Source organism: Sphingomonas floccifaciens, assembly GCF_042681125.1.
GTDB classification, from domain to species: Bacteria; Pseudomonadota; Alphaproteobacteria; order Sphingomonadales; family Sphingomonadaceae; genus Sphingomonas; species Sphingomonas floccifaciens.
Genome location: NZ_JBHUFC010000003.1, coordinates 904,631 through 960,738, shown reverse-complemented (window position 1 = coordinate 960,738; position 56,108 = coordinate 904,631). Strand labels below are relative to the sequence as shown.

General features: G+C 67.0%; 52 protein-coding genes and 1 riboswitch (1 of these 53 cut by a window edge). Of the genes, 27 read left to right on the top strand and 25 right to left on the bottom strand.

Annotated elements, in window-relative coordinates:
• From gcvPB to ACFSC3_RS11565, 8 genes are all read right to left on the bottom strand, one after another.
• Positions 1-422, bottom strand: the 5' end (the start) of a protein-coding gene (gene gcvPB, locus ACFSC3_RS11600; protein ID WP_380940598.1) for an aminomethyl-transferring glycine dehydrogenase subunit GcvPB. It extends 1,171 nt beyond the left edge of the window; only the first 422 of its 1,593 coding nucleotides appear in the window; it begins with the start codon at positions 420-422; its stop codon lies off the left edge, out of view.
• 139 nt (positions 423-561) lie between these two features.
• Positions 562-1,920, bottom strand: coding sequence for an aminomethyl-transferring glycine dehydrogenase subunit GcvPA (gcvPA, locus tag ACFSC3_RS11595; RefSeq protein WP_380940597.1), 1,359 nt, complete (start codon positions 1,918-1,920; stop codon positions 562-564).
• A 140-nt stretch (positions 1,921-2,060) separates the two neighbouring features.
• On the bottom strand, positions 2,061-2,432 hold the full coding sequence (gene gcvH, locus ACFSC3_RS11590) for a glycine cleavage system protein GcvH (protein ID WP_380940596.1): 372 nt from the start codon (positions 2,430-2,432) through the stop codon (positions 2,061-2,063).
• Positions 2,429-3,595 (bottom strand): glycine cleavage system aminomethyltransferase GcvT, encoded by a 1,167-nt coding sequence (gene gcvT / locus ACFSC3_RS11585; protein WP_380940595.1) that lies wholly within the window; start codon positions 3,593-3,595, stop codon positions 2,429-2,431. Before gcvT ends, gcvH begins: the two co-directional genes overlap by 4 nt.
• Positions 3,596-3,756: 161 nt before the next feature.
• Positions 3,757-3,849, bottom strand: a riboswitch (glycine riboswitch).
• 65 nt (positions 3,850-3,914) lie between these two features.
• Positions 3,915-4,829, bottom strand: coding sequence for an Hsp33 family molecular chaperone HslO (gene hslO, locus ACFSC3_RS11580; RefSeq protein ID WP_380940594.1), 915 nt, complete (start codon positions 4,827-4,829; stop codon positions 3,915-3,917).
• Positions 4,830-4,966: 137 nt separating this feature from the next.
• On the bottom strand, positions 4,967-5,911 hold the full coding sequence (gene argF, locus ACFSC3_RS11575; protein WP_380940593.1) for an ornithine carbamoyltransferase: 945 nt from the start codon (positions 5,909-5,911) through the stop codon (positions 4,967-4,969).
• A gap of 157 nt (positions 5,912-6,068) precedes the next feature.
• On the bottom strand, positions 6,069-7,265 hold the full coding sequence (locus ACFSC3_RS11570) for an aspartate aminotransferase family protein (protein ID WP_380940592.1): 1,197 nt from the start codon (positions 7,263-7,265) through the stop codon (positions 6,069-6,071).
• An 80-nt stretch (positions 7,266-7,345) separates the two neighbouring features.
• Positions 7,346-8,197 carry an ABC transporter permease gene (locus ACFSC3_RS11565; protein WP_380940591.1) on the bottom strand — a complete coding sequence of 284 codons (852 nt, stop codon included), beginning with the start codon at positions 8,195-8,197 and terminating at the stop codon, positions 7,346-7,348.
• Positions 8,198-8,256: 59 nt separating this feature from the next.
• Here ACFSC3_RS11565 and ACFSC3_RS11560 point away from each other — a divergent pair, with 59 nt between their 5' ends.
• The gene (locus tag ACFSC3_RS11560; RefSeq protein WP_380940590.1) at positions 8,257-8,982 is read left to right on the top strand and encodes a GcrA family cell cycle regulator; all 726 of its coding nucleotides are present in this window, start codon (positions 8,257-8,259) and stop codon (positions 8,980-8,982) included.
• A gap of 318 nt (positions 8,983-9,300) precedes the next feature.
• Here ACFSC3_RS11560 and ACFSC3_RS11555 read toward each other — a convergent pair whose 3' ends face one another.
• Positions 9,301-9,747 (bottom strand): MarR family winged helix-turn-helix transcriptional regulator, encoded by a 447-nt coding sequence (locus tag ACFSC3_RS11555; RefSeq protein WP_380940589.1) that lies wholly within the window; start codon positions 9,745-9,747, stop codon positions 9,301-9,303.
• Between the two features lie 309 nt (positions 9,748-10,056).
• Here ACFSC3_RS11555 and ACFSC3_RS11550 point away from each other — a divergent pair, with 309 nt between their 5' ends.
• Genes ACFSC3_RS11550 through ACFSC3_RS11540 form a run of 3 tightly spaced genes read left to right on the top strand, consistent with a single transcriptional unit; the run spans position 10,057 to position 14,693 of the window.
• Positions 10,057-13,470, top strand: coding sequence for an amidohydrolase family protein (locus tag ACFSC3_RS11550; RefSeq protein ID WP_380940588.1), 3,414 nt, complete (start codon positions 10,057-10,059; stop codon positions 13,468-13,470).
• A complete protein-coding gene (locus ACFSC3_RS11545; protein WP_380940587.1) occupies positions 13,448-14,002 on the top strand; it encodes a sigma-70 family RNA polymerase sigma factor in 555 nt (184 codons plus the stop codon). Before ACFSC3_RS11550 ends, ACFSC3_RS11545 begins: the two co-directional genes overlap by 23 nt.
• Positions 13,995-14,693 (top strand): anti-sigma factor, encoded by a 699-nt coding sequence (locus ACFSC3_RS11540; RefSeq protein WP_380940586.1) that lies wholly within the window; start codon positions 13,995-13,997, stop codon positions 14,691-14,693. Before ACFSC3_RS11545 ends, ACFSC3_RS11540 begins: the two co-directional genes overlap by 8 nt.
• Before the next feature lie 133 nt (positions 14,694-14,826).
• Here the strand turns inward: ACFSC3_RS11540 and ACFSC3_RS11535 are convergent, their stop codons facing one another.
• Entirely contained in the window at positions 14,827-15,435 is a 609-nt protein-coding gene (locus ACFSC3_RS11535; RefSeq protein WP_380940585.1) for a Crp/Fnr family transcriptional regulator, read from the bottom strand.
• 297 nt (positions 15,436-15,732) lie between these two features.
• Between ACFSC3_RS11535 and ACFSC3_RS11530 the strand changes: the two genes are divergently transcribed.
• From ACFSC3_RS11530 to ACFSC3_RS11520, 3 genes are all read left to right on the top strand, one after another.
• Positions 15,733-16,713 carry a ferritin-like domain-containing protein gene (locus tag ACFSC3_RS11530; RefSeq protein WP_380940584.1) on the top strand — a complete coding sequence of 327 codons (981 nt, stop codon included), beginning with the start codon at positions 15,733-15,735 and terminating at the stop codon, positions 16,711-16,713.
• A 14-nt stretch (positions 16,714-16,727) separates the two neighbouring features.
• Positions 16,728-17,729, top strand: a complete 1,002-nt coding sequence (locus tag ACFSC3_RS11525; protein ID WP_380940583.1) for a ferritin-like domain-containing protein — start codon at positions 16,728-16,730, stop codon at positions 17,727-17,729.
• 93 nt (positions 17,730-17,822) lie between these two features.
• The gene (locus tag ACFSC3_RS11520; protein WP_380940582.1) at positions 17,823-19,157 is read left to right on the top strand and encodes an Nramp family divalent metal transporter; all 1,335 of its coding nucleotides are present in this window, start codon (positions 17,823-17,825) and stop codon (positions 19,155-19,157) included.
• Between the two features lie 90 nt (positions 19,158-19,247).
• On the opposite strand, the gene ACFSC3_RS11515 is transcribed toward ACFSC3_RS11520, so the two are convergent.
• Positions 19,248-20,039 (bottom strand): tryptophan 2,3-dioxygenase, encoded by a 792-nt coding sequence (locus ACFSC3_RS11515; RefSeq protein WP_380940580.1) that lies wholly within the window; start codon positions 20,037-20,039, stop codon positions 19,248-19,250.
• A 130-nt stretch (positions 20,040-20,169) separates the two neighbouring features.
• Here ACFSC3_RS11515 and ACFSC3_RS11510 point away from each other — a divergent pair, with 130 nt between their 5' ends.
• The 4 genes from ACFSC3_RS11510 (at position 20,170) to ACFSC3_RS11495 (ending at position 23,720) form a co-directional block, all read left to right on the top strand.
• Positions 20,170-21,282 carry an S-(hydroxymethyl)glutathione dehydrogenase/class III alcohol dehydrogenase gene (locus ACFSC3_RS11510; RefSeq protein ID WP_380940578.1) on the top strand — a complete coding sequence of 371 codons (1,113 nt, stop codon included), beginning with the start codon at positions 20,170-20,172 and terminating at the stop codon, positions 21,280-21,282.
• A 130-nt stretch (positions 21,283-21,412) separates the two neighbouring features.
• Complete coding sequence (locus ACFSC3_RS11505; RefSeq protein ID WP_380940577.1) at positions 21,413-21,796, top strand: VOC family protein; 384 nt, start codon at positions 21,413-21,415, stop codon at positions 21,794-21,796.
• A 206-nt stretch (positions 21,797-22,002) separates the two neighbouring features.
• Complete coding sequence (locus ACFSC3_RS11500; protein ID WP_380940575.1) at positions 22,003-22,431, top strand: DUF2231 domain-containing protein; 429 nt, start codon at positions 22,003-22,005, stop codon at positions 22,429-22,431.
• Positions 22,428-23,720, top strand: coding sequence for a PQQ-dependent sugar dehydrogenase (locus ACFSC3_RS11495; RefSeq protein WP_380940573.1), 1,293 nt, complete (start codon positions 22,428-22,430; stop codon positions 23,718-23,720). The genes ACFSC3_RS11500 and ACFSC3_RS11495 overlap by 4 nt, the downstream gene beginning before the upstream one ends.
• A gap of 4 nt (positions 23,721-23,724) precedes the next feature.
• Here the strand turns inward: ACFSC3_RS11495 and ACFSC3_RS11490 are convergent, their stop codons facing one another.
• The 4 genes from ACFSC3_RS11490 to ACFSC3_RS11475 all read right to left on the bottom strand — a co-directional run bounded on the left by ACFSC3_RS11490 (position 23,725) and on the right by ACFSC3_RS11475 (position 27,418).
• The gene (locus tag ACFSC3_RS11490) at positions 23,725-24,657 is read right to left on the bottom strand and encodes a hypothetical protein (RefSeq protein WP_380940572.1); all 933 of its coding nucleotides are present in this window, start codon (positions 24,655-24,657) and stop codon (positions 23,725-23,727) included.
• Between the two features lie 311 nt (positions 24,658-24,968).
• Complete coding sequence (gene typA, locus ACFSC3_RS11485) at positions 24,969-26,786, bottom strand: translational GTPase TypA (protein WP_380940571.1); 1,818 nt, start codon at positions 26,784-26,786, stop codon at positions 24,969-24,971.
• An 81-nt stretch (positions 26,787-26,867) separates the two neighbouring features.
• Positions 26,868-27,158, bottom strand: a complete 291-nt coding sequence (locus ACFSC3_RS11480; protein ID WP_380940570.1) for a type II toxin-antitoxin system RelE/ParE family toxin — start codon at positions 27,156-27,158, stop codon at positions 26,868-26,870.
• Positions 27,155-27,418 (bottom strand): hypothetical protein, encoded by a 264-nt coding sequence (locus ACFSC3_RS11475; protein WP_380940568.1) that lies wholly within the window; start codon positions 27,416-27,418, stop codon positions 27,155-27,157. The genes ACFSC3_RS11480 and ACFSC3_RS11475 overlap by 4 nt, the downstream gene beginning before the upstream one ends.
• A 144-nt stretch (positions 27,419-27,562) precedes the next feature.
• Between ACFSC3_RS11475 and ACFSC3_RS11470 the strand changes: the two genes are divergently transcribed.
• The 3 genes from ACFSC3_RS11470 (at position 27,563) to ACFSC3_RS11460 (ending at position 30,860) form a co-directional block, all read left to right on the top strand.
• On the top strand, positions 27,563-28,771 hold the full coding sequence (locus ACFSC3_RS11470) for a toxic anion resistance protein (protein WP_380940917.1): 1,209 nt from the start codon (positions 27,563-27,565) through the stop codon (positions 28,769-28,771).
• 4 nt (positions 28,772-28,775) lie between these two features.
• Positions 28,776-29,483 carry a hypothetical protein gene (locus ACFSC3_RS11465; RefSeq protein WP_380940567.1) on the top strand — a complete coding sequence of 236 codons (708 nt, stop codon included), beginning with the start codon at positions 28,776-28,778 and terminating at the stop codon, positions 29,481-29,483.
• A 117-nt stretch (positions 29,484-29,600) separates the two neighbouring features.
• A complete protein-coding gene (locus tag ACFSC3_RS11460) occupies positions 29,601-30,860 on the top strand; it encodes a hypothetical protein (RefSeq protein ID WP_380940565.1) in 1,260 nt (419 codons plus the stop codon).
• Positions 30,861-30,866: 6 nt separating this feature from the next.
• On the opposite strand, the gene ACFSC3_RS11455 is transcribed toward ACFSC3_RS11460, so the two are convergent.
• The 3 genes from ACFSC3_RS11455 to ubiA are packed head-to-tail and all read right to left on the bottom strand — an operon-like array spanning position 30,867 to position 33,937.
• Positions 30,867-31,655 carry a 3'(2'),5'-bisphosphate nucleotidase CysQ gene (locus tag ACFSC3_RS11455; protein ID WP_380940564.1) on the bottom strand — a complete coding sequence of 263 codons (789 nt, stop codon included), beginning with the start codon at positions 31,653-31,655 and terminating at the stop codon, positions 30,867-30,869.
• Positions 31,648-32,994, bottom strand: a complete 1,347-nt coding sequence (locus ACFSC3_RS11450) for a TldD/PmbA family protein (protein ID WP_380940562.1) — start codon at positions 32,992-32,994, stop codon at positions 31,648-31,650. Before ACFSC3_RS11450 ends, ACFSC3_RS11455 begins: the two co-directional genes overlap by 8 nt.
• Before the next feature lie 31 nt (positions 32,995-33,025).
• Positions 33,026-33,937, bottom strand: a complete 912-nt coding sequence (gene ubiA, locus ACFSC3_RS11445) for a 4-hydroxybenzoate octaprenyltransferase (RefSeq protein ID WP_380940560.1) — start codon at positions 33,935-33,937, stop codon at positions 33,026-33,028.
• Positions 33,938-34,064: 127 nt separating this feature from the next.
• On the opposite strand from ubiA, the gene ACFSC3_RS11440 reads away from it, so the two are divergent.
• Positions 34,065-34,604, top strand: coding sequence for a hypothetical protein (locus ACFSC3_RS11440; RefSeq protein ID WP_380940559.1), 540 nt, complete (start codon positions 34,065-34,067; stop codon positions 34,602-34,604).
• A gap of 34 nt (positions 34,605-34,638) precedes the next feature.
• Entirely contained in the window at positions 34,639-35,049 is a 411-nt protein-coding gene (locus ACFSC3_RS11435) for a DUF2147 domain-containing protein (RefSeq protein WP_380940558.1), read from the top strand.
• A gap of 3 nt (positions 35,050-35,052) precedes the next feature.
• On the opposite strand, the gene ACFSC3_RS11430 is transcribed toward ACFSC3_RS11435, so the two are convergent.
• Positions 35,053-35,529 (bottom strand): hypothetical protein, encoded by a 477-nt coding sequence (locus ACFSC3_RS11430; RefSeq protein ID WP_380940556.1) that lies wholly within the window; start codon positions 35,527-35,529, stop codon positions 35,053-35,055.
• A gap of 75 nt (positions 35,530-35,604) precedes the next feature.
• On the opposite strand from ACFSC3_RS11430, the gene ACFSC3_RS11425 reads away from it, so the two are divergent.
• A complete protein-coding gene (locus ACFSC3_RS11425; protein ID WP_380940555.1) occupies positions 35,605-36,348 on the top strand; it encodes a 16S rRNA (uracil(1498)-N(3))-methyltransferase in 744 nt (247 codons plus the stop codon).
• 144 nt (positions 36,349-36,492) lie between these two features.
• Here ACFSC3_RS11425 and ACFSC3_RS11420 read toward each other — a convergent pair whose 3' ends face one another.
• The 4 genes from ACFSC3_RS11420 to ACFSC3_RS11405 form a co-directional block, all read right to left on the bottom strand.
• Complete coding sequence (locus tag ACFSC3_RS11420) at positions 36,493-37,302, bottom strand: energy transducer TonB (protein ID WP_380940554.1); 810 nt, start codon at positions 37,300-37,302, stop codon at positions 36,493-36,495.
• A gap of 244 nt (positions 37,303-37,546) precedes the next feature.
• Entirely contained in the window at positions 37,547-38,494 is a 948-nt protein-coding gene (locus ACFSC3_RS11415) for an aldo/keto reductase (RefSeq protein ID WP_380940552.1), read from the bottom strand.
• A complete protein-coding gene (locus tag ACFSC3_RS11410; RefSeq protein WP_380940550.1) occupies positions 38,491-38,682 on the bottom strand; it encodes a hypothetical protein in 192 nt (63 codons plus the stop codon). Before ACFSC3_RS11410 ends, ACFSC3_RS11415 begins: the two co-directional genes overlap by 4 nt.
• A complete protein-coding gene (locus tag ACFSC3_RS11405) occupies positions 38,682-39,023 on the bottom strand; it encodes a hypothetical protein (RefSeq protein ID WP_380940549.1) in 342 nt (113 codons plus the stop codon). Before ACFSC3_RS11405 ends, ACFSC3_RS11410 begins: the two co-directional genes overlap by 1 nt.
• 115 nt (positions 39,024-39,138) lie before the next feature.
• Between ACFSC3_RS11405 and ACFSC3_RS11400 the strand changes: the two genes are divergently transcribed.
• From ACFSC3_RS11400 to metH, 4 genes are all read left to right on the top strand, one after another.
• Entirely contained in the window at positions 39,139-40,086 is a 948-nt protein-coding gene (locus tag ACFSC3_RS11400; protein WP_380940548.1) for an ArsR/SmtB family transcription factor, read from the top strand.
• A gap of 17 nt (positions 40,087-40,103) precedes the next feature.
• A complete protein-coding gene (gene metF, locus ACFSC3_RS11395; protein ID WP_380940916.1) occupies positions 40,104-41,024 on the top strand; it encodes a methylenetetrahydrofolate reductase [NAD(P)H] in 921 nt (306 codons plus the stop codon).
• A gap of 102 nt (positions 41,025-41,126) precedes the next feature.
• A complete protein-coding gene (locus tag ACFSC3_RS11390) occupies positions 41,127-42,173 on the top strand; it encodes a homocysteine S-methyltransferase family protein (protein WP_380940546.1) in 1,047 nt (348 codons plus the stop codon).
• 132 nt (positions 42,174-42,305) lie between these two features.
• Positions 42,306-44,963 (top strand): methionine synthase, encoded by a 2,658-nt coding sequence (metH, locus tag ACFSC3_RS11385; RefSeq protein ID WP_380940545.1) that lies wholly within the window; start codon positions 42,306-42,308, stop codon positions 44,961-44,963.
• A gap of 152 nt (positions 44,964-45,115) precedes the next feature.
• Here the strand turns inward: metH and ACFSC3_RS11380 are convergent, their stop codons facing one another.
• Complete coding sequence (locus ACFSC3_RS11380) at positions 45,116-45,823, bottom strand: Crp/Fnr family transcriptional regulator (protein WP_380940543.1); 708 nt, start codon at positions 45,821-45,823, stop codon at positions 45,116-45,118.
• Between the two features lie 156 nt (positions 45,824-45,979).
• Here ACFSC3_RS11380 and murA point away from each other — a divergent pair, with 156 nt between their 5' ends.
• Positions 45,980-47,263 (top strand): UDP-N-acetylglucosamine 1-carboxyvinyltransferase, encoded by a 1,284-nt coding sequence (gene murA, locus ACFSC3_RS11375; protein WP_380940542.1) that lies wholly within the window; start codon positions 45,980-45,982, stop codon positions 47,261-47,263.
• A gap of 368 nt (positions 47,264-47,631) precedes the next feature.
• Here murA and ACFSC3_RS11370 read toward each other — a convergent pair whose 3' ends face one another.
• Positions 47,632-48,126, bottom strand: coding sequence for a hypothetical protein (locus ACFSC3_RS11370; RefSeq protein WP_380940541.1), 495 nt, complete (start codon positions 48,124-48,126; stop codon positions 47,632-47,634).
• 105 nt (positions 48,127-48,231) lie between these two features.
• Here ACFSC3_RS11370 and ppc point away from each other — a divergent pair, with 105 nt between their 5' ends.
• From ppc to ppa, 5 genes are all read left to right on the top strand, one after another.
• Positions 48,232-50,907 (top strand): phosphoenolpyruvate carboxylase, encoded by a 2,676-nt coding sequence (ppc, locus tag ACFSC3_RS11365; RefSeq protein WP_380940540.1) that lies wholly within the window; start codon positions 48,232-48,234, stop codon positions 50,905-50,907.
• 225 nt (positions 50,908-51,132) lie between these two features.
• Positions 51,133-52,503, top strand: a complete 1,371-nt coding sequence (locus ACFSC3_RS11360; RefSeq protein ID WP_380940538.1) for a glutamate--cysteine ligase — start codon at positions 51,133-51,135, stop codon at positions 52,501-52,503.
• Positions 52,458-53,192 carry a DUF2490 domain-containing protein gene (locus tag ACFSC3_RS11355; protein WP_380940537.1) on the top strand — a complete coding sequence of 245 codons (735 nt, stop codon included), beginning with the start codon at positions 52,458-52,460 and terminating at the stop codon, positions 53,190-53,192. Before ACFSC3_RS11360 ends, ACFSC3_RS11355 begins: the two co-directional genes overlap by 46 nt.
• Before the next feature lie 258 nt (positions 53,193-53,450).
• On the top strand, positions 53,451-55,367 hold the full coding sequence (locus ACFSC3_RS11350) for a M61 family metallopeptidase (protein ID WP_380940536.1): 1,917 nt from the start codon (positions 53,451-53,453) through the stop codon (positions 55,365-55,367).
• A 148-nt stretch (positions 55,368-55,515) separates the two neighbouring features.
• The gene (ppa, locus tag ACFSC3_RS11345) at positions 55,516-56,100 is read left to right on the top strand and encodes an inorganic diphosphatase (protein WP_380940534.1); all 585 of its coding nucleotides are present in this window, start codon (positions 55,516-55,518) and stop codon (positions 56,098-56,100) included.
• The last annotated feature ends 8 nt before the right edge of the window (positions 56,101-56,108 follow it).

Genomic DNA, 56,108 nt, shown 5'->3' with positions numbered 1-56,108 from the left:
TCGTTGATGACGCCGAGCGCGCCCTGCACGGTGTCAACTGGCTGGAGCGGGTGGACGTCGGCGAAACCGGGCATCCGCGCGACGCGTTCGTTCAGGCGCGGGTTGTGCTTCATGGTGCAGCTGCCGAGCGGGAAGAGCCCTAGGTCGATCGCATAGTTCTGACGGCTGAGACGGGTGTAGTGGCGGACCGTCTCCGGCTCCGACAGGCCCGGCAGGCCGATCGCACTCTTGCGGGTCAGGTCGCCGAGGCGCGAGCCTGCCACATCGCCGTCGGCGAAGTCGACGCCGGTGGTGTCGGTCGATCCGATCTCGAAGATCGTCGGCTCCTCCAGCATCAGCGCACGGTTACCGGTGAAGGTCGCGGGGGCGTCGCCGGCGCCGGGGGTCATTTCGGGGCGCCAGCCGCTCTGGTTGATGGTCATGCCAACACCTCAAACTTCGGAGAAAGAGAAGAACGGCCCTTCGACAAGCTCAGAGCGAACGGATTCGGGGAAAGGGCTGTCCCCTCCCCGTTCGTGCTGAGCTTGTCGAAGCACCGCACTTCTTCTGGGATAGCGAAGGTCACGCCAGCACCTCCTCAAGCGCGGTCGCCAGCGCCTCGACGTCCTCTGCGGTGGTCGTCTCGGTCACCGCGACGACCAGGCCCTTCTCAAGATCGCCCTCGCCCGGATACAGCCGGCCGAGCGACACGCCGGCCAGGATGCCCCGGTCGGCGAGTTCACGGACGATGGGGCGCGCCTCCTTCGGCAGCTTCAGCGTGAATTCGTTGAAGAAGGTCGGCGTCACCAGTTCGACCCCCGGTACCTTCGACAGCCGGTCCGCCGCCCGGCAGGCCCCGGCGTGGTTCAGCGCGGCCAGACGACGCAGGCCCGCTTCGCCCAGCAGGGTCATGTGGATCGAGAAGGCCAGCGCGCAGAGCCCCGAGTTGGTGCAGATGTTCGACGTCGCCTTCTCGCGGCGGATATGCTGCTCGCGGGTCGACAGCGTCAGCACGAAGCCGCGCTTGCCGTCGGCATCGACCGTCTCGCCGCAGAGGCGCCCCGGCATCTGGCGGACGTATTTCTCCTTGCAGCCGAACAGGCCCACGTACGGGCCACCGAACTGGAGGCCGACGCCGAGCGACTGGCCTTCGCCGACGACAATGTCGGCATCCATCTCACCCGGCGATTTGATCGCGCCGAGGGCAACCGGCTCGGTCACGACGGCGATCAGCAGCGCCTTCTTCGCGTGGCACGCATCGGCCAGCGGCTTCAGGTCGGCGATGCGGCCGAGGATGTCCGGGTACTGGACGACGACGCACGACGTATCGTCGTCGATCGACCCGATCAGCGCGTCGATATCGGTGTCCGCGCCCAGCGTCGGCAGCGACGTTTCGAGCACGTCGCCGGTGTACTTCGCCATCGTCTTCGCGACCGAGACGTAATGCGGGTGCAGGCCGCTCGACAGGATCGCCTTGGCCTTGCGCGTCACGCGGCGGGCCATCGTCACCGCTTCCCAGCAGGCGGTCGAGCCGTCGTACATCGATGCGTTCGCCACGTCGGTCCCGAGCAGGCGCGCGACCTGCGTCTGGAACTCGAACAGCATCTGCAGCGTGCCCTGCGCGATTTCCGGCTGATAGGGCGTGTAGGCGGTCAGGAACTCGCCGCGCTGAATCAGATGGTCGACGCTCGCCGGCACATGGTGGCGGTACGCGCCGCAGCCGAGGAAGAAGGGGACGTCGCCCGCCACCGTGTTCTTGCGCGCCAGAGCGGCCATGTGGCGCTCCACGGCAAGCTCGCTGGCGTGGTTCGGCAGCCCCTCGATCGGGCCGGAAAGGCGCGCGGCCTTCGGCACGTCGGCGAAGAGGTCGTCGATCGATTTCGCGCCGATGACGGAGAGCATCGCCTGCCGGTCGTCGGAAGTGAGGGGTAGGTAGCGCATCAAATTTCCTGTCGACTCTGGGCCACGCCCCCTCCCCGTTCGGGCTGAGCTTGTCGGAGGGCTGCCCTTCTTCTGCGTGGAAGAAAGGACAGGGCTTCGACAGGCTCAGCCCGAACGGGGTTAGGACACCCCGCCTTCGCTTAGAGCTTCGCGACGAACGCCTTGTACGCGTCTTCATCCATCAGGCCGTCGAGCTCGCCCTCGTCGGCGAGCGTGACCTTGAAGAACCAGCCTTCGCCTTCCGGATCGGTGTTCACCAGGTCCGGCTGATCGGCGAGCGCGGGGTTGCCCTCCAGCACGGTGCCGCCGACCGGCGCATAGACGTCCGACGCGGCCTTGACGCTTTCGACCACCGCGGCGTCGCCACCCTTTGCGAGCTGACGGCCTTCGTCGGGCACTTCGACGAACACGATGTCGCCCAGCTGGCCTTGCGCATAGTCGGTGATGCCGACCGTGCCGACCTGGCCGTCGACGTCGATCCATTCATGGTCTTCGGTGAAATAGCGGCTCATTTCGCAGCTCCCTGGCGAACGTAACGATGGGGGACGAAGGGCATCGGGGTGACCGTTGCCGTGTGGTGCTTGCCGCGCTGGGCAAGCGTGACTTTGGTGCCAGGCTCGGCCAGCGCGACGGGCACATAGGCCATCGCGATCGGCGCGCCGACGCTGGGGGCGAAGCCACCGCTGGTGACCTTGCCGATGTCGGTGCCGTTGGCGTCAACGACGGTCGCGCCTTCGCGGACCGGCTGGCGGCCGTCGACGATCAGGCCAACGCGCTTGATGGTCAGGCTGCCGTCACGCTCGGCCATGATGCGCCCGTGGCCGGGAAAGCCGCCCTCTTCGCGGCGACGCTTCGACAGCGCGAAGCCCAGGTCGGCCATCACCGGCGTCGTCTCGGGGTCGAGGTCGTGGCCGTAGAGCGGCAGCCCCGCCTCCAGCCGCAGCGAGTCGCGCGCGCCAAGGCCGATCGGCTTCACCTCCGCCTGCGCCGCCAGCGCATCGGCCAGTGCCACGGCATGTTCGCCCGGCAGCGAAATCTCGAACCCGTCCTCGCCCGTGTAGCCCGAGCGGCTGATGCCCAGCGTCACGCCCTGCCAGTCGAACGACCCGCCCTGCATGAACCCCAGCGCCTCGACACCCGGCACGACCCGCGCCAACGCATCGACCGCCTTCGGCCCCTGCAGCGCCAACAGGGCGTGCTCGTCGAGATGGTTCAGCACGATATCGTCGGCCAGATGCTCACGCAGATGGCCGATATCGTCCCACTTGGTCGCGCCGTTGACGACGACGTAGAAGTCGTCCGGACCCAGCCGCGTCACCATCAGGTCGTCGAGGATGCCGCCATTCTCGTCGAGCAGCAGCGAATAGCGGATGCGTGCATCCTTCAGCGCCGCGAAATCGCCCGGCATCAGCGCTTCGAGCGCCGCGTTCGCACCCTCGCCCGACACCATCAGCTGGCCCATATGGCTGACGTCGAACAGGCCGGCACTCTCGCGGACCCACAGATGCTCGGCCATGATGCCTTCGTACTGGACAGGCATCCAGTATCCGGCGAACTCGACCATCCGGCCGCCCTTCGCGCGGTGCCAGGCGTCGAGCGGCAGGGTCAGCGTCTCGGGCGGTAGCTCGGTGGTCGGGAGCGCCTCATCCGGCGGGGTGATCACGATGTCGCTCATCAGACAAGTCTCGCGCGCAGAGGAGTCACGACGAACCCGCCATTGCCGCGGCCAGGTCCATCGCCCCCTCTGTCACGGAAACCTGAGAGCTTTCGCAGCGCAGTTATGCGCGGCTTACCCCTTCGGTGGCGCCAGTTACCGGACGCGCTTTCCAGAGTGTCGGGCCACGCGCGGTCCCTGGTGCCTGAGAGATTCCGGGGCGGTTGCTCCTTCGGCGAACCCCTCGAAAGGGGCTTCTCTCCCGCGCGTACCGCGAGCCGGTTACCCCGGCCCTCGACGGAGACGAGCCTTGGCCGCGCGCCCTTCCCGAGTCAATTGCTCAGGCTGCAATATGATCGAGCCGGACTGGAAACTTCGTCGCGCAGAACGCACAATCGACCGAGATCACGCCGTTCTCGTCCGCCATTTCCGCCCGATCCTCGGGCGCGAACTTCGCCAGCACCTCGGAGATATAGGTCACGTCACACCGACACCCTTTAGCAAGCGTCACCGAGTCACCGACGCGCACCTCCTCTTCCTCGTTAAACAGCCGCCAGACGAGCGATTCGAGCGGGATCGCCCCATCGGCCAGTTCGTCCGCGCCCATCGTGCTGCCGAGCGCGGCGACATGTTCCCATTCCGGATGATCGAGCCGGACGTGCAGCCGCTCGCGCCCGTCCTCGCCCTCCGGCAGATGCTGGAGGAACAGCCCGCCCGCGCGACACTGGTCGTCCGCGGTGTGCAGCGTCCCGAGACGGATGAGGCTGGGGATCTGTTCGGACTGGAGGAAATAGCTTTCCGCCGCCTCGGCCAGCGAATTGCCGTCGAGGGGCACGATGCCCTGATACCGCTCGCCAGTCGTCGCCTGGTCGAAGGTGATCGCCAGATGCCCGGTCCCGAACAGCGCGAAAAGCGAGGGCTGCTCGCCCAGCTCGGTCAGCCGATCGCCATCAAACTGAACATAGCCGCGCAGTTCGCCGCCACGATAATCGCACACCAGCAACGACACGATCCCGCCGCTCGTCTGCGCCTGGAGCGTCAGCTGGCCGGCGGCGTCCTTCAGCAGGCTGCCGAGCAACGCGGTCAGCGTCAGCGCCTCGGCCAGCAGCGCCTCGATCGGTGGCGGATAGGCGTGGGCGGCCAGGATGGTGTCGAGCACCGGCCCCACCCGCACGATCCGCCCACGCGCATGGCGGCCGGGGATGGTGAAACCGACCACGCGGTCGACGTCGGGGAGGTTGGGGCTGTCGGTCATCACACAATCCTCGTCACCCCCGCGCAGGCGGGGGTCAATTCTGGCTGCACTATCGGCAGGAGCCGCGCGTTCAGCGACTATCGATTCCCGCCTTTGCGGGAATGACGAAGGTAAGTGTTGGGTTTGGCGGCTTCAACTCACCCGATCTGCCCGAAACACCACCGGATGATCGACTTCTGCGCATGCAGCCGGTTCTCCGCCTCGCGCCAGATGCGCGATTGCGGGCCGTCGATCACCGCAGTCACCACCTCTTCCTCGCGATGCGCGGGCAGGCAGTGGAGGAAGATAGCTTGTCCGTCGGCCTCGGCCATCAGCGCCTCGGTCACCTGATAGGGCATCATCGCCGCCAGCTTTTCCTCGGCATGGGCCTGACCCATCGAGATCCAGGTGTCGGTGACGACGACATCGGCGCCGGCGATCACCCGGTGCGGGTCGCGGTCGATGTCGACGCGGGCGTTCGTACCTTCCAGCAGCGCATTCGCCGCCGCCGCCCAGCGCGGATCGGGGTCGTAGCCCTCAGGACAGCCGGCCATCACGCTGAACTTGAACAGCCCCGCCGCCTCGATGATCGAATGCAGCACGTTGTTGCCGTCGCCCAGCCACGCCCATTTGAGACCGGGCAGTGACTTGCCCTCCTCGACTACGGCCAGCAGGTCGGCGACGATCTGGCAGGGGTGGGAGGCGTCCGTCAGGCCGTTGATGACCGGAACCGTCGCGTATTCGACCATCTCGTCGAGCTTCGCATGATCGTCGGTGCGGACCATGATCGCGTCGCAGAAGCCCGACAGCACGCGCGCGGTATCGGCCACCGTCTCGCCGCGCCCGAGCTGGCTGGTGCCGCTGTCGAGGATCAGCGCGGAGCCGCCCAGCTGGCGCATCGCCATGTCGAACGACACGCGGGTGCGGGTGGAGGATTTCTCGAACACCATCGCGAGCGTATGCCCGGCGAGTGGCGCGTCGGGGTCCGGCGCGCCCTTCGGCAGGTGCGCGCGGGCGCGCTTGCGGGTTAGCGCATCGTCGAGGATCGCGGCGATGCCATCGGCTCCGGCATCGGACAGGTCACGGAAATGGCGGATGGTCATTCAATTCCTCCCCGAGCTCGTCTCGGGGAGGGGGACCATCGCGTCAGCGATGGTGGAGGGGCATTCTAGCACCTCCGAAGTCCCGGCCTGCCCCTCCACCACGGCCTGCGGTCGCGGTCCCCCTCCCCGAGACAAGCTCGGGGAGGAATACGACACGTCAATCATCCATCGGCAGCGCGAAGCTGCGCGCACCGGCGCTCAGCCGCTCGACGCACTCCGCGATGTGGCTTTCGTCGATCACCAGCGGCGGCAGCACGCGGAATACATTCTCGCCCGCGGCGACCGTCAGCAGCCCGTGGTTGTCGCGCAGGTGCGCCACGAAGTCGCGGGCGACCGCCGGCTCCTTCATCTTGATGCCGAGCATCAGACCTTTCCCACGAATTTCCTCGAACAGGTCGTCGTGGTTCGGGATCATCTGCTCGAACGCGCCGCGCAGGCGGTCGCCCATCGCCGCGACATGGTCGAAGAAGCCGGGCTCCAGCATCACGTCCAGAATCGCCTGACCCGCCGCCATCGCCAGCGGGTTGCCGCCATAGGTCGAGCCATGGGTGCCGATCACCATCCCGCGCGCCGCTTCCTCAGTCGCCAGGCACGCGCCGAGCGGGAAACCGCCGCCGATGCCCTTCGCCACCGTCATGATGTCGGGCGTGATGCCGTAATGCTCGTAGGCGAAGAACTTGCCGGTCCGGCCATAGCCGCACTGGATTTCGTCCAGGATCAGCAGCAGGCCATGCTCGTCGCACGCCTTGCGCAGGCCCTGGATGAACTCCGGCGTGCCCGCGGTCATGCCGCCTTCGCCCTGCACCGTCTCGACCATGAAGCCCGCGGTCTGGTCGTCGATCAGCGCGAGCGCCGCCTCCAGATCGTTGAACGGCGCATAGGCGAAGCCCGGCAGCAGCGGCTCGAAGCCGTTGCGCATCTTGTCCTGGTTTGTGGCCGAGATCGCCCCCATCGTCCGCCCGTGGAAGGCGTTGTGAAAGGTAATGATCTTCGTGCGCTGCGGGGTATCGCCGACATAATGATAGCGGCGCGCGGTCTTAATCGCGCATTCGATCGCCTCGGCGCCCGAATTGGTGAAGAACACCGTGTCGGCAAAGCAATTGTCAACGATCCGCTGCGCCAGCGCCTCGCCCTGCGGGCTGCCGTACAGGTTCGACACATGCATCAGCGTCGCGGCCTGTTCGGCGATCGCCTTGGTCAGATGCGGATGGCCGTGGCCCAGCGCATTGACCGCGATGCCGGCCGCGAAGTCGAGATACTGCTCGCCTCGCTCGCCGTACAGGTACACGCCCTCGCCTCGCACCGGCCGTACCCCGCACCGGGGATAGACGGGCATGAGGGGGGTGATGGTCACTGTACGACTCCTTTGAAAACAAAACGGCGGCCCGTGCTGGGCCGCCGGAGCGTGCTTTTATCGAGAGGCGCGGGCTCGCGTCAATTCTTGAGCTTCCACCCGCTTTTGAGCAGCGCATAGCAGAGTACGCCGAGCACGATGTCGAGCGCCAGCACGATCAACGCCCCGCCCCACACCGGCAGATAGCCGTCGCTTACCTCCAGGAAGCCGTAGCGAAACCCTGAAATGATATAGAAGAAGGGGTTCGCGTGGCTCACCGCCTGGAACGCGGGCGCCAGCCGGTCGACCGAGTAGAAGGTGCCCGACAACAGGGTCAGCGGCGCGATGACGAAGTTGGTGACGGCGGCGGCATGGTCGAACTTCTCGCCCCAGATCGACGTCAGCACGCCCAGGAAGGCGAGCAGCGCTGAGCCGAGCAGACCGAACAGGATCGCGACCAGCGGATTCGCAGGGATCGCCGCGCTACCTAGGAAAAGCAACATCGCGAGCCAGACGGCGAAGCCGACGCAGAACGCCCGAGTCACCGCGCCTCCGACCAGCGCCGCCAGCAGCTCGGCGGTGGACAGCGGCGGCATCAGATAATCTACGATCGTCCCCTGGATCTTGCCGACCAGCAGCGAGAAGCTGGAGTTGGCGAAGGCATTGTTGAGCATGCCCATCACGATCAGGCCCGGCGCGATGAACGCGGCGAACGCGATGCTCGCGCCACCGACCGAAACGCTGCCCCGACCACCCAAAGCGGTCGTGAAAACCACCATCAGCAGCAGCTGCGACATGGCCGGCGCCCAGATCGTCTGGAGCTGCACCTTGAAGAAACGGCGCACCTCCTTCACATAGAGGGTCTTCAAGCCGCCCCAATTGACGTTGCGAATCGTCGGAACGCCGGGGGCCGGCATCTGATTTTGGGCGAGGGACGAAGGCTGGTCGGTCATCGCGCATGGCGCGTAATCGAGCAGGCCCGCCCCCGCAAGCAGAGTATGGACGTAGACGCATGAGCTGGACCGAAGAGCGGATCGAGACGCTGAAGACGATGTGGGAAGGCGGCCAGACCGCCAGCCAGATCGCCGAGGCGCTGGGTGGAGTCAGCCGCAATGCCGTGATCGGCAAGGCGCACCGCCTGGGTCTCCAGTCGCGCCCGTCGCCGGTCAAGCCCAACGAGCCCGCTGCGGCGAAGGTCGAGGCAGAGGCCAAGCCCGCTCCAGTCGTCGCGGCCGCCCCGCCGCCCGAGCCGCCGGCACCCAAGCCCGTCCCGACGCCCGAACCCGAACCGGAAGCGCCGTTCGATCTGAGCGACGAGGCGGAGGATGACGAGGACGAGGACGAGGATCAGGACGACGCGGTCGCCGCCTCTCCTGCCGTCCCGCGTCCGGCCGCCGACGCTCCGGTGCTGCGCTCGGTCGGTCCTGGCGGCTTCGTGCGTCAGAACCCCGGCGAACAGGCGCCGCCGATCGCGCCCGCTCCGCCGCGCCGCCTGGTGCCGGCCAAGCCGAGCGAAGCGATCGCCGGCAAGACCAGCCTGCTCGATCTCAACGACCGCATCTGCAAATGGCCGTTGGGGCACCCCGGCGAACCCGATTTCCACTTCTGCGGCGACAAGGTGAATCCGGGCTTCCCCTATTGCGTGGCGCATTGCGGCCATGCCTATCAGGCCCAGATGCCCCGCCGCGACCGCCGCCCTCCGCCCCCGCTGCCCTATGGCGGCCCGCGGGTCCGCTGAACGAACGACCATGTCGTCTGGGCTGATCGCCAACCCAGACCATGCGGCAAAATCTTAACGGCACTCCCACGCTGCGATATCGCGACAGAAGGAGTTGCCGCGGTTCGAATCTGTCATCCTGAAGAAAGTCAGGATCCAGGACGAAGCGGACCAAAGTCCGGGCAGAGAAACCCTGGATTCCGGCTGTCGCCGGAATGACGAAAAACACGGCAGCGAAGTTTCCTAGAGGCTCTCGCGCAGACGGGGACAATAGGCTCCAGCAGGGCAACAGCCACCCGTTGGCCTGAACTGTTGCCTGCGCGCGTGGACGTCAGAGACTCACGGAATCGCTTCGCGCGCCTGCTTCGCCAGCCGGATCGCACTGGGCAGGCGGCGGCGTTCGAGTTTGGGGAAGAATTGCCGGCTCATGTCGATCGAGTAGCGATTGACGCCTTCCAGCTTCTTCAGCCCTTCCGGCGTCAGCCGGATGCATTTCGCGCGACGGTCGGTCGCCAGCGGTACGCGCTCCAGCAATCCCTGCGCCTCCAGCGCATGCAGCTGGCGCACCAGCGTCGGCCCCTCAATCCCGACGATCTCGGCCAGTTCGCGCTGGCTGGTACCCTCGGGCATTTCATTGACCCAATAGAGCACGGTCAGTCGGGCGGCGGTCAGGCCGTGATCCTTCAGCTGCTCGTCAACCTTGGCGCGCCAGCGGCGTCCCAACAGGATGCATTCGCGAATGAACTCCAGCGGCATGGCGTCGGCGTGATCGTCGGTCTCGGTCATGGTCCAGGTCATTACTCGCGGCACGGAAGGCTGATCATGCCCGGATCAACGATAGGAAGCTATCGATTATCCGGTCAATCGCCCGCCACGCCGCTTAAGGGAAACGCGGCATCGGTATTTCGAGAATACCGATCGACACCAATAGTCACCCGCTTGGCGTCGATAGTCTTGACGACGCCGTCGGACCCGATCCTCCCAGCCGTAGCGTAATTTTTTCGCTATCTTGCGATCGACTGTTCCTGTCGTACCGCCGATTGCGGTGCGACCGGCGGCCGCCTAAGCTGCGGCAAAAAAGAGGGGCCTGCCGAAATGAAGCATAGTGTCGCGACCGTTCTCGCCAACCTGTTCGCTGCCGGAGCGATTTCCGCGCAAGTGCCGCCGAGCGGGCAGGACAAGCCGGTCGAACAGACCAAGGCGCCCGAGGACAAGGCCCGCGACCCGCTGCCGACGCCGCAGCCGCTCCCCTCGCCCCAGGCCGCGCCGGTCGTCGCCCAGTCGCAGCCGGCGGCACCCGCGCTGCCGACGAAGCCGGCGAAGTGGGACGTCAACAATCCCCCCGGCGCGACCATTCGCCAGGTGCCGATCAACGTCGACGAAGGCAGCTGGATGGACATCGACGTGTCGCCCGACGGCCGCACGATCGCCTTCACGCTGCTCGGCGACATCTACACGATGGGTATAGCCGGCGGCACGCCGACCCGCATCGCGGAAGGGCTGGCGTGGGAAGTCCACCCGCGCTTTTCCCCCGATGGCCGGCGCATCGCCTTCACCTCCGACCGCGGCGGTGGCGACAATATCTGGGTGATGAACGTCGACGGTAGCGACAAGCGGCAGGTGACGAAGGAGACGTTCCGCCTGACCAATCAGCCGAGCTGGAGCCCGGACGGCAGGTTCATCGTCGCCAAGAAGCATTTCACGACCGGCCGCTCGCTCGGCACCGGCGAGGTGTGGCTGTACCACGTCTCGGGCGGCGCCGGCGTCCAGCTGGTCAAGCGCGCGAGCGAACAGCTCCAGAAGGAACTGGGCGAGCCGATCTATGCCCCCGATGGCAAAGCGATCTACTACACCCGCAACATCACGCCGGGTCCGATCTTCGAATATGCGCAGAATTCGAATACCGACCTGTTCAACATCGAACGCTACGAGATCGCGACCGGCGAGGTGTCGACCGCCGTGTCCGGTGCGGGCGGGTCGGTCCGCCCGACGCCGTCGCCCGACGGTAAGCAGATCGCCTTCGTCCGCCGGGAGCGGACCCGTTCCAAGCTGTATGTGAAGGACCTGGAGTCCGGCGCCGAGCGCAAGGTCTACGATGCGCTCGATCAGGACGTGCAGGAAACCTGGGCTGTGACGGGCGTGTACCCGAACATGGCGTGGACGCCCGACAGCAAGTCGCTGGTGTTCTGGGCTGGCGGCAAGATCCGGCGCATCAATTCGGACGGTACGGGCGCTGCCGTCATCCCCTTCCGCGTGAACGACACGCGCGGCGTCATCGCCGCCCCGCACCCGCAGATCCCGGTCGCGCCGGCGACGTTCGAGACGAAAATGCCACGCTTCGCCGCCGTCTCGCCCGATGGGCGCAGCGTCGTCTTCGAGACGCTGGGCAAACTGTGGGTCAAGCCGACCGCAGGCGGCACGGCCAAGCGCCTGACCAGCGGCAGCGCGCCCGACCTCGAACTCTTCCCGACCTGGTCGCGTGACGGGCGGACGATCGCCTTCGTCGGCTGGACCGACGCGGGGCTTGGCCGCATCCGCACCATCGCTGCCACCGGCGGTGCCGCGCGCGACGTGACGACGCAGCCAGGGCACTACGCGCGGCCCAAATTCTCCCCCGATGGCAAGACGATCGTGTTCGAGAAAGGCGAAGGCGGCAGCGTCACGTCGCCCGAATGGTCGGAGAACCCCGGCGTCTATCGCGTCGCAACCACGGGCGGCGCGCCGGTGCGGATCGCCAAGGGCATGGCCGCCCCGCAATTCGGTCCCGACAACGACCGCGTGTTCATGATCGGCAGGGCAAGCGGCAAGCAGCAGCTGATCTCCACCGACCTGACGGGGGGCGCCCGGCGCGTCCACGCATCGGGTGAACTCGCCACCGACTATGCCGTGTCGCCGACCGGCGACTACGTCGCCTTCCGCCAGAACTACGCCGCGTTCGTCACCCCGCTGATGCCGGGCGTGCAGGATTCGCCGGCCGACATGGATGCCAAGGCCCTGCCCGTTACCCGGGCGAGTGCAGGCGGCGCCGAATATATCCACTGGTCGACCGATGGTTCGAAACTCTACTGGTCGCTTGGCCCCACGCTCTACACCGCCACGACCCCGTCACTGTTCCGCACAATGCCGGCGGACGACACGTCGCCGAAGTTCGTCCCGCCGACGACCGGCGTATCGCTGTCGATGCCCGTTAAAGCGGACAAGCCACGCGGCACCTACGCCCTGACCGGTGCGCGGATCGTGACGATGGCGAACGACACCGGCGGAATCATCGACGACGGCGTGATCGTCGTAAGCGGCGACCGCATCGCCGCGATCGGCCCGCGCGCCTCGACCCCGATCCCGGCGGGCGCGAAGACGATCGATGTCGCCGGGAAGACGATCATCCCCGGCCTTGTCGACGCCCACGCCCATGGGCCGCAGGGCGACGACGAAGTCGTGCCCCAGCAGAATTGGTCGGCGGTCCAGAACCTGGCGATGGGCACCACGACGATCCACGACCCGTCGAGCCAGGCGAGCGAGATCTTCACCGCGTCTGAACGCCAGCAGGCCGGCACATTGCTCGCGCCGCGCATCTTCTCGACCGGCGAGATCGTCTATGGTGCCAAGGCCGCCGGCATCTATGCGCAAATCGACAGCCTGGACGATGCGCTGTCCCACGTCCGCCGCCTGAAGTCGCAAGGGGGGCATTCGGTCAAGAACTACAACCAGCCGCGCCGCGAACAGCGCCAGCAGGTGGTCGAGGCGTCGCGCCGCGAGAACATGCTGGTCGTGGCGGAGGGCGGGTCGCTGTTCGGCATGGACATGACGATCATCGCCGACGGCAATTCGACGCTGGAGCACAATATCCCGCTCGATATCTTCTACGAGGACGTGCTGAGCTTCTTCAGCCAGGCCACGACCAACTACACGCCGACCCTGGTCGTCAGCTACGGCGGCTTGGCGGGCGAGCCCTATTGGGACCAGGCGATCGATGTGTGGAAGCAGCCGCTGCTCCGCCACTCGCCCCCCGATCGCCTGACCGCGAAGCTGGTCCGCGTGACCAAGGCGCCCGAGGAGGATTTCGTCGACGACGACAATGCGCGCGAGGCGAACAAGCTCGCCAAGCGTGGCGTAAAGGTGTCGATCGGTGCCCACGGCCAGCAAGCGGGCATCGGATCGCATTTCGAGCTGTGGAGCTTCGTCCGCGGCGGCATGACCCCGCTGGAGGCGCTGCGGGCCGGCACCATCGCCCCGGCGCAATCGCTGGGCATGGCGAAGGACATCGGCAGCCTGGAGGTCGGCAAGCTCGCCGACTTGGTCGTGCTGACCGCCGACCCGACCCAGGACATCCGCAATTCCGACAAGATCGCGAACGTGATGCTCGGTGGGCGGCTCTACGATGCGATGACGATGAACGAGGTCGCGACCGGGTCGTTCAAGCGCCTGCCGTACTGGTGGGAAGCGGGCAATCGGGCCGGCTCCTCCACGCCATCGGCGGCGACAGGGCATGGCGACGGTGATGGTCACTGAGGCGAACCTAAGACTGAACGAGGAAATCGCTCGCGTGGCGGCGGGCGATCGTACGGCGTTGCGCCGTGTCTACGACGCGACATCGGCGAAGCTGTTCGCGGTGTGCCTGCGCTTTTCCCCCGACCGCGAAACGGCCGAGGATGCGTTGCAGGAGACCTACGTCAAGCTGTGGCGCCGTGCCGCGCGCTTCGATGCGTCACGGGCGAGTGCGATCACCTGGCTGTGCCTGATCGCGCGCGGCACCGCGATCGACGGCGCCCGCACCGCGGGCCGGGCCGACGCGCGCGTGACCGCGGTGCGAGAGGAAGCGCGGTCCGATCCCGACCCCGTCACCGCCGCCGCCGAGCATGAGGCGCTGGCCGATTGTCTCGATACGCTGGAGGACGCGTCGCGTCGCTTCATCCTGGCGGCGTTCTTCGACGGATATAGCTATGACGATCTGGCACGGCAGGCCGCCGTGCCGCTGGGAACGATGAAGAGCCGCATCCGTCGCGCGCTCCAAGCGCTGAAAAGGTGCCTTGACGATGGCTGAGCCGGAAGACGACACCGACCTGCAGGCCGCCGAACTGGCGCTGGGCCTGCTGACCGGCGAGGACCGCGCGGCCGCGCTGCGGCGGACCGTGGCCGAACCCGCCTTTGCCGACGCCGTCGAGGCGTGGCGGCTGCGCATGGCGCCGCTGCTCGACGGCATCGCGCCGGTTTCGGCCCCGACCGGTGCGTGGAGCGGGATCGAGCGGTTGATCGACGGGGCCGCGGTCCTGCGCGCGAAGCTCGGCCGCTGGCGGCTGGCGACGGCGATGTCGAGCGCGGTGGCCGCAGGACTCGCCGCCCTGCTGGTTCTGCGCCCCGTCCCCGCCCCGCCCCCCGCGCCGGTGCCGGTCGCTCAGCCGCAGCCGATGGCCGCACAGATGCTCGATGCCACCGGCGAACCGATATTGACCGCACAATATGACGCCGCCACCGGGCAGTTGCGCGTGCGGACCGCGAATATGCCGGTCGGCGCGGAAGTGCCCGAACTCTGGGCGATCGGCAGCGACGGCGTCCCGCATTCGATGGGGATCGTCACGCTCAACGGCGCCAGCGAGCACACCGCCGCCCCCGCCGTCCGCCGGATGCTGGCCGACGGCATGACGATCGCCGTGACGATGGAACCGCAATCGGCGACGCCCCATGCGGCGCCGTCGGGAACGATCGTGGGCAAGACGAAGCTGATGGCGGTGTGAGGCCTATCGCATCGCGACTTTGACCCGATCCGTTCGCCCTGAGCGAAGTCGAAGGGCATGGCCCTGCTGTGCTTCGACTTCGCTCAGCACGAACGGAAGGGGAAGGGTCGTTTAGGGTCCGGACCCTAACCTCTCAGCTCTTGCCGAAGTCGCCGATCAGCATCCGGTAGCGCGTCTCCGCCGGGCCGTAGCAGGCGCCGGCGATTTCGGTCAGCGCGGCGCGGTCGCGGACCGTAATCTGTCCGCGGGTACAGCGCAGCATCCGCTCCCCCTCCAGCACGTGCAGCGCATCGGTGATGCTCGCGCGGCGGACGTGGAGGGCACCGGCAAGCTCGCCATGGGTGATCGCCATCGCGTCGCCGTCGATCCGGTCGTGCAGCATCAACAGCCAGCGCGCCAGCCGCTGCTCGATCCCGTCGCGCAGGTTGGCGACGATGGTCAGGCTCATCTGCACCGAAAAGGCGTGGGCGAAGCGGAGCATCGCGATGTGGAGCGTCTCGCTGGCACTACAGGCATCGATCAGCGCCTCCGTCGGAATCGCGAGCGCGCTGCCGCCGCCCAACTGGACGATCGCGGTCTGCGGCTCCGGTGCGAAGCTGAGCACCGACGGCCAGCCCAGCAGACCCTCCGACCCGATCAGTCCGATCTCGAACCGTGTACCGTCGTCCAGCGCTTCGGCGACGGAGGCGACCAGCGAAGTCGGGAAGCAGGAAACCGCATGGCCGTTCGACAAGGACGACACGCATTGACCCGCGCTCAACTCGACCCGCCGCAGATGCGGCCGCAGTCTAGCGAAATCTTCGCTTGCTAACGATCCTAAAAGACCGTTGTGCCGCGACGTCTGCGACTGAGTTTCCAAATTCAACACGTCCGCGCGCACAAGAACCTCGCAATCCCAGACTAACATTCGTCGCAAAACGTCTTTTGGATGCACTTTGTCCGCCATCGGACAGATTTATTTTACTTTGGGTCGAACGGCGTCTTCGGGCCGTTCCCCCCCGGATATCGAACAGAGATATCCGACAGGGAGGAGCCCCTCATGGCCGAACAAATGAACGTTATCGACGCGCTGGAAGCGCGGGCGAAGCGCCGTGAGGAGCGGCGTGATTTCTTCAAGACGGTCGGCGGCGCGGCGATGTTCGCCGGCGGCGCTGCGGTCGCGGTCGGCGGTGGCTTCACCGCACTCCAGGCGCAGACCGCGCCGAGCGAGCCCGACGTTTTGAACTTCGCGCTGAACCTCGAATATCTCGAAGCGCAATTCTATTACTACGCATCCTATGGTCAGGGCCTGCCTAGCTCGATCCTTGGAGGTACCGGCACCCCAGGCGCGGTCATCGCGACCAACGCAGGCGCCGTGCCGTTCCAGGACGCCGCGATCCGGGCCTATGCCCGCGAAATTGCCGATGACGAACGCGCGCACGTCGAATTCCTGCGCGGCGCGCTGACCAGCTCGGCGGTGGCGCAGCCGTCCATCGACATTTCGGCGACATCGAGCAGCGCCTTTTCGGTCGCCGCCCGCGCAGCGGGCCTGATCGGTGCCAATGCGACTTTCAACCCTTATGCCGATGACAACAGCTTCCTGCTGGGCGCCTTCATCTTCGAAGACGTCGGCGTCACCGCCTACAAGGGGGCATCGAGCGCGCTCATCAACAACAAGACCTTCCTCGAGGCCGCTGCCGGCATCCTGGCGGCGGAGGCGTATCATGCCGCCATCGTGCGCACGACGCTCTACGCCCGGGGCGTGACCGCGACGTCGCTGATCGACGCGACCGAGGCAATCTCGAACGCACGAGACAGCCTGGATGGAGCGTCCGACATCGACCAGGGCGTCCGCCCGATCGCCGATGCGACCGGCGTTAGCAACAGCAACATCGTACCGACCGACACGAACGGCATCACCTTCAGCCGCACGCCGCAACAGGTGCTGAACGTCGTCTATCTCAACCGCGCTTCGGTGACGCTCGGCGGGTTCTTCCCGGCAGGTGTCAACGGCAACATCCGCGCCAGCGCGGCGAACTGAGGGAGGACCAGATCATGGAACAGAACCACGCATCCGTCCTGCTCGCCGCCTGCGAAAAGCGGCGCGAGGAACGTCGCAGCTTCCTGCGCGCCGCCGGCGGCATCGCCGCGATCGGTGCCGGCAGCAGCCTGCTCGCCGCCTGCAAGGAGGAAACGACGCCCGGCCAGTCGACCCCGACGCCGACGCCCAGCACATCCGCCCCCAGCGAAGCCGATGTGCTGAACTTCGCGCTGAACCTCGAATATCTTGAGGCGCAATTCTACAGCTTCGCCGCCTTCGGTGTGGGCCTCGATGCCAATCTGCTGACCGGCACGGGTACGCAAGGCACCGTCACCGGCGGCCAGCGCGTGACCTTCACCGATCCGCTGGTGGCGGCCTATGCGCGCGAGATCGCACGGGACGAAATCGCCCACGTCACCTTCCTGCGCACGGCTCTCGGGGCCAGCGCACGCATCGCGATGCCGTCGATCGATATCGGCAGCAGCGCATCGGGCGCCTTCTCCAGTGCGGCGCGGGCGGCCGGGCTGATCACCGGGACCACATCGACCTTCGACCCTTATTTCAGCGACGAGAATTTCCTGCTCGCCGCCTATCTGTTCGAAGACGTCGGCCCGACCGCCTACAAGGGCGGCATCCGCTTCCTGACGACCGCCTCGGTGGTTGAGGCCGCGGCCGGCATCCATGCGGCGGAGTCCTATCATGCGGGCCTGATCCGCACGGTCCTCTACCGCAAGGGCCTGACCACCGCGTCGCTGATCACCAGCGCGGACCGGATCTCCGATGCGCGCGACAGCCTGGACGGGTCGACCGATCTCGACCAGGGGATCAGTTCGTCAGGCTCGGGCGCCTCGATCAAGTCGAACATCGTGCCCACCGACACCAGCGGCATCACCTTCACCCGCACGCCGCAACAGGTGCTGAACGTCGTCTATCTGAACTCACGTTCGGTCGACCGCGGCGGCTTCTTCCCGAACGGCGTCAACGGCAACCTGCGGGCCAGCGCCGCCAACGCCTGATCCGTCGTTTAAGCGACTGAAAATGAACGGGGCGGTTTGCTCATCGAGCAAGCCGCCCCTATCATTTGGGAAAATTGGGGGGAGACCGACCGGATGGCGCCACCGCCACTGGCCACCGACACGCCTGAGACACACACGCCAAGCCTGTCCGAAGTTCATCGGAGCGTGCCGACGCACGCGCTGGGCCTTCCGTTCTGGCGGCGGCTGGGCGCGTTCATGGGGCCGGGCTATCTGGTCGCGGTCGGTTACATGGACCCCGGCAACTGGGCGACCGACATCGCCGGCGGGTCGGCGTTCGGCTACACGCTGCTGTCGGTCATCCTGCTCAGCAACATCATGGCGATGGTGCTCCAGGCGCTGTCGGCGAAGCTCGGCATCGTCGGCGGGCTCGACCTCGCCCAGGCCTGCCGTGCCAGCTATTCGCGGCCCGTGAACCTGACCCTGTGGGCGCTCTGCGAGCTTGCGATCGTCGCCTGCGACCTGGCCGAAGTCATCGGTACCGCGATCGCGCTCAACCTGCTGTTTGGCCTGCCTTTGGTGCTGGGCATCGTCATCACCGCGGTCGACGTGCTACTCATCCTCGGGCTCCAGCGCTTCGGCTTCCGCAAGCTGGAGGCGTTCGTCATCGCGCTGCTGGCGATCATCGCCGGCTGCTTCGCCGTGCAGCTCGCCTTCGCGCAGCCGTCGATCGCGGGCATCCTCGACGGCCTGATCCCCCGCGCGGAGATCATCACCAATCCGGCGATGCTCTATGTCGCGATCGGCATCCTCGGCGCGACCGTCATGCCGCACAATTTGTATCTCCACTCGTCGATCGTGCAGACCCGCGCCTTCGATCGCTCGCCCGCGGGCAAGCGCGAGGCGTTGAAGATGGCGACGATCGATTCCTCGGTCGCGCTGTTCCTGGCGCTGTTCATCAACGCTTCGATCCTGATCCTGGCGGCGGCGACGTTCCATTCGGCCGGCCGCACCGATGTCGCGGAGATCCAGGACGCGTACCAGCTGCTCTCGCCGATGCTCGGCGTCGGCGTCGCGAGCACATTGTTCGCGGTGGCGCTGCTGGCATCGGGACAGAATTCGACCGTGACCGGGACGCTCGCCGGTCAGATCGTGATGGAGGGGTTCCTCAATATCCGCTTGCCGATGTGGCTCCGACGGATGGTGACGCGCCTGCTGGCAATCGTGCCGGCGGCGATCGTCGCAGGGCTCTACGGCGAGAGCGGCACCGCGCGGCTGCTGGTGCTGAGCCAGGTCGTGCTGAGCCTGCAACTGCCCTTCGCGATGGTGCCGCTGGTGCAGTTCACGGGTGATCCGGCGCGGATGGGGCCGCACGCGAACCGTGGCTGGCTGAAATATGCGGCGTGGGCGATCTGCGCGGTGGTGATCGCGCTGAACGTCACGCTGTTGTGGAATGTGTTTGCGGGCTAGTCGGTGCTCCCGCGCAGGCGGGAGCCCAGGGTTACGGAGGTTATCGCATGCGGCTCTGGGCTCCCGCCTGCGCGGGAGCACCGCAGGAAATCACAACGCCGTCCGCACGCTCAACAGCTCGGGAAAGAACCCCTGCTCCAGCACCTTGGCGAGGTACGCGACCCCCGCGGTCCCGCCGGTGCCGGTCTTGAACCCGATCACCCGCTCGACCGTCTTCAGATGCCCGAACCGCCACAGCTGGACGTGATATTCCAGGTCGACCAGCTTCTCCGCCAGCTCGTACATGTCCCAATGCGTCGTCGCATCGGCATAGACCGCCGCCCATGCCGCCTCGACCGCGGGCGACGCGACATAGGGTTGAGTCCAGTCCCGCTCCAGACGATCGGCCGGCACGTCGAAGCCGCGCCGGGCGAGCAGGCGCAGCGCTTCGTCATACAGGCTCGGCCGCGCCAGTTCCTCGGCCAGCGCGGCGGCAACCTCGGGCTCGCCGGCATGGACGTCGACCATCTCGGGCTTCTTGTTGCCCAGCAGGAACTCGATCGATCGATACTGGTCCGACTGGAAGCCGCTCGACGTGCCGAGCTTGCCGCGCATCGCCGTGTAATCCGCCGGCGTCATCGTCGCGAGCACCTCCCACGACTGGATCAGCTGCGCCTGGATACGCACGACGCGGCTCATCATCTTGAACGCCGGGTTCAGATCGTCGGCGATCAACGCGTCGCGGGCAGCGCGCAGTTCGTGCAGGCACAGCTTCAGCCAGATCTCGCTCGACTGGTGGATCGCGATGAACAGCAGTTCGTCATGCGCGTCGCTCAGCGGCGATTGCAGGTCGAGCAGTTCGGGCAGGCGCAGGTAGCTGCGGTAGGTGATCGAATTGGCCATAAGCTACCCCCTACTCCGTTCGCCCTGAGCTTGTCGAAGGGCTGTCCTTCTTCGTGCCACAGGCTATGCGGAAGCGAAGAAAGGCAGGGCTTCGACAAGCTCAGCCCGAACGGAACTTGGAGCATCCCTGATGAAGACCCGCGCCGCCGTCGCCTTCGAAGCGAAGAAGCCGCTCGAAATCGTTGAACTCGATCTGGAAGGCCCGAAGCCCGGCGAAGTGCTGGTCGAGATCATGGCGACCGGCATCTGTCACACCGACGCCTACACGCTCGACGGCCTCGATTCGGAAGGCATCTTCCCGAGCGTCCTCGGCCATGAAGGGGCTGGCATCGTCCGCGAAGTCGGCGTGGGCGTGACCAGCGTCGTTCCCGGCGACCATGTCATCCCGCTCTACACCCCCGAATGCCGCCAGTGTAAGTCGTGCCTCAGCGGCAAGACCAACCTGTGCACCGCGATCCGAGCGACACAGGGCAAGGGGCTGATGCCCGACGGCACCACGCGCTTCAGCTATAAGGGCCAGCCGATCTTCCATTACATGGGCTGCTCGACCTTCTCGAACTTTACCGTCCTGCCCGAAATCGCGGTCGCCAAGATCCGCGAGGACGCGCCGTTCCAGACGAGCTGCTACATCGGCTGCGGCGTGACGACGGGCGTCGGCGCGGTGACCAACACCGCCAAGGTGCAGGCGGGCGACAATGTCGTCGTCTTCGGTCTCGGCGGCATCGGCCTGAACGTCATTCAGGGCGCGCGGATGGTCGGCGCGGGGCGGATCGTCGGTGTCGACTTGAACCCGGATCGCGAAAGCTGGGGCCGCCAGTTCGGCATGACTGACTTCATTGACGCGCGGGGCAAGAGCCGCGAGGACGTGATCGCCGCCGTCGCGGCACTGACCGATGGCGGCGCCGACTACACCTTCGACTGCACCGGCAATACGGAAGTGATGCGCACCGCGCTCGAATGCTGCCATCGCGGCTGGGGCACCAGCATCGTCATCGGCGTGGCGGAGGCCGGCAAGGAAATCGCCACCCGCCCGTTCCAGCTCGTCACCGGCCGCAACTGGCGTGGCACCGCATTCGGTGGCGCGAAGGGCCGCACCGATGTGCCGAAGATCGTCGACTGGTACATGAACGGCAAGATCGCAATCGACCCAATGATCACCCATGTGCTGAGCCTCGAGGAGATCAACAAGGGCTTCGACCTGATGCACGCGGGCGAGAGCATTCGCAGCGTCGTGGTGTACTGAACGGCGCCCAACATTAATCCGTCATCCCCGCGAAAGCGGGAATCCAGGCTCGCTTATCCCCGCCCGTCGGTTGCTTGGCCCTGGATTCCCGCCTTCGCGGGAATGACGAACGTTATCTTAGGAGGGACCAATGTTCACCCACGTCATGCTCGGCATGAACGACCTCGACGAGTCTAAGGCCTTCTACGACGCCACCCTCGGGACGCTCGGCATCGCGCCCGGCCGCGTCGATCCGAAGGGCCGCGTGATCTACATGAACGATGGTGGGCGCCTGCTGCTGACCAAGCCGATCGACGGCCAGCCCGCCTGCCACGCCAACGGCGGCACGATCGGCTTCGCTGCGGCCTCCGCCGAGCAGGTCGATGCCTGGCAGGCAGCCGGCGTTGCCAACGGCGGTACCGCGATCGAGGATGCCCCTGGCATGCGCGACGCCGGCTTCGGCAAGCTCTACCTCGCCTATCTGCGCGACCCCGCCGGCAACAAGGTCTGCGCGTTGCACCGCGTTGTGGAGTAGAACCGTACCACCACCTCCGTTCGTGCTGAGCCTGTCGAAGCACCGTACTTCGTGCCGCGACCGACGCTCTGGCGTGTCGAAGAACGGTGCTTCGACAGGCTCAGCACGAACGGGGTGAGGTCCAGCGCCCGGCGCCCAAACGCAACCAATCCCGCCGCCGCACATTGCCTTCTCCGAACCGTCCCGCATCGGACGGCACGGAGACCATGACGATGTTCGCCACGACCCGCCCGGGGTTGCTCCACCCGCTTCACGCAATCCTGCTCGCCTTCCCCGTTGCGCTGTTCACCGGCGCGCTGGCGGCCGACATCGCCTATCTGAACTCGGCCGAAATGCAGTGGTCGAACTTCGCGGCGTGGATGATCGTCTTCGCGCTCGTCTTCGGCGGGCCGGTGCTGCTCTGGTCGCTGCTGCTGCTGGTCCGACGCCGCAATCGCGGGCCGGCGCGCTTCTATTTTGCGTTCCTCGCGGTCGCCTGGGTGCTGGGGCTGGTCAACGCCTTCCAGCATAGTCGCGACGCCTGGGCCTCGGTCGGGGTTGCCGGTCTGATCCTGTCACTGCTGTCGACGGGCCTTAACCTCGCCGCCGCCTGGATCGGCTATTCCGCCACCGTCGATCGGGAGATGGTCCGATGACCCCTCGCTTCGCCCTTCTCGCCCTGCCCTTCGCGCTCGCCGCCTGTGGCGGACAGCCGCGGGACCTGAATCAGACCGGTGCCGACCCGCAGCTGCCCGCACAGGACCAGACGCTTGTTCCCCCGATGAAGATCGCCAAGCCGATCGGCTGGGGCGATGCGACCCCGACCGTGCCGGCGGGCTTCACCGCGACCGCGATCGCCACCGACCTTGCCGTCCCACGCCAGATGCTCGTGCTGCCCAACGGCGACCTGCTGATCGCGGAAGGCAGGGGCGGCCACGCGCCCAAGCTGCGGCCAAAGGATGTGATCGCGGGCTATATCAAGAGCCTGGGGACAACCAGCGTGAAAGGTGGCGACCGCATAACCCTGTTGCGCGACACCAACGGCGACGGGCGGCCGGACGCCCGGACGGTGTTCGTCTCCGATCTCGACGCGCCCTACGGCCTCGCCTTCGCAAACAACTATCTCTACGTCGCCAATCAGGGCGACCTGCTGCGCTTTCCCTACCAGACCGGCGCGACGCGACTGACGCGCGGCGAGCGGATCACCAAGCTGCCGTCGGAGGTCAACCACCACTGGACCAAGTCGCTGACGGTCAGCCCCGATGGCCGGCGGCTGTACGTCGGCATCGGCTCCAACAGCAACGTCGGCGAACGGGGCATGGAGGTCGAGGAAGAACGCGCGGTGATCTGGGAAATCGACGCCGCGACCGGCGCGCGCCGCACGCTTGTCACCGGCATCCGCAACCCGACTGCGCTCGCCATCGAACCCGACACCGGCGCGCTATGGTCGGTGGTCAACGAACGCGACGAACTCGGCCCGCGCCTCGTCCCCGACTATCTGACCCGCATCCGCCCGGGCGCCTTCTACGGCTGGCCCTACAGCTATTGGGGACAGAACGCCGACCCGCGCGTCCATCCGCAGCGCCCCGACATGGTCGCAAAGGCGGTGCGGCCCGACTATGCGCTCGGCAGTCACGTCGCCGCACTGGGCCTCTCCTTCGCCCGCAACGGCGGGTTCGGCGGCAATTTCGTGAACGGCGCCTTCGTCGGCGAACACGGCAGCTGGAATCGCCAGGATCTGGACGGGTACAAGGTCGCCTGGATACCCTTTGCCGGCGGACGCCCGGCCGGACCGCCGCAGGATTTCGTGACCGGCTTCATCACTGCCGACGGCAAGGCGCGCGGCCGGCCGGTCGGGGTGGCCTTCGATCCCCAGCGACGTGCGCTCTACATCGCCGACGATCTGGCGAACACGATCTGGCGGGTGGCGCCGACCGGGCGGTAACGCGTCAGCAGCGCAACGTCAGCTTGCGCGCGCGCAGGTCGACGGTGATCGACACGCAGTTCGCCAGCGCGTCGCGGCCGACGCGGAGCAGCCGTTGCGCGGCGGGCGGATCGGTTTTTGCCTTGACGACGACAGCGTCGGCTTCACCATCGTCGGACGTCAGCGTCTTCAGGTTCTGAGCCTGTCCGTAATCGACGATGCGGGCGGACAGCGACGCCAGCCTGACCGGGCCGATCGCGAGCGGCATGCGCAACGCCAATGTCCGGACCGGTCTCGCGACACCGTTGATGATCATCTCCGACCGCGGCGGCCCGACCATGCTGCCGCCAAGCACCGGGGCAATGACCCGCGCCGCCGGAGCGGTGACGACCGATTCGGGATAGGCCAGCTCGATCCGCATCGCGATCTTCGCTCCGCCGACCGGCAGCGTGGCATAGACCATATTGGTGCGGTCGTAGCGGTCGAAGGGGAACACGGTGTCGAGCGCATCCGGCCTGTCCCGACCGAGCTGGAAGATCACACTGCGATAGCCGAGGCTGCGGGGACCGACGATGCAGTCTGCCCCCTCGACGGTGCGATAGCTGCTCCAGCGCACGCCCAGCTCAGAACTCTGGCCAAGGATCGTGACGGGCAATGTTGCGCGTCCGCCCACCACGTCGACCGAACCCACGCTAGCGATCAGGACCGGGCTGTCGCCCGTGATCCCGGAGCGCGCGATGAAGTCCGGGTTGCACATCAGATAGCGTGGACCGCTCGGCTCGACCAAGACGGTCCCGATGTGGCCGGCGATGGTCATCGACAACCGGGTAGTCGGCCGGTCGGACCGCGCACAGACGATGACCTCGTCCGGTGTCGATTGGCACGGTCGCTGGCCGACCGAAGCGTCTAGGACCAGGGTCGAGCCCGCCTGGAGCAGGATCGCTAGTGCGCCGGGCATGGTGGGCGTCGCGTCATCGGACGCGATGGTGGGGCAGCCGTGGGATGCTGTCCAGCGTAGGTTTGGAGGGGATTCGCACCCTCCCCGTTCGTCCTGCGCCTGTCGAAGCACCGCTCTCCGGGCCGCGGGCGGTTTGCTCGCGGAGGGAAGAACGGCCCTTCGACAGGCTCAGGGCGAACGGGTTTTGGGATCAGCGCCGCGGCGAAGCCGTGAGCCCGCCGCGGCAAAGCCGCGTCGTCGAACCTCGCTTGAGCGAGGCCGGCCGGGCCGCCTGAGTGGGCGCTGGCCGCAGCCTTCGCTGCGGCCTCGCTTTAGGCGGCCTTCGCGCGGCTGGCGCGCTTGCGCTCGTTCGGGTCCAGGTGGCGCTTGCGCAGACGAATCTTCGTCGGCGTCACTTCGACCATCTCGTCGTCGTCGATGTACGCGATCGCCTGTTCGAGCGTCATCTTCTTCGGCGGGGTCAGGCGGACGGCGTCGTCCTTGCCGCCCGACGCGCGGAAGTTGGTCAGCTGCTTCGCCTTCATCGGATTGACCTCAAGGTCTTCCGTCTTGGCGTTTTCGCCGATGATCATGCCCTCGTAGAGCGCCTCGCCATGGCCGACGAACAGGATGCCGCGATCCTCGAGCGGACCGAGCGCGTAGGATTGCGCCTCGCCATTGCCGTTGGAAATCAGCACGCCGTTCTTGCGCCCTTCGATCTGGCCCTTGTGCGGGCCATACTTCTCGAACAGCCGGTTCATGATGCCGGTACCGCGCGTGTCGGACAGGAATTCGCCGTGATAGCCGATCAGGCCACGCGACGGTGCCGAGAAGGTGATGCGGGTCTTGCCGCCACCCGACGGACGCATGTCGACCATCTCGCCCTTGCGCTGGTTCATCTTGTCGACGACCGTGCCCGAGTGCTCTTCGTCCACGTCGATGACGACCGTTTCGTACGGCTCCATCTTCTGGCCGTTCTCTTCGCGGAACAGCACACGCGGACGGCTGATGCCCAGCTCGAAGCCTTCGCGACGCATCGTCTCGATCAGCACGCCCAGCTGAAGCTCGCCGCGGCCGGCGACTTCGAAGCTGTCCTTGTCGGCCGCCTCGGTCACCTTGATGGCGACGTTGGTTTCCGCTTCGCGCATCAGGCGGTCGCGGATCATGCGGCTGGTCACCTTGGTGCCCTCACGCCCCGCCATCGGCGAATCGTTCACAGCGAAGCGCATCGACAGCGTGGGCGGATCGATCGGCTGCGCCTGGATCGCTTCAGTGACCGAGGTGTCGCAGATCGTGTTCGACACGGTCGCGACGCTCAGGCCCGCGAGCGAAATGATGTCGCCGGCGCGCGCTTCCTCGACCGGCACGCGCTCCAGCCCGCGGAAGCTCATCAGCTTCGACGCGCGGCCGGTTTCGATGACCTTGCCATCCATGTCGAGCGCGTGGATCGGCTGGTTGACCTTCACCACGCCCGACTGGACGCGGCCCGTGAGCACGCGGCCCAGGAAGTTGTCGCGGTCGAGCAGCGTCACGAGGAAGCTGAACGGCGCGTCCTGGTCGAGGTTCGGCGGCGGGACATGGTCGACGATCTTCTGGAACAACGGCTCCAGCGTGCCTTCGCGGCGCGCGGGATCGTCACTGGCGTAACCGTTGCGGCCCGAAGCGTAGAGGACCGGGAAATCGAGCTGTTCGTCGGTCGCTTCCAGCGTCACGAACAAGTCGAACACTTCGTCCAGCACTTCCTGGATGCGCTCGTCCGGGCGGTCGACCTTGTTGACGACGACGATCGGCTTCAGACCCAGCGCCAGCGCCTTGCCGGTCACGAACTTCGTCTGCGGCATCGCGCCTTCCGACGAATCGACCAGCAGGACGACGCCGTCGACCATCGACAGGATGCGCTCCACCTCGCCGCCGAAGTCGGCGTGGCCCGGGGTGTCGACGATGTTGATCCGCGTGCCGTTCCACTCGATCGAGGTCGGCTTGGCGAGAATCGTGATCCCGCGCTCCTTTTCGAGATCGTTCGAATCCATCGCGCGCTCTTCCACGCGCTGGTTGTCGCGGAAGGTACCCGACTGGCGGAACAGCTGGTCGACCAGCGTGGTCTTGCCATGATCGACGTGCGCGATGATGGCGATATTGCGGAGGTTCATCGAAAATCCCGGGATGCGCCGCGGTTAGTCGCAGGCGTTCGCGGGGCGCCCCTTAGCGCAAATGCTGCGTTGCGGGAAGGGTCAGTCGAAGGACACGTCACTTAGGTCGCGCGCGCCGTGAATGATTCGCAACAATTCGACCCGTCCGTCCACCGTCGCGTAGAACATCCGGTACTTGCCGATCGTGCGGCTGCGCAGGCCCGGGAACAGCTTGTCTTGCGGCGTGCCGATACCGGGCCGCTCGACAAGACCGGCCCACGCATCGAGGATCCGGTCGAGCCAGGCGTCGGCGGCGACCGGATTGTCCGCAGCGATGTACAGCCATGTTTCGCGCGCGTCCCGCGTTGCTGCGGGCGCCCAGTCGAACCTCAACGCTCGCCTGTTCGAATGAAGCGACGAAGTTCGTCGCGATCCCACGACTCCGCCGGCCCGCTATCGAGCCCTTCCTGGATCAACTCTCGCAGTTTCTGCATCGGCAGGCCCGTGTCCTCGTCGATGGCATCGACGGCTTCCAGAAACACCTGATCGCCCACCCTGACAACCCGTACCTCGCTGGTGTCGAAGCCGAACCCGCCGATCATCTCGATCGACTCCCCACGCTCGGTCTTGGTGATCTTGGCGACAGCGTTCATCAGGCACCTTCCTCGCCGTGGAATATAGCGCACGGCCCCATCCTTGTCATCGCACCGGGTGCATTATACATGCAACACGGTTGAAGCGGCGCGCGTTCGTCTCCACAACGCTGTCGAACCGTTCGAAATTTCCAAGAGGCGATGATGGCCACCACCGAGACCACGACTGCCGAACCCACGCTGACGCTCACCCCGCCCGATCCGGTGCCGACGGTTCAGGCCGAAAAGGCCGCGGGACTGGTGCCCGTCGATGCCGGCACCCGGTCCAAGCTGGAGGAGCGCGTCGACACCTTCGTCACCGATCTCGTCGCGCAGGACGTCAACTCGCCTGAGTTCGGCAAGCGGGTCGATGCCATCACCGCGATGGGCGCCAAGGAAATCCGCGAGGCCGCCGGCCAGTCGAACCGCTTCCTCGATCGCCCGGTCAAGGCGATGGACAAGGACAGCGGCGTCGGTGCCGATCTGGCCGCGCTGCGCCGGACGATCGAGGACCTCGATCCCGGCAAGCAGGGCAATCTGATGACGTCGAAGAAGCTGTTCGGGATCATCCCGTTCGGCAACAAGATGCGCGACTATTTCGACGGCTATAAATCGTCGCAGACGCACATCTCGACGATCCTGAAGAGCCTGGCCAGCGGCAAGGACGAGCTCCTCATGGACAATGCCGCGATCGACGTGGAGCGGCAGAACCTGTGGAACGCGATGGGTCGCCTGGAGCAGATGATCCATCTGTCCAAGACGATGGACCAGGCGCTGGAGGACAAGGCCAACGAACTCGACCACAGCGATCCCGCCAAGGCCAAGGCGATCCGCGAAACCGCACTGTTCTACACCCGCCAGCGCACCCAGGACCTGCTGACGCAGATGGCGGTCACCGTGCAGGGCTATCTGGCGCTCGACCTGGTCAAGAAGAACAATGTCGAGCTGGTGAAGGGCGTCGACCGCGCCAGCACCACCACGGTCGCGGCGCTGCGCACGGCGGTGACGGTCGCGCAGGCGCTGACCAACCAGCGCCTCGTGCTCGAGCAGATCACCGCGCTCAACACGACGACCGCGAACATCATCGATTCGACGGGCAAGCTGCTGAAGTCGCAGACCGCGCAGATCCACGAACAGGCCGCCGCCTCGACCATCCCGATCGAGACGCTGCAACGCGCATTCCAGAATATCTACGACACGATGGACGCGATCGACGTGTTCAAGCTGAAGGCGCTCGACAGCATGAAGACGACGGTCAACACGCTGGGACAGGAGGTCGAGAAGTCGAAGGGCTATATTGCCCGTGCCGAGGGCCAGGCGCAGGCCCGCGTGTCGGGACCGGCGACCGATCAGTTCAAGCTGGAATCGCTCTGATCCCATGAGCGAGGTCGACGACGTCATCGCCCGGTCGAACGAAATGCTCGACCGCACGCGCGCCAATTCGCGGGGCGCATCGGCTCGGTCGCGCAAGGCGCGGCAGAACGAGGTCGGCAAGCGGATCGCGCGCATCGCGATCGTGGACGCGGTGATCCTGATCGCGGCGGTCGTCGTCGGTTTCTTCATTCCACTCGGCATGTTCGGCGCGCTGGCGGTGATGGCGCTGCTGATCGCGGCGACCGTGTTGCTCGCCTTCGCCCCGGCAGAACCCGAAGTCCGCGCCGAGACGCTGCCGTCGACCCCGCTGCGGACACTGCCGCTGCAAACCGAAGCCTGGCTCGACCGCCAGCGCCCGGCCCTCCCTGCGCCCGCTCAGACGCTGGTCGACGCGATCGGCGTCCGGCTCGACACGCTCGGCCCCCAGTTGACCGCGCTCGACGACGGCGCGCCGGTGGCGGTCGAACTTCGCAAGCTGATCGGCGAACAACTGCCCGAACTGGTCAAAGGCTACACCGCGGTCCCCGAGCCGCTCCGCCGCGTTCCGCGGAACGGGCGGACGCCGGACGAGCAGCTGACGGATGGCCTCAAGCTGATCGAGCAAGAAATCGGCGAGATGTCGGCGAGCCTCGCGCAAGGCGATCTCGATCGGCTGTCGACACGGGAACGGTATTTGCAGATCCGCTACCGTGAAGATGGGCTGGAAGGATAATATCCGACTTTATATCAAAGCAATTGCGCAACACTCCTGATCCACATCAGTATCTCTTGACCACCCGCCCTTGCCCCGTTGATATTCGGTGTATCGATACGGAGGGGGCGTGACGTGATGCGCAAGGTTTTGACGGTTCTCGCGTGCGTCGCCCTCGCCGCGCCCAGCGTGGCGCAGGACATGGACGAGGCCGATTTCAAGGTCATGAAAGAGGTCGGGAGGGCGCAGCTCGACGGTAGGCTGCTGGATGCCGACCAATTGCTGAGATCGCGGGCTTTTGATGCCGACGGCAATCCGCGAGATGCGATGTATAGTCGATGGGCAGAGTTGCAGGGAGTTCTGACGGGCATTCCGGGCGAACGCCTCGGCGGGCCTAAACCGATTGATCCGTACGCCCCTGGCGTGAAGCAGATTGCGACGGCGACACCGCGCGACGCCATCGCCACGATCGTCGAGCGCGCCCGAACGACGCGCATCGTCGTCCTCAACGAGAGTCACGGCAGCCCGCGCAGCCGCGCTTTCGGTCTCGAGGTCGCACGCGCGCTGCGTCCGCTCGGCTATGACTTGCTGAGCGTCGAAACGTTCAACAACGATGCCGACCCGACCAAGGCCGCTGCGATGATGACGAAGCTGGCGAAGGACGGATACCCGCGGCGAACGACCGGCTACTACACCCGCGACCCGGTGTTTGCCGACTTCATCCGCCAGGCGTTGGCGCTAGGCTACCGCCCGTTCGCGCATGAGGAAACCGATCACGGCACCGAAGGCGGCTGGCCCGCCCGGATCGCCCGGCGCGAAGCCGCGCAGGCGGATCTCATCGCGAAGATGCTGGCCGCCAACCCCAAGTCCAAGGCGCTGATCTTCGTCGGCTTCAGCCATGCCACCGAACAGCCTGTCCCCAGCGACGAGGGCGAGCCGACCCGCTGGATGGCGACGCGGCTGAAGGCGATGACCGGCATCGATCCGCTGACGATCGACCAGACCACCCTCGATGAGCGGACCGGAAGCGCCGGCCTCTACGCCCTGATCCGTCCGAAGATCGGCGCCCGATCCGTCACGCTGTTCGATGGCGACGAGCCCCTGGTCGTCGGCAATTATCGCGGCCTGCTCGATCTGCAGGTCGCCCATCCGCCGCTGAAGGTCGTCGACGGGCGCCCCGATTGGCTGGCGATCATGAACCGCACGCCGACCGCCATTCCGGTGGAGTACCTACCGACCAAAGGCACGCGTCTGGTCCAGGCCTATGTCGCGTCGGAAGCGGAGGATGCGATTCCGGTCGATCAGGTGCTGGTTACCGCCGGGGAGGCGCCGCCCAAGCTCTACTTGCCGAAGGTGCCCGTCCGATATGTCGTACAGGATCCGACCCCGGCACCCTGACGGCCTTTACCCAGCCGCCCTCGCTGCCCGCTCCGCCAGCCGCTCGACAGCGGCGGCATGGATACCCGGCGCCGTCGCCAGCACGCCGAACGCCTTTGCGCCTACGGTATTGAAATCCAGCCGCCCGCCGAACGCGTCGGTCACCGTCGCCCCGGCTTCCTGCGCGATCAGGACGGCGGCGGCGATGTCCCATTCGTTGCCCCAGCGCAGCGTCGCGAGCAGGTCGGCCTCGCCCGCCGCGACCATCGCCATGCGCAGCGCGATCGAGTTGGGCTTGGCGACCGCTAGCAGATCGCGGTCCTCGCGCGGCAGGCTGTCGGTGGGGGCACGGCTGCCGGCAAGTTCGGTACGCGCGGACACCGTCAGTGCGACGCCGTTGCGCACCGCCCCGCCCCCGAGCGCCGCGGACCAGAGTTCGTCGCGCGCCGGGGCCGCCAGCACCGCCGCCACCGGCCGCCCGTCCTCGACCAGCGCAACCGACACGCACCAACCGATCCGGCGGCGGATATAGTCGCGCGTCCCGTCGATCGGGTCGACCACCCACAGCCGCCGTTTCCCCAGTCGCACCGGATCGTCGACCGTCTCCTCCGACAGCCAGGCGGCATCCGGGTCGATCGCCGCGAGCCGGGCCTTCAGCAACGCATCGACCTCCAGGTCGACCGCGCAGACCGGGTGACCGGGCGCCTTGTCCCAGGTCTCGAAGCCTTCGTCCCATCGCCGCATGGCGAGGGCACCCGCCTCCTGCGCGGAGGCAGCGATGGCGGGCAGCAGGTCGGACGCGTCGCGGTCAGGCACTGGCGACCGTCATCCCGTCGATCCGCAGCGTCGGCGCGTTGACGCTGCCGCGGAATTCCAGGTCGTTGGCCGGCGTGATCGCGGCGAACATCGCCTTCAGATTGCCGGCGATGGTGAATTCGCTGACTGGCCGGGTGATTTCCCCGTTCTCGATCAGGAAGCCCGCCGCGCCCATCGAATAGTCGCCGGTCACGCCGTTGATGCCATGGCCAATCGTTTCGATCACCAGCACGCCGCGATCGATCTCGCCGATCAGCGTGTCGCGGGGGATATGGCCGGCCGCCATATAGAGGTTGGTCGAACCGACGCCCGGCCCGGAGCCGACACCGCGGGTGGCGTGACCGGTCGGCTCCAGCCCCAGCTGGCGGGCCGAAGCGCTGTCGAGCAGCCAGGTCTCCAACATGCCGTCGGTGACGATCTCCGTCGGCGAAACGGGCAATCCCTCCCCGTCGAACGGCCGAGAGCGCAAGCCCCGCGGGCGATGCGGATCGTCGACGACGGTGATGCCGGCGGGAAAGATCCGCGTACCCATCGCATCGAGCAGGAAGCTGGTCCGGCGCGCGATCGCAGGCCCGGCGATGGCGCCGAGCAGCGAGCCGAGCAGCCCGCCCGACAGCCGCCGGTCGAACACCACCGGCATCGCGCCGCCCGCGATCCGCCCCGATCCGACCCGCGCCGTCGCACGCTCGCCGGCAAGGCGACCGGTCGCCTCGGCGGCTTCGAGTTGCGACTGATGGCGAGCGCTGTGGCTGGCATAGTCGCGCTCCATCGCACCCGCCGGCCCGGCGAGCATCGTCGCCGACTGGCCATAGCTGCTGAGCGTGTAGCCGCCGGCAAAGCCGTGGCTGGTCGCCAGACCGATGACGACACGGCTGGCCGAGGCGCTGGCGCCATCGCTCTTGCCGGCAGCGGCGGCGGCGCGCGCGCCCTCCTCGACGGCCAGCGCGCGCGTCTTCAGCACGTCGGGCGCGGGATCGCCGCCGTCGTCGAGGTCGAGGTCCGGCGGCGTGCCGTGGAGCAGCCGTTCGGCCGGCGCCAGCCCCGCCCAGGGGTCCTCCGGCGCCAGCTTCGCCATCGCGACCGCGCGTTCCACCAGCGTGTCGAGCGCATCGTCGGACAGGTCAGAGGTCGAGACGCTAGCCGATCGCTTGCCGACGAACAGGCGCAGACCCAGTTCGGCGCTTTCCGAGCGGCCGACGTCTTCCAGCGCGCCGTCGCGGACATGGACGGCGGTCGACGCGTCGGCGACAAAGAGGGCATCGGCGGCATCGGCACCGGCGGCACGGGCGCGTTCGACGATGCGGTGGGCGGCGTCGGTGGCTTGGGACGTGGTCAGCATCGCTCGCAGGTAGGGAGCCGCACCGCCAAGGTCAAAGCACCGTGCCGACGCAGGCGCAGGCCAGCGCCATCAGCAACCCGGCGTTGCGGTTCGCGCGGAAGCGGGCGAGTGCGTTCGCGCCGTCAGCGGGCACGAGCGTGGCGACCTGCCAGCCGAAGTGCAGCGCGACCGGCGCCAGCGCGACGAGCGCCAGCGGATCGGGCCGCGTCAGCCACACCGCCCCGCCCCACAGCGCGATCGCAGCGGCATAGAAGCCCGCGACCCCGCCCCGCACCCGCGCGCCCATCGCCCGCGCCGACGACCGGACGCCGACCATCGCATCGTCCTCGATATCCTGGAGCGCATAGATGGTGTCGTAGCCGATCACCCAGGCGATCGACCCGGCGTAGAGCAGCGCCCCGGCGAGGCTCAGCCCGCCCGTCACCTCGACCCAGCCGACCAGCGCCGCCCAGCTGAACACCATGCCCAGCCACGCCTGCGGCCACCATGTGATCCGCTTCATGAACGGATAAGCAGCGACGAGCGCGAGGCTGCCAATCGCGACTATGGCGGCAGGCAAATGCAACTGAAGCAGGACGACGAGGCCGATCAAGCTCAGGCCGACAAGCCAGATCCACGCCGCCTTTACCGACACCGCCCCGCTGGCGATCGGCCGGCTGGCGGTGCGCGCGACCTGCCGGTCGAGATCGCGGTCGACGATGTCATTATAGACGCACCCCGCCCCGCGCATCGCAATGCTGCCGATCAGGAACCAGAGGATCAGCGGCCACCGCGTTTGCAGCCCCCCCGCCAGCAGCACCGCCCAGGCGCCTGGCCAGAACAACAGCCACCAGCCGATCGGCCGATCGAACCGGGCGAGCAGCGCATAGGCCCGCACGCGCGGCGGCAGGCGACCGACCAGCCCGCGATGCTCGCTATCGGGAACGATCTGGGCCGAGGTCATGCGCGAATGTTGAGAAAGTTGAGACGTGCGACGCGTTCGTCGATCGGCGGTTGCGGGACGGGACTGGACAGGTGACAGACCATAGCCGCAGCCTGTGGCAGATTGCAGTGATGTAGGAAAATAGTTCGTGTTGCTGCGTGCGCGGGTTAGCATGCCGGTCGGAGAAACCGCCATGCTGCGTCCATTTGCCACCATCACCGCCGCCGCCACGCTAGTCGCAAACGCGTCCACGTGCAGCGGCCATGCCACCCGGGCCGAGGCCGATGTCGCCGGAGAACGGGTCTACGAGGAGGCCGATCTGATCGTGGAAGGTACGGCCGGTCCCAAGTCAGACGCGTATCGCGACATCTGCTTCGGCCGTGACGGCAAGCCACAACCAGGGGACGATGGACGCACGGTGTCACTCGACCGCCCGTTCGTCATCCACCGCGTCCTCAAAGGGCGCGCGCCTGAGCGGGCGATCATGGCCTATGAACCGGCTACGGCGTCAGCGTTCGGCTGCGGTATCCTGTATCGGGACTTTGACGAAGATCCGCCCGAAGATCTGCGCCATGTCATGGTGTTGCGCCAGACCGCGGACGGTCGTTATCGGCCGGTCAGCAGCTGCGCGCGGGTTGCCTTGCGGAACTCCCGGCGCGGACAGGTCTTGTTCAAGCGCGCCGGGTAGAAGCGGCGTTCGGATATCTTGGAAAGCCTCTACGATGCGCCTTCTCCCCCTCCTCGCCGCCGCCCTGATCGCCACCCCCGCCGCCTCGGCGCCGCCCGCCCCCAAATGGCAGGGCGTGTGGAAGAACGCGGCGAACAGCGTCCACATCCGCACCGCCCCCTGCGGTCGCGGGGCGATGTGCGGAACGGTCGTCTGGGCGAACGCAAAGGCCAAGGCGGATGTCGCCGAACGCGGCGGCCGGCTGGTTGGCGCACAGCTGTTCCGCAACTTCGAGCAAGGTCCGGACGGGGTGTGGGAGGGCGAAGTCTATGTCCCCGACCTCGACCGCAGCTTCTCGGGCACGATCACGTTGCAGGGCGCGAATACCTTGGTCGGCGAAGGCTGTCTGTTCGGCCGACTGGGCTGCAAGCAACAGGTGTGGACGCGGGTCGCTGGCAGGAAGTGACGATCAGGCGGGCGGGGTCGTGCTCCAGCAGGAGGCGAGTTCGCTGCGCACCTTGGCGGCGAACGCAGCGAGTGGCGTACCGACGTTGGTGCTGATCGTCAGTCGAGTGCCGTAAGCGGACCCATAGCTCGATTCGACGTCGAGCGTGACGGAGATCCCGTCTAGAATGATCTCGCCATCATTACCGTCGAACGGGAGGCGCGGCTTTACCGGCGGCAGGTCGGCAAACGCCTGAATCACACGTCCGACGCCGGGGCAACGCTTCCCGTCGGCCCAGTCGGTCGTCTTCACGCCGTCCACCGTTCGCGTCCGGCGCACCCATACCGTCTGCGGCGTCCGGTCTGCTGAATTGCCGAAGCCATAGACAATCTCCTCTCCCCTACGCAGTGCTTCGCCATAGGTCAGCGTCGCCCATGTCGGGCGATCCGACGGAGCAGCCTGCACGGCCGATGCCGCGGCGAGAGCGAGGATCGTTAGCATGCGGCGATGCTATCGCGCTTCGCCCCCAGCACCAACCCTCGACTTCGCGCTGGGTCCGCGGCATCTGACGTCGCCATGATCGCCACTCCCGCCTGGCCGCCGCAATCGACCCCGCGTCTGTTCGTCGAAACGCCGCTGTCCGAAGGGACGGCGGTGCGGATCGAGGGTGGGCAGGCCCATTACCTCGGCACCGTCATGCGGACGAAGGCCGGCGATCCGGTGAAGCTGTTCGACGGCGTCAGCGGCGAATGGCTGGCGGTCGCCGAGCATGTCGGGAAGCGCGACCTGACATTGGTCGTCCGCGAGCAGTTGCGCGCACCCGAGACCGTTCCCGACCTGTGGCTGGTCGCGGCGCCGCTGAAGAAGGGGCGGATCGACTGGCTGGCGGAAAAGGCGTGCGAGCTGGGCGTCGCGCGGCTGGTTCTGGCGGAGACGCGGCGGACGGTGGTCGATCGGGTCAACCTCGACCGGCTGCGCGCGCACATGATCGAGGCGGCGGAGCAATGCGGGCGGACGGCGGTCCCGGACCTCGCCGACCTCGCCAAGCTGTCCGCGGTGCTCCGGGAGTGGGATGCTGGGCGGACGCTCTATTTCGCGGACGAAACCGGTGGCGAACCGGCGTTTGCGGCGATGCAGGCGCGCAAGGGGCCGGCGGCGATCCTGATCGGGCCGGAGGGCGGCTTCACGGTCGAGGAGCGCGAGGCGGTGCGTGCGGTGCCCGGCGCGGTCGGCGTGTCGCTGGGGCCGCGCATCCTGCGGGCGGATACCGCGGCGGCGGCGGCGGTCAGCGTGTGGATGGCGGCGGCGGGGGATTGGTAGACTGACGCCCGTTCATCCTTCCCTGTAGGGGGAGGTGGCGCGCGCCAGCGTGACGGACGGGTGTCACCCTTTCCGGATAGCGGGACACCCCTCCGTCAGGCCTTCGGCCTGCCACCTCCCCTTGCAGGGGAGGATGAATTCACCTCAAAACCACCGCCGCCGCCGCTCGACCCGTGGCGGCGGTTCGCGCAGGTCTTCCTCGGTCATCTCGTTCACCCACTCGTGGTTCTCGACGATGTCGGCCTGCACCGGCCGCCCCGCTCCATCCAGCGAGGGGCGGTAGCGGAAGCGCTGTTCGATCAGGCGGCAGGTCGTCTGGTCGAGCAATGGCTCGCCGCTGGAGCGGGTGATGCGGCAATTCGTCACGCGACCATCGGTGCGTACCGTGTAGCGCACACCGACCAGCCCCCCGCGCGTCGTCTCGCGCAGGGCGTCGGGGAAGTCGGCATCGCTGATCCGGCCGCTGCGGAAACGCGGTGGCGTTTCGTCCCGCCCGCCGCCACCGCCGCCGTCCCCGTCACCGCCGTCCCCGCTGCCCAGCCCGTCGCCGACACCGCCCGCACCCGTGCCCGGCCCGGCGATCTGCGCGGAGCCCGTCGACGCCTCGACACCGACCGAGGGCGTCGGCGCGACGACCACCGGCGGCGGGGGCACGGGCACGTCGACCGGCGGCGCGACGATATCGGTCGCGCGTGAGCGGAGGTTCGGGGGCGACGCGGCGGCTTCCTTGCGCAGGTCGGGCGCGCGTTTGGGTTCGACCGTCTTCGGTCTGGGCGGCGTCGGCTCGGGGGGTTTGTCGGGAAGGACCGTGAACAGGTCTAGCGGATTGCTGGCCGTCGGATCGAACCGCACGCCGAGGCCGATGACGAGCGCCCACAACAGCGCACCCGGAATCGCGACGGCAGCGATCGCGGCGGGAATGCGGTCCTTGGTCGGAGGGGCGTAGCGGGCCATGGCTGGCGGCTAAACGCTTGAGGCTGAATGTCGGCTGGCCGGGGCGCTTAGGAAGAAGAAAGATTGTTCGGCGCCCCTGCGGGCGCAAGGCGCGAAGCCGCTAAGAGGTTGCGCTACTTGGCTGGGCAGCAGCTTTTACAACGAAGGTTTGAGGTGTCTTCCGATCGCTGGCGTCAAGTGAGACATCTTCGCGCCTTGCGTCCCGCAGGGACGCCCAAACAGCCTTCCTTCTTCTATGCGCCTTCTAAGCCCCAGCCGCAGTCAGCCTGTCGAGTTGGTCCTTCGACAACTCCAGATCCCACGCCCCGACCAGTTCCTGTAGCTGCTCGACGCTCGTCGCGCTTGCGATCGGTGCGGTCACGCCTTCCTGCGCCATCAGCCAGGCGAGCGCGATCTGGGCGAGGCTGGCGCCCGTTTCCGCTGCCACCGCGTCCATCGCCGCGAGCACATCGGCGCCCCTGCCGGCCAGCAATTCGCCCATCCGCCCGCCGCGGACGCTCTTTCCGAGGTCGCTTTCGGTCCGATATTTGCCGGTCAGGAAGCCCGAGGCGAGGCCATAATAGGGCAGCACCGCGATGTTCTGCGCGATGCAGTAATTCTCCAGCTCGCCTTCGAACTTGGTCCGACTGACGAGATTATATTCGGGTTGCAGCACGTGATAGTGCGGCAGGCCCTGATCGCGCGCGATGTCGTTGGCCGATTTCAGCCGCATCGCGTGGAAATTCGATGCGCCGACGACGCGGACCTTGCCGGCGTCGACCAGCCGACCGAAGGCGCCGAGCACATCCGCCTGCGGCACGTCCTCGTCATCCTGGTGCGCGTAATAGAGGTCGATGCGGTCGGTTTGCAGGCGTTCGAGTGACGCCTCGACCGCCGCGGCGATACGGCTCGGCGCCAGCTTCTCGCCGCCCTCGCCCGGTAACATGCCGACCTTGGTCGCGATCAACACCTTGTCGCGCTTGCCCGACTGCCCGAGCCACCGGCCGATCACGCTTTCCGACTCGCCGCCCTGGTGCCCCGGCACCCAGGCCGAATAAACGTCGGCGGTGTCGATCATCGTCCCGCCGGCACCGACGAAAGCGTCGAGCACGGCAAAACTAGTCGCCTCGTCCGCGGTCCAGCCGAAGACGTTTCCGCCGAGCACCAGCGGCGCGATCTCGAGGTCGGTCGCGCCGAGTTTGCGCGGGATCATGATCGATTTCCTGTCTCGACGACGGCATTCAGGTCGACGGCATTGGCGTCGAGCATCGCCGCTGCGTCATTCAACTCCTGCGCCTCGCTGGCCGTCAGGCCGCCGGGGTCGTTGGCGGCGTCCGAACCGCACCCGACGATCGTCAGGGCGGCCGGCAGGGCCAGGACGAGGCGCAGGCGTCGGGTCATCAATCGCGGATCGTATTCCCCGCGCGGACCATTGCATTGCCGGTCGCATCCGCAGCGCGGTCGAGCGCGCGGCCGGTCGCATCGGCGGCGCGATCGGCACCGTTTTCGATCCGGTCGCCGGTGCGGTCGAGCGCCCGGCCGGCATCGTCCGTGGCGTTCTCGGCCGAGCGCATCGCATCGTCCGTCGCCGCTTCGACGTCGTCGCCGGCTTCGCGCATCGTGGCATTGGCGTCGGCGGTCGCGTTGTCCACGTCGTTCGCCATCGATTCCTGCGTCCGGTCGCTGCACGCGCCGAGACCAAGGCCGGCGGCGAGAATCAGCGGAAGCACGATCTTCTTCATGGAGGGCATCCCTTTCCTGTTTGAACTGACATGACGCAACGCTGGCGAAACGAAAAGGGTGCGTCGATCCGATCGATTGACCGCATATAAAGATTTCTTTATATCGTATTGCACGATGACCGCCGCCCTCGACATCTTCCGCGCGCTTGCCGATGCGACGCGTCTGCGCATCCTGTCGCTGGTGCGGACGATGGAGTTGTCGGTCGGCGAACTGGCGCAGGTGCTGGGCCAGAGCCAGCCGCGTGTCAGCCGCCATGTGAAGATCCTGGGCGATGCCGGGCTGACCGCGCGACGCAAGGAAGGCAGCTGGGTGTTCGTCGCGCTGGGCGATGCGGCGCGGGTCGGCCCGGTGCTCGCGGCGCTCGATGCATGGAGCGCGGGCGAAACCGATCACTGGGCCATCGCCGACAGCGCCCGGCTCGCCGCGGTGCGGGCCGACCGCGCGGCGGCGGCCGCCGACTGGTTCGAGGCACATGCCGGCGAATGGGATGCGATCCGCTCGCTCCATATCGCCGAGGAACAGGTGGAAGCCGCGATCGGCGACGTGCTGGGCACCGCGCCGCTCGGGCGGATCGTCGATATCGGGACCGGCACCGGCCGGATGCTCGAACTCTTCGCACCGCGCGCGACGCGGGCGCTGGGCATCGACCGCTCGTCGGAAATGCTGCGGCTGGCGCGCGGCAAGCTCGCCGAACAGGGCAATGCCGAACTGCGCCAGGCCGATCTCTACGCGCTGCCGCTGGGTGACGGTGAAAGCGACCTGGCGATCCTGCATCATGTCCTCCATTTCGCCGAAGCGCCACGCGCCGCGATCGCCGAGGCGGCACGCGTGCTCAGCCCCGGCGGGCGGCTGCTGATCGCCGATTTCGCACCCCATGACCGCGAGGAATTGCGCACGCGCGACGCCCATGTGCGGCTGGGCTTTTCCGATGAACAGATGCTCGGCTGGTTCGCCGCCGCGGGGCTGGTCCCGGCGCGCACCGAAACGCTGGAAGGCGGCGAGTTGACCGTGAAACTATGGCTGGCCCGCCGGGTCGCCGAACAGGGAGTGAAAGCGGCGTGAAGGCCAGTTTGGGAGCGATGGAAGAGGCCCGGCGCGCGCTGGACGCGCCGCTGTTCGCCGATGTCGCGGGCGATGCGGCGGTCAGCTTCGAATTTTTCCCGCCCAAGACCGAGAAGATGGACGGGACCCTGTGGGAATCGATCGCGACGCTCAGTCCGCTGGCCCCGCGCTTCGTCTCCGTCACCTATGGCGCCGGTGGGACGACGCGAGAGCGCACCCACGCCACCGTCGCCCGCATCGCGCGCGAGACCGGCATTCCGGTGGCGGCGCACCTGACCTGCGTAGAGGCGACGTGCGACGAGATCGATGCGGTCGCGAACGATTACTGGAACGCGGGCGTGCGGCATATCGTGGCGCTCCGCGGCGATCCGCCGACGGTGGGCGCGAAGTTCGAGTCGCCGAAGGGCGGCTATGCCAATGCCGCGGCGCTGGTCGCGGGCCTGCGCAAGCTGCACCCGTTCGAAATCTCGGTCGCGGCCTATCCCGAATGCCATCCGGATTCGTCGGATGCGACCGCCGACATCGACAATCTCAAGCGCAAGATCGATGCCGGCGCGACGCGGGCGATCACGCAATTCTTCTTCGAACCCGAAACCTTCTTCCGCTTCCGCGATGCGGCGGCGGCGGCGGGGATTTCGGCGGAGATCGTGCCGGGCATCATGCCGGTGATGAGCTTCGCCGCAGTTCAGAAGATGTCGGCGATGTGCGGTACGGATGTGCCCGCCTGGATGGCGCGGCTGTTCGAGGGGCTGGACGACCACCCCGCCGCGCGCCAGCTGGTCGCCGCGACCGTCGCGGCGGAGCTGTGCCGCAAGCTCTATGCGGGCGGCGAGCGGGCGTTCCACTTCTACACCCTCAACCGCGCCGAGCTGAGCTACGCGATCTGCCACCTGCTGGGGCTGCGCCCGCAGGCGGTGGCGGAGCGGCAAGCCGCCTGATTTGTCCTGTCATCCCCGCGAAAGCGGGGATCCAGGGTTACAGAGGACGAGCCCTCGTGGCTCTGGATCCCCGCTTTCGCGGGGATGACGAAGGATAGTTTGATGACGCCCCGCGAATCCCTTTTGGCGCAAGCCGCCCAACGCATCCTCGTCATCGACGGCGCGTTCGGGACCGAGATCCAGAACTGGAAGCTCTCCGAAGCCGACTATGCCGGCACGCTGGGCCTGACCCACGACCAGAAGGGCAACAACGACATTCTGGCGCTGACCAAGCCCGAAGTCCCGGGCTCGATCCACCGCGCCTATTTCGAGGCCGGGGCGGACGTCGCCGAGACGAACACCTTCAGCGCCAACCGCATCAGCCAGGCCGATTACGGCGCCGAGCATCTGGTCCGCGAGATCAACGTCGAGAGCGCGAAGCTGGCCCGTTCGATCGCCGATGAATTCGCCGCGCGCGACGGCCGCCCGCGCTTCGTCGCCGGCGCGATCGGGCCGACCAACAAGACGCTGTCGCTGAGCCCCGACGTCAACGACCCCGGTTTCCGCGAGATCGACTTCGATTACCTGAAGGATGTCTACCGCGAGCAGGTCGACGCGTTGCTGGAGGGCGGCGCCGACTTCATCCTGATCGAAACGGTGTTCGACACGCTGAACGCCAAGGCCGGGATCATGGCGGTTCTCGAAGCCGGCCAGGCGCTGAGCCGCGACGTGCCGATCATGCTGTCGATGACGCTGACCGACCTGTCGGGCCGCAACCTCAGCGGCCACACGGTCGAGGCCTTCTGGCACGCCGTCCGCCACGCCAAGCCGCTGACGATCGGGCTCAACTGCTCGTTCGGCGCGGAACAGCTGCGCCCGCATGTGAAGGTGCTGAGCGCGATGGCCGATACCCTCATCATGGTCTACCCCAACGCCGGCCTGCCGAACGAACTCGGCGCCTATGACGAAGCGCCGCAGACGAGCGCGGGGCTGGTCAGGGAATGGGCCGAGGGCGGCCAGGTCAACATCCTCGGCGGCTGCTGCGGATCGACCCCGGCGCATATCGAGGCGATCGCGGACGCGGTCCGCGGTCTGCCGCCGCGGGCGATGCCGGTGCCGGAGGTGCGGACCCGCCTTGCGGGCCTCGAACCGTTCACGATGGCGGCCTGACCATTTAGCCCTCTCCCCTTGGGGAGAGGGTTGGGAGAGGGGGCGGTGTCTCACCGAGACCGCCCGCCTGCCGCACTGCCCCTCTCCCCGCCCCTCCCCCCGGAGGGGAGAGGGAGTTAGAAGAAGAAGACCATGACTTCGACCCAATCCTCCACCAACTTCGTCAACGTCGGCGAGCGCACGAATGTCACCGGCTCGGCCGCGTTCAAGAAGCTCATCATGGCCGACGACTATACCAAGGCTGTCGAGGTCGCGCGCCATCAGGTCGAGAACGGCGCGCAGGTGATCGACGTCAACATGGACGAAGGCCTGCTCGACGCGCATGCGGCGATGACGACCTTCCTGAAGCTGATCGCCGCCGAACCCGACATCGCGCGCGTGCCGGTGATGATCGATTCGTCGAAATGGGACGTGATCGAAGCGGGGCTGAAGTGCGTGTCCGGCAAGCCGATCGTCAATTCGATCAGCATGAAGGAAGGCGTCGACCAGTTCCTCGATCACGCGCGCAAGTGCATGAACTATGGCGCCGCGGTCGTCGTCATGGCCTTCGACGAGGTCGGCCAGGCTGATACCAAGGAGCGCAAGGTCGAGATTTGCGCGCGCGCCTATGACCTGCTGATGGGCATCGGCTTCCCGCCCGAGGACATCATCTTCGACCCTAACGTCTTCGCGGTGGCGACGGGCATCGAGGAGCACAACAACTACGGTGTCGACTTCATCGAGGCGACCCGCGAAATCAAGGCGCGCTGCCCGCACGTCCATATCTCGGGCGGGCTGTCGAACCTGTCGTTCAGCTTCCGCGGCAACGAACCCGTCCGCCGCGCGATGCACAGCGTCTTCCTGTACCACGCCATCCCCGCCGGCATGGACATGGCGATCGTCAATGCCGGCCAGCTCGACATCTACGACCAGATCGACCCGGAACTGCGCACCGCGTGCGAGGACGTCATCCTCAACCGCGATCCCGACGCCGGCGACCGGCTGGTAGCGCTCGCCGAACGCTTCCGCGGGACCGATGCGGTGGCGGAGAAGGCGGCGGCCGAGTGGCGCTCGCTGCCCGTCACCAAGCGGCTGGAATATGCGCTGGTGAAGGGCATCGACGCGCACGTCGTCGACGATACCGAGGAATGCCGCCAGCAGTTCGCGCGCCCGATCGAAGTGATCGAAGGCCCGCTGATGGACGGGATGAACGTCGTCGGCGACCTGTTCGGTTCGGGCAAGATGTTCCTGCCGCAGGTCGTGAAGTCCGCGCGCGTAATGAAGAAGGCGGTCGCCCACCTCCTCCCCTTCATCGAAGCCGCCAAGGAGCCCGGCGCCAAGGGCAAGGGCAAGGTCATCATGGCCACCGTCAAGGGCGACGTCCACGACATCGGCAAGAACATCGTCGGCGTCGTGCTCCAGTGCAACGGCTTCGAAGTCGTCGACCTGGGCGTCATGGTGCCGTGGTCGAAGATCCTGGAGGCGGCGAACGAGAATGACGCCGACATGATCGGGCTGTCGGGGCTCATCACGCCATCGCTCGACGAGATGGTGACCGTCGCCGAGGAAATGAGCCGCGCGAACATGACGATGCCGCTGCTGATCGGCGGCGCGACGACGTCGAAGGTCCATACCGCGCTGCGGATCGCGCCCGCCTACAAGGGGCCGGTCGTCCACGTCCTCGACGCCTCCCGCGCGGTCGGCGTCGCGACGACGCTCGTCAGCGACACGATCCGCGACGATTTCGTGGCGAAGACCGACGCCGATTACGCCGCCGTCCGCGCCGCGCGCGAGGGCAAGGGGCAGAACGACCTGCTCCCGCTCGAAAAGGCGCGCGCCAACGGCTTCAAGGCCGATTTCAGCCAGAAGCCCGCCGCCCCCGCCAAGCCCGGCGTCCACGTGTTCCGCGACTGGGATCTGTCGGACCTGCGCGATTATATCGACTGGACGCCGTTCTTCCGCGCGTGGGAGCTCGCCGGCACCTTCCCCGCGATCCTCGATGACGAAATCGTCGGCGACAGCGCGAAGTCGCTGTTCGCGGACGCGCAGGCGATGCTCGACAAGATCATTGCCGAGAAATGGCTGACCGCGCGCGGCGTCGCGGGCCTGTGGCCGTGCGCGCGCTACGAGGACGATGTCGTCGTCGACCTGAAGGGCGACTTCAACGCCGACGAACTGCGCGGCTTCGACATGCTCAACCTGGTCGAGGGTACCGACATCGTCCGGCTGCCGTTCCTGCGCCAGCAGATCGCCAAGCGCGAAGGGCGGCCGAACATGTGCCTGGCCGATTTCATCGACGAAAAGGGCGACTGGATCGGCGGCTTCGCGGTCAGCATCCACGGCATCGAACCGCACCTCGCGCGCTTCAAGGCGGCGATCGACGATTATTCGGACATCCTGCTGAAGGCGCTGGCCGACCGCTTGGCCGAAGCCTTTGCCGAGCGCCTGCACCTCCATGTCCGCACCGACCTGTGGGGCTATGCGCCTGACGAACAGCTGACCAACGAGGCGCTGATTCGAGAGCAGTACCGCGGCATCCGCCCGGCGCCCGGCTATCCGGCCTGTCCGGAACACAGCCTGAAGGTGACGCTGTTCGACATGCTCGACGCGCATCACGCGACGGGTGCGACGCTGACGGAGAGCTTCGCGATGCTGCCGACCGCGGCGGTCAGCGGTTTCTATTTCGGGCACCCGGAAGCGGCCTATTTCGGCGTCGCGCGGATCGGCGAGGACCAGCTTGCGGACTATGCCGTGCGCAAGGGCGTCGATGTGGCACAGGCGACCCGCTGGCTGCGACCGAATCTGGATTGAGCAAAATCCTCCCCGAGCTTGTCTCGGGGAGGGGGACCGCCGCGAAGCGGGGGTGGAGGGGAAAGCCCCGCCCTGTCGGACATCTCGCAGGCCCCTCCACCAGCCTGCGGCTGGTCCCCCTCCCCCAGACAAGCTGGGGGAGGATCAAGGTCCTATCGCGCCGCCGGTAGCCAGCCGAGTTCCAGCCCCTCGAACCGATCGACGTAATTCGCCGCCCGCGCCAGCGCGCGTTCGTCGCGGATCGTGACGCGGCCGCCCTCGCGGGCGATCAGGCCGTCCTCTTCGAGCTGGCGCAGCATGCGGTTGACGTGGACCGCGGTCAGGCCCGTCGCGTCGCCGATCTCTTCCTGCGTCAGTCCCAGCGTATAGGTGTCGACGACCGACGGATCGCCCGCGCGCATCCGGTTGCGCATGTCGAGCATCAACGCCGCCACCCGCGCCTTGGCCGAGGTCCGTCCCAGCGCCGCCAGCCGGTCGGTCAGCGCGACACGCTCGACCTGGTTCAACACCAGAATCAGCGCGGCGAGTCGGGGATGGTCCTCGAACAGTCGGCTGAGCGCGGCGCGATCGAACTGGCAGACCTCCGCATCGCTCAGCGCCGCGATCGTCTCGGGCGAACGGCCGTAGATCATGCCGGGCATGCCGATCATGTCACCACGGAAGTGGAAACGGAGAATCTGACGGCTGCCGTCGTCGAGCAGCACATAGCTCATCAGCACGCCGCGACGGACGACGTACAAGTCGTTCCCCCGCTCGTTCTCGCGCTGCAGAACGGCGCCGCGCCGCACCTCGCGCGGACGGTCCTCCAACCGCGCGAGTGCAGACACTTCCGTGCCCGACAGATCAACCCGCGCGGCCAATACTTCGGCTAAACAGCTCGCAGGCACGTGTACACTTCCCCCCGACCCCTGGGTGCCCTGCAAAGCAGCGCTGTGAAATCAGTGCATTAAAGTCGATCAAGCGGGGAACAAAGCGCGGCGCTTGCTCCACGCTCATCCGACGATAGAAGCGCCATCATGGACCGTATTGTCATTCGGGGCGGCAACCCGCTCAAGGGCCGCATCTTCATCTCCGGCGCGAAGAATAGCGCGCTGACGCTGATGCCCTGCGCATTGCTGACCGACGAGCCGCTGACGCTCCGAAATCTTCCGCGTCTGGCCGACGTCGACGGCTTCGGCCATCTGCTCAACCAGCTTGGCGCGTCGACCGCGATCGAGGGGACGCGGCCGGAAGATTTCGGGCGGGTGATGACGATCCGCGCGGGCCAGCTGACCTCGTCGGAGGCGCCCTATGACATCGTGCGCAAGATGCGCGCGTCGATCCTGGTGCTCGGCCCGATCCTGGCGCGCAAGGGTGAGGCGCGGGTGTCGCTGCCCGGTGGTTGTGCAATCGGCAACCGCCCGATCGACCTGCATCTGAAGGCGCTGGAGGCCCTGGGCGCGGAGTTGGAGATGTCGGCGGGCTATGTCACCGCGCGGGCGCCGGGCGGGCGCCTGCCGGGCGGCCGCTTCCGCTTCCCCGTCGTGTCGGTCGGCGCGACCGAGAATGCGCTGATGGCCGCCGCCACCGCGCGCGGCACCAGCGTGCTGGAGAATGCCGCGCGCGAGCCGGAGATCGTCGACCTGTGCCGCCTGCTCGTCGCGATGGGCGCGTCGATCGACGGCATCGGGACCGAGACGCTGACGATCGAGGGCCGCGACCGGCTGCACGGCGCGACCTATGCGGTGATGCCCGACCGGATCGAGGCGGGCAGCTATGCCTGCGCCGCGGCGATCACGGGCGGGCAGGTCGAGCTGGTCGGCGCCGATGCCGCCGACATGGCCGCGACCCTGTCGGCGCTGGCGGATGCGGGCGTCGTCATCGAGCTGAAGAAGGGGTCGATCGGTATCTCCGCGCCGGACACGCTGCGTCCGCTGACGCTGTCGACCGCCCCCTTCCCCGGCTTCGCGACCGACATGCAGGCGCAGTTCATGGCGATGCTGACCAAGGCCGACGGCGCGTCGATGCTGACCGAGACAATCTTTGAGAACCGCTACATGCACGTGCCGGAACTGGCGCGGATGGGCGCGGACATCGCCGTGTCCGGCCGCTCTGCTGTCGTGCGCGGGGTCGACAAGCTGGCCGGCGCGCCGGTGATGGCGACCGACCTGCGCGCGTCGATGAGCCTGATCATCGCCGGCCTGGCGGCCGAGGGGGAAACCTCGGTCAGCCGCGTCTATCACCTCGACCGCGGCTACGAGCGGCTGGAGGAAAAGCTGAGCGCCGTTGGTGCCGATATCGAGCGGCTGGGGGATGGCTAGCGCCAGTCGGCGCTCGACCTATCGCCTGTATTGCAGCGCCGTAGTGCGATCCGCATAGTCGAGAGGCCGGCAATCCTGCCGGCAGACTCCAAGGAGATGGCAATGTCGTTGACAGACTTGTGCCTGATTCTTGGTCTGTTGATCGCATTCGGCACCTTCATCTTGAAGGTGGTCGAGGTAACACGGACCAAATAAGCACGACGGGCGGAGGGCAGGCGGCAACCTGCCCTCCAAACGCTTCTTCCCAAAATGATTGAGGCTCCGGAGCGGCAACCCCGGAGCCTCAGACTCAAGGGCGGAGACGCCCTGTCGCTGACGGACGCTATATACGCTCGAACCATCGACAAAACAATAACCGGCCGGAACGGTTACCCACCCACCGTAATCACGCTTTCGCTCTTGCCCCCGCCGACATCCTTCGTCGTCAACCGGAACGCCTTGCCGTCGTCGGTCGTGCCCGACAGGTCGTTCCCGTCCGCCTTCAGCGAAAAGCCCTCGCTCGCCAGCCGCCCCTGGAACCAGTCGCGCACCGCAGCCGTCCCGACCGGGCTGGTGAAATTGACCTTCACCCCGCCGTCGCCGTTGTTGCCGGACACGTCCATGTTCGTGATCCGCGAGCCTTCGGGCAGGTTGACCCCGTTCAGCGTGAAGTCGCCGGCATCCAGCTGAACCTTCGGCAGGTCGATGTTCGCCTTGAACCCCGGCAGGTCGACGGCGACCTTGCCGTCCTTGCCCAGATTCGCCGAGAAGCCATTGCCGTCGCTGCCCTTGATCGAGATCTGGGTGCCCTCGTCCGAGCTACCGCCGTTCGATCCGCAGGCCGCCAGCAACAGAGCAGGGGCCAGGATCAGGATGGTGCGCATCGATCATCTCCTGTATTATCGTCGCAATACACGTAAGTAGCACTTGCCCCCACGTCAACGTTTACGACCTTGACCCTGGTGTCCGCTGCGGCGCAACAAAGCATCATGGCAAGCCTTCCCCCCATCGCGAATAATGCGGATGTCCGCTTCCTCGGCAAACTTCTGGGCGACGTCATTCGCGCCTATGGCGGCGAGGAACTGTTCAAGCGGATCGAATATATTCGCGCGACCAGCGTCGATCGCGCGCGCGGCGTAGCGGGGGCGGAGGCGATCGATCCGGGGCTGGAGCGATTGAGCCTCGACGAGACGCTCGATTTCACCCGCGGCTTCATGCTGTTCTCGATGCTCGCCAATCTCGCCGAGGACCGGCAGGGTGTGACCGCCGAGGACGGGGCCGACGTGGCCCATGCGCTAGAGCGGCTGGCCAAGGAGGGCGTCGATCGCACGGCCGTTCTCGCGCTGCTGCAGGACGCGCTGATTGCCCCGGTCCTGACTGCGCACCCGACCGAAGTCCGCCGCAAGTCGATGATCGACCACCGCAATACCATCGCCGAACTGATGGCGCTGAAGGACCGCGGGCTCGACGAGACGATGGACGGCGACCGGATCGAGGACGCAATCCTGCGCCAGATCGCGCTGCTGTGGCAGACCCGCGTGCTCCGCCGCGAGCGGCTGTATGTCGCCGACGAGGTCGAGACCGCGCTGTCCTATCTGCGCGACGTGTTCCTGCCCGCACTGCCCGCGCTCTACGCGCGATGGGACCGGGCGCTGGGCGAACGGACCCCGTCGTTCTTGCGCCCCGGCACCTGGATCGGCGGCGACCGCGACGGCAATCCCTTCGTCACCGCCGATTCGCTGCGCCTCGCGCTGGGCCGCGCGGCAGAGGCGGTGCTGGGCCATTATCTCGACAAGGTCCATGCGCTGGGCGCAGAGCTGTCGATCTCGACCGAGCACAGCGACGTCGCCGATGGCGTGCTGGCGCTGGCGATCCGCAGCGGCGACGAGGCGAAGAGCCGCGAGGACGAACCCTATCGCCGCGCGCTGTCGGGCATCTACGCCCGCCTCGTCGCGACGCATCTGGCGCTGACCGGCAAGCCAGCCCCGCGCCCGGGCGCGCTGAAGGGCGAGCCTTATCCCGACCCCGCCGCATTCCGCGCCGACCTCGCCGCCATCGCGCACGGGCTGGCCGGCGAGGATCATGGCCCGCTGTCGTCGGGCGGCAAGCTCGGCCGGCTGATCCGGGCGGTCGAGACGTTCGGATTCCACCTTGCCACCCTCGACCTGCGCCAGAACAGCGCGGTGCATGAGCGCGTCGTCGCCGAACTGCTGAAAGCGGGCGGCGTGTGCGACGACTATGCCAGCCTCGACGAGGACGCCCGCGTCGCACTGCTCCGCGACGAACTTGCCAGCCCGCGCCCGCTGACCAGCCCCTATGCGCAGTATAGCGAGGAGACCGCGTCCGAACTCGCGATCGTCCGTGCCGCCGCCGAGGCGCAGGGCAAATACGGGCGCGCCTGCATCCGCCAATACATCGTGTCGATGGCGCAGTCGGTGTCCGACCTGCTGGAGGTCCATCTGCTGCTGAAGGAAGCGGGGCTCTATGTGCCGGGCAAGACTCCGCAGGCGCATATCATGGCCGTCCCGCTGTTCGAGACGGTCGGCGATCTGGAGCGTGCGCCCGGCATCATGCGCGCGTGGTTCGCCCTGCCGGAGGTCGCCGCCATCGCGGCTACCCGCGGCGTACAGGAAGTGATGATCGGCTATTCCGATTCGAACAAGGACGGCGGTTACCTGACCTCCACCTGGCAGCTGTCGAAGGGATCGTCGGCGCTTGCCCCGGTGTTCGAGGAAGCGGGTGTCCGGATGCAGCTGTTCCACGGGCGCGGCGGCGCGGTCGGGCGCGGCGGCGGGTCGTCGTTCCAGGCGATCCAGGCGCAGCCCGCCGGCACCGTCCAGGGCCGCATCCGCGTGACCGAACAGGGCGAGATCATCGCCGCCAAATATGGCACGCGCGCCTCGGCCATGACCAATCTGGAGGCGATGGCGTCGGCCACGCTTCTCGCCAGCCTGGCCCCGGCCGAACTGCCGGCGTCCGACAAGGCGCGATTTGAGGCGGCGATGGACGCGCTGTCCGACACCGCGTTCAAGGCGTACCGCGACCTCGTCTACGGCACGGACGGCTTCCGCACCTATTTCCGACAGGCGACGCCGATCGCGGAAATCTCGGGCCTCAAGATCGGCTCGCGTCCCGCATCGCGCAAGAAATCCGATGCGATCGAGGACCTGCGCGCGATCCCCTGGGTGTTCAGCTGGGCACAGGCGCGCGTCATGCTGCCCGGCTGGTACGGCGTCGGCCAGGCGTTGGATGCCTTCCCCGACAAGGGCCTGTTACGCGAGATGGCGCAGAGCTGGCCGCTGTTCCAGTCGACGCTCGGCAATCTGGAGCAGGTGCTGGCCAAATCCGACATGGGCATCGCCGCGCGCTATGCCGCGCTGGTCGAGGACCGGGCGCTGGCCGACGATATCTTCGGGCGTATCCGGGACGGCTGGCAGACGACGCACGACTGCCTGCTGGGCGTGACACGCCAGACGCGGCTGCTGGAGAAGCATCCGAATCTGGAAACCTCGATCCGCCTGCGCCTGCCCTATATCGAGCCGCTCAACCTACTTCAGATCGAGCTGCTGAAGCGCCACCGCGCAGGCGAGGACGATCCGCGGATCGGCGAAGGCATTCTGCTGTCGATCAATGCGATCGCGACCGCGCTGAGGAATAGTGGGTAGGTACAGGAGAAGAAGAGAAGAAGACCCTCACCCAACCCTCTCCCACGAAGGTGGGAGAGGGCTATCGCTTGCGGCTACAGAATGGCGCTTCAAATCCCTCTCCCGCTTTCGCGGGAGAGGGAGGGGCCCGCCGGCGGAGCCGGTGGGAGGGCGAGGGTCTTCTTCTTCCTGAACCCCAACTGACCGGGACTAGCGCTCCCCCTCACCCGGGCGTAAGGGCGCGCCATGACGACCAAAACGGTTTCAGATAGCCACGCACCGACCATCGAGTCGGTCGACCAGCTCTACGCCAGCTTCGCGCGCGGGGAGAAACCGCGGGAGCGTTGGCGGATCGGGACCGAGCATGAGAAGTTCGTCTACAAGACCGACGATCACCGCGCGCCCTCATACGACGAACCCGGCGGCATCCGCGACCTGCTGAGCGAGCTCGAACAATTCGGCTGGAAGCCCGTCTATGAGGGCGGCAACGTCATCGCGCTGACCGGCGAGGACGGCTCGGTCAGCCTGGAGCCTGCCGGCCAGTTCGAGCTGTCTGGCGCGCCGCTCGACAATCTGCACCAGACTTGCGCGGAAACCGGACGCCATCTGAAACAGGTGAAGGCGGTGGGCGAAAAGCTGGGCATCGGCTTCCTCGGCCTCGGCATGTGGCCGGACAAGACGCGCGACGCGCTGCCGCGGATGCCCAAGGGCCGCTACGGCATCATGCTGAACCACATGCCGCGCGTCGGCACGCTCGGCCTCGACATGATGCTGCGCACCTGCACGATCCAGACGAACCTGGATTACGCGTCCGAAGCCGACATGGCGAAGAAGTTCCGCGTCAGCCTGGCGCTCCAGCCGCTGGCGACCGCGCTGTTCGCCAATTCGCCGTTCACCGACGGCAAGCCCAACGGCTTCCTGAGCTTCCGCAGCCACATCTGGTCGGACACCGACCCGCACCGCACGGGCATGTTGCCGTTCGTGTTCGAGGACGGCTTCGGCTACGAACGCTACGCCGAATATGCGCTCGATGTGCCGATGTACTTCGTCTACCGCGAGGGCAAGTATATCGACGCTGCCGGCCTCAGCTTCCGCGATTTCCTCGCTGGCAAACTGAGTGTGCTGCCCGGCGAGCGACCGACGATCGACGACTGGAACGACCATCTTTCGACCGCCTTCCCCGAAGTGCGCCTCAAGACCTTCCTCGAGATGCGCGGCGCCGACGGCGGTCCGTGGGACAGCATCTGCGCCCTGCCCGCGCTGTGGGTCGGCCTGCTCTATGACGACGGCGCGCTCGATGCGGCGTGGGATCTGGTGAAGCACTGGTCGATGGAGGAGCGCGAGACGTTGCGCACATCGGTGCCGAAGCTCGCGCTCGATGCGCCGATCCGCGGCGGCACGCTGAAGGACATCGCGGGCGAAGTGCTCGACATCGCCACCGCCGGCCTCTCGGCGCGCGCGCGGTTGAACGGCGCGGGCGACAGCGAGGCCGGATTCCTCGACCCGCTGCGCGACATCGTCCGCAGCGGCAAGGTGCCGGCGCAGGTGCTGCTCGATCGCTATCACGGGCCGTGGAACGGCGACCTCAGCCGCGTCTACGACGAGTACAGCTACTGAACCTCGCGCGCGCTCTCTGCGCCGCGCCCCTGCTCGTCGTCGCCCAGCCGGCGACCGCGCAGACGGTCGAGGATTCCCAGCTCTGGTGGCAGCTCAATGCCGTCGCGCCGCTGTCGAAGACGGTGCGACTGACGCTCGAACAGATCGGGCGGCTGAGCGACGATGAGGGCGGGCTGTACCAGACCGAGGTCGGCACCTTGCTCGGCTACAAGGCCAACAGCCATGTCGAACTCGGCTTCGGCTATCGCCGCGTCGGCGGGCATAATGGCCAGCGTGACGCCGACGAGGATCGTATCCGCCAGCACGTCATCCTGACCTTCGGCCGCTTCACCGGGCGGTTCCGCGTCGACGAGCGGTTCCGCGACGACCGCCCCGGCGTCGGCATCCGCATCCGCCCATTGCTGCGCTACAACCTGCCGATCGGCCGGACCAAGGGGCTGGCGGCCTTCTACAGCCACGAAAGCTTCTTCCTGCCGAACACCACCGTGTTCCAGCGCAGCGGTTACGAGCGGATGCGCAACATCGTCGGCGTCACCCTGCCGATCGCCAAGGGGGTGAGCGCCGATATGGGCTACCTCAACCAATACCGCTTCGCCCGCGCTGGCGGGCGGGCGCAGATGGTCCATGCGCTGACGGTGCAGATGACGCTGAGCATGACCCCGCACCCCACGCCGAAGCTGGACGACTGAGGCCCGAAGCGATCCGCCTTGTTGCCCACCCGTTCGCCCAGAGCGAAGTCGAAGGGCAGCCCTCCACCAGGTTGAACACAGCTGATCGGAACCCGGCCTGGGGTCCAAGCCAACTTAGAGCGCGATGACAGGATGGTCACCGACCCCGAAGCTGAGCGGTTGGCAGCACCGCACAGGCCGCCCGTGCCGCCCCTATTGCACCCGCCGCGCCGCGACCTTACGCAACCGGTCATCCTCCCCTCCATCCAAAGGGTCGCCATGAACCGCACGCTTACGATCGCCGCGCTCCTCCTCGCCTCGACCGCCGCACAGGCGCAGGTCCGCAACTCCCAGCCGGCGGCGACCGCGCCGTTCACCACCCGCATCCCCGAAGCGCGCGACATCGCCTATCCGGGCGTCATCGAACTGGACGTCGATGCGACCAACATCGGTCAGGGCATCTACCGCGTGAAGCAGCGCGTACCCGTCGCGCAAGCGGGGCCGATGACGTTGCTCATGCCGGCCTGGCTGCCGGGCAAGCACGCCGCGCGCGGCGAGATCGAGAAGCTGGCCGGGCTGAAGGTCACCGCGAACGGCAAGACGATCCCTTGGACCCGCGATCCGGTCGACGTCTACGCCTTCCACATCGACGTGCCGGCGGGCGCGAAGGCGGTCGACCTCGACTTCCAGTTCCTGGGCGCCACGGCCGGCAACCAGGGCCGCATCTCGATCGCGCCGAACATGCTGAACCTGCAGTTCGAACAGGTCAGCCTCTATCCGGCCGGCTATTACACCCGCCGCATCCCCATCCAGGCGACGGTGAAGTATCCCGCCGGCTGGACCGCCGCCTCGGGCCTGCCGAGCCGCGCGACGGGCTCGACCTACGCCTATCAGCAGACCGATTACGAGACGCTGATCGACTCGCCGGTGTTCGCCGGCCGCTATTTCAAGCGCTGGGAGCTGTCGCCCCGCGTCGGCTTGAACGTCGTCGCCGACTCGGCCGACGAACTGACCGCCGCAAAGCCCGAGATGATCGACAAGCACAAGGCGCTGGTCGATCAGTCGGTGAAGCTGTTCGGCGCCCAGCATTACGACAAATACGAATTCCTGCTCGCGATCACCGACGAAATGGGCGGGATCGGGCTGGAGCATCACCGTTCGTCGGAGAACGGCGTCGATCCGGGCTATTTCAAGGACTGGAAGGACGCGGTCGGCGACCGCGACCTGCTGCCCCACGAATTCACCCACAGCTGGAACGGCAAGTTCCGCCGCGGCGCCGACCTGTGGACGCCCGATTTCAAGACGCCGATGCGCGACAATCTGCTGTGGGTCTATGAAGGGCAGACGCAGTTCTGGGGGCTGATCCTGGGTGGCCGATCGGGCATGCTCAGCAAGGACGAGGTGCTCGACAATCTCGCGATCTGGGCCGGAGGACAGGACCTGACCAAGGGCCGCCAGTGGCGTCCGCTGGTCGACACCACCCATGACCCGATCATCTCGTCGCGCCGGCCTAAGGGCTGGCTCAACTGGCAGCGCAACGAGGACTATTACGTCGGCGGCGCGCTGGTCTGGCTGGAGGCGGATGCGATCATCCGCGAACGCACCGGCGGCGCCAAGTCGATGGACGATTTCGCCCGCGCCTTCTTCGGCATGCGCGACGGTGACTGGGGCACGCTGACCTACACCTTCGACGATGTCGCGAAGACGCTGAACGACGTGACGCCCTATGACTGGGCGACGTTCCTGCGCGAGCGCGTCTATCAGGTGAACCCGGCGACCACGACCGCCGGCATCACCCGCAACGGCTATCGCCTAGTCTATACCGATACGCCGAACGCGGTCGCCAAGGCGGGGGAAAAAGGTTCGAAATCGACCAGCTTCGCCTTCTCGCTCGGCATGACGGTGGCCAGCGACGGCGGGGTGCGCGCGGTCGTGTGGGACTCGCCCGCATTCAACGCCGGGATGGACGTGTCGACGACGATCGTCGCGGTCGATGGCGAGGCCTATTCGGCCGACCGGCTGAAGGCAGCGGTGACCGCCGCCAAGACGTCGAAGGACCCGATCAAGCTACTGGTCAAGAACGACACAAAGTTCCGCGAAGTCCTGCTCGACTATCACGACGGCCTCCGCTACCCGCGCCTCGAAAAGGTGGGCACGGGCGAAACCGGCCTGGATCGCCTGATCGCGGCTAAGTAACCGCCACGAACACTTGCCGTTCGTGTCGAGTAGGGATCGAGCGAAGTCGAGAGCCCGTATCGAGACAGATTTCTCGATACACCGTCTCGACTACGCTCGACGGCTACTCGAAACGAACGGTTTTGGATAAAAAGGGAAGACACAAGACATGCGGATCGACCTGATCCCGGTGGGCGATGACCCGCCCAACAGCCTGAACGTCATCATCGAAGTGCCGGTCGGCGGCGAGCCGGTGAAATATGAGTTCGACAAGGCCAGCGGCGCGCTGTTCGTCGACCGCATCCTGCACACGCCGATGCGCTATCCGGCGAACTACGGCTTCGTGCCGCACACGCTGTCGCCCGACGGCGATCCGCTCGACGCGCTCGTCATCGCCCGCTCGCCGTTCGTGCCGGGCTGCGTCGTGCGCGCGCGCCCGATCGGCGTGCTGAACCTGGAAGACGAAGCCGGCGGCGACGAAAAGCTCGTCTGCGTGCCGGTCGACACGACCTTCCCTTATTATTCGGACGTCGGCGAACGCGGCGACCTGCCCTCGATCATCTTCCAGCAGATCGAGCATTTCTTCACCCACTATAAGGATCTCGAAAAGGAGAAGTGGGTGCGCATCGGCAAGTGGGGCGACGCCGCCGAAGCGCGTCAGATCACGATCGAAGCGATCGAGCGCTACGAAAACAACAAGGAAGCCGCCGAGGCGTCCGTTGACGCGACCGGGGTGGACACGCCGCAGGGCTGATCTGAAAA

What these genes read in the sequence shown, in the direction of transcription:
- gcvPA (WP_380940597.1), bottom strand. Translation starts at nt 1,920, where the DNA reads ATGCGCTACCTACCCCTCACTTCCGACGACCGGCAGGCGATGCTCTCC.
- gcvH (WP_380940596.1), bottom strand. Translation starts at nt 2,432, where the DNA reads ATGAGCCGCTATTTCACCGAAGACCATGAATGGATCGACGTCGACGGC.
- gcvT (WP_380940595.1), bottom strand. Translation starts at nt 3,595, where the DNA reads ATGAGCGACATCGTGATCACCCCGCCGGATGAGGCGCTCCCGACCACC.
- hslO (WP_380940594.1), bottom strand. Translation starts at nt 4,829, where the DNA reads ATGACCGACAGCCCCAACCTCCCCGACGTCGACCGCGTGGTCGGTTTC.
- argF (WP_380940593.1), bottom strand. Translation starts at nt 5,911, where the DNA reads ATGACCATCCGCCATTTCCGTGACCTGTCCGATGCCGGAGCCGATGGC.
- ACFSC3_RS11565 (WP_380940591.1), bottom strand. Translation starts at nt 8,197, where the DNA reads ATGACCGACCAGCCTTCGTCCCTCGCCCAAAATCAGATGCCGGCCCCC.
- ACFSC3_RS11560 (WP_380940590.1), top strand. Translation starts at nt 8,257, where the DNA reads ATGAGCTGGACCGAAGAGCGGATCGAGACGCTGAAGACGATGTGGGAA.
- ACFSC3_RS11555 (WP_380940589.1), bottom strand. Translation starts at nt 9,747, where the DNA reads ATGACCGAGACCGACGATCACGCCGACGCCATGCCGCTGGAGTTCATT.
- ACFSC3_RS11550 (WP_380940588.1), top strand. Translation starts at nt 10,057, where the DNA reads ATGAAGCATAGTGTCGCGACCGTTCTCGCCAACCTGTTCGCTGCCGGA.
- ACFSC3_RS11545 (WP_380940587.1), top strand. Translation starts at nt 13,448, where the DNA reads ATGGCGACGGTGATGGTCACTGAGGCGAACCTAAGACTGAACGAGGAA.
- ACFSC3_RS11540 (WP_380940586.1), top strand. Translation starts at nt 13,995, where the DNA reads ATGGCTGAGCCGGAAGACGACACCGACCTGCAGGCCGCCGAACTGGCG.
- ACFSC3_RS11530 (WP_380940584.1), top strand. Translation starts at nt 15,733, where the DNA reads ATGGCCGAACAAATGAACGTTATCGACGCGCTGGAAGCGCGGGCGAAG.
- ACFSC3_RS11525 (WP_380940583.1), top strand. Translation starts at nt 16,728, where the DNA reads ATGGAACAGAACCACGCATCCGTCCTGCTCGCCGCCTGCGAAAAGCGG.
- ACFSC3_RS11520 (WP_380940582.1), top strand. Translation starts at nt 17,823, where the DNA reads ATGGCGCCACCGCCACTGGCCACCGACACGCCTGAGACACACACGCCA.
- ACFSC3_RS11515 (WP_380940580.1), bottom strand. Translation starts at nt 20,039, where the DNA reads ATGGCCAATTCGATCACCTACCGCAGCTACCTGCGCCTGCCCGAACTG.
- ACFSC3_RS11510 (WP_380940578.1), top strand. Translation starts at nt 20,170, where the DNA reads ATGAAGACCCGCGCCGCCGTCGCCTTCGAAGCGAAGAAGCCGCTCGAA.
- ACFSC3_RS11505 (WP_380940577.1), top strand. Translation starts at nt 21,413, where the DNA reads ATGTTCACCCACGTCATGCTCGGCATGAACGACCTCGACGAGTCTAAG.
- ACFSC3_RS11500 (WP_380940575.1), top strand. Translation starts at nt 22,003, where the DNA reads ATGACGATGTTCGCCACGACCCGCCCGGGGTTGCTCCACCCGCTTCAC.
- ACFSC3_RS11495 (WP_380940573.1), top strand. Translation starts at nt 22,428, where the DNA reads ATGACCCCTCGCTTCGCCCTTCTCGCCCTGCCCTTCGCGCTCGCCGCC.
- ACFSC3_RS11490 (WP_380940572.1), bottom strand. Translation starts at nt 24,657, where the DNA reads ATGCCCGGCGCACTAGCGATCCTGCTCCAGGCGGGCTCGACCCTGGTC.
- typA (WP_380940571.1), bottom strand. Translation starts at nt 26,786, where the DNA reads ATGAACCTCCGCAATATCGCCATCATCGCGCACGTCGATCATGGCAAG.
- ACFSC3_RS11475 (WP_380940568.1), bottom strand. Translation starts at nt 27,418, where the DNA reads ATGAACGCTGTCGCCAAGATCACCAAGACCGAGCGTGGGGAGTCGATC.
- ACFSC3_RS11470 (WP_380940917.1), top strand. Translation starts at nt 27,563, where the DNA reads ATGGCCACCACCGAGACCACGACTGCCGAACCCACGCTGACGCTCACC.
- ACFSC3_RS11465 (WP_380940567.1), top strand. Translation starts at nt 28,776, where the DNA reads ATGAGCGAGGTCGACGACGTCATCGCCCGGTCGAACGAAATGCTCGAC.
- ACFSC3_RS11460 (WP_380940565.1), top strand. Translation starts at nt 29,601, where the DNA reads ATGCGCAAGGTTTTGACGGTTCTCGCGTGCGTCGCCCTCGCCGCGCCC.
- ACFSC3_RS11450 (WP_380940562.1), bottom strand. Translation starts at nt 32,994, where the DNA reads ATGCTGACCACGTCCCAAGCCACCGACGCCGCCCACCGCATCGTCGAA.
- ubiA (WP_380940560.1), bottom strand. Translation starts at nt 33,937, where the DNA reads ATGACCTCGGCCCAGATCGTTCCCGATAGCGAGCATCGCGGGCTGGTC.
- ACFSC3_RS11435 (WP_380940558.1), top strand. Translation starts at nt 34,639, where the DNA reads ATGCGCCTTCTCCCCCTCCTCGCCGCCGCCCTGATCGCCACCCCCGCC.
- ACFSC3_RS11430 (WP_380940556.1), bottom strand. Translation starts at nt 35,529, where the DNA reads ATGCTAACGATCCTCGCTCTCGCCGCGGCATCGGCCGTGCAGGCTGCT.
- ACFSC3_RS11425 (WP_380940555.1), top strand. Translation starts at nt 35,605, where the DNA reads ATGATCGCCACTCCCGCCTGGCCGCCGCAATCGACCCCGCGTCTGTTC.
- ACFSC3_RS11420 (WP_380940554.1), bottom strand. Translation starts at nt 37,302, where the DNA reads ATGGCCCGCTACGCCCCTCCGACCAAGGACCGCATTCCCGCCGCGATC.
- ACFSC3_RS11415 (WP_380940552.1), bottom strand. Translation starts at nt 38,494, where the DNA reads ATGATCCCGCGCAAACTCGGCGCGACCGACCTCGAGATCGCGCCGCTG.
- ACFSC3_RS11410 (WP_380940550.1), bottom strand. Translation starts at nt 38,682, where the DNA reads ATGACCCGACGCCTGCGCCTCGTCCTGGCCCTGCCGGCCGCCCTGACG.
- ACFSC3_RS11405 (WP_380940549.1), bottom strand. Translation starts at nt 39,023, where the DNA reads ATGAAGAAGATCGTGCTTCCGCTGATTCTCGCCGCCGGCCTTGGTCTC.
- ACFSC3_RS11400 (WP_380940548.1), top strand. Translation starts at nt 39,139, where the DNA reads ATGACCGCCGCCCTCGACATCTTCCGCGCGCTTGCCGATGCGACGCGT.
- metF (WP_380940916.1), top strand. Translation starts at nt 40,104, where the DNA reads ATGGAAGAGGCCCGGCGCGCGCTGGACGCGCCGCTGTTCGCCGATGTC.
- ACFSC3_RS11390 (WP_380940546.1), top strand. Translation starts at nt 41,127, where the DNA reads ATGACGCCCCGCGAATCCCTTTTGGCGCAAGCCGCCCAACGCATCCTC.
- metH (WP_380940545.1), top strand. Translation starts at nt 42,306, where the DNA reads ATGACTTCGACCCAATCCTCCACCAACTTCGTCAACGTCGGCGAGCGC.
- murA (WP_380940542.1), top strand. Translation starts at nt 45,980, where the DNA reads ATGGACCGTATTGTCATTCGGGGCGGCAACCCGCTCAAGGGCCGCATC.
- ACFSC3_RS11370 (WP_380940541.1), bottom strand. Translation starts at nt 48,126, where the DNA reads ATGCGCACCATCCTGATCCTGGCCCCTGCTCTGTTGCTGGCGGCCTGC.
- ppc (WP_380940540.1), top strand. Translation starts at nt 48,232, where the DNA reads ATGGCAAGCCTTCCCCCCATCGCGAATAATGCGGATGTCCGCTTCCTC.
- ACFSC3_RS11360 (WP_380940538.1), top strand. Translation starts at nt 51,133, where the DNA reads ATGACGACCAAAACGGTTTCAGATAGCCACGCACCGACCATCGAGTCG.
- ACFSC3_RS11350 (WP_380940536.1), top strand. Translation starts at nt 53,451, where the DNA reads ATGAACCGCACGCTTACGATCGCCGCGCTCCTCCTCGCCTCGACCGCC.
- ppa (WP_380940534.1), top strand. Translation starts at nt 55,516, where the DNA reads ATGCGGATCGACCTGATCCCGGTGGGCGATGACCCGCCCAACAGCCTG.